Annotated in this window: 51 protein-coding genes and 4 pseudogenes; 42 read left to right on the top strand and 13 right to left on the bottom strand. The window is 61.3% G+C overall.

Features of this window, described 5'->3' with window-relative positions:
- Positions 1-267 (bottom strand): hypothetical protein (locus N5C91_RS30500; RefSeq protein ID WP_279834144.1); only part of this gene is annotated, 267 nt, incomplete at its 3' end.
- An 87-nt stretch (positions 268-354) separates the two neighbouring features.
- Between N5C91_RS30500 and N5C91_RS30495 the strand changes: the two genes are divergently transcribed.
- The 8 genes and pseudogenes from N5C91_RS30495 (at position 355) to N5C91_RS30460 (ending at position 4,492) form a co-directional block, all read left to right on the top strand.
- Positions 355-870: a DUF4406 domain-containing protein gene (locus N5C91_RS30495; protein WP_279834143.1), complete on the top strand. Its 516-nt coding sequence runs from the start codon at positions 355-357 to the stop codon at positions 868-870.
- A complete protein-coding gene (locus tag N5C91_RS30490; protein WP_279834142.1) occupies positions 867-1,226 on the top strand; it encodes a hypothetical protein in 360 nt (119 codons plus the stop codon). The genes N5C91_RS30495 and N5C91_RS30490 overlap by 4 nt, the downstream gene beginning before the upstream one ends.
- A gap of 88 nt (positions 1,227-1,314) precedes the next feature.
- The gene (locus N5C91_RS30485) at positions 1,315-1,512 is read left to right on the top strand and encodes a hypothetical protein (RefSeq protein WP_279834141.1); all 198 of its coding nucleotides are present in this window, start codon (positions 1,315-1,317) and stop codon (positions 1,510-1,512) included.
- Between the two features lie 5 nt (positions 1,513-1,517).
- Positions 1,518-1,760 (top strand): excisionase, encoded by a 243-nt coding sequence (locus N5C91_RS30480; RefSeq protein ID WP_279834139.1) that lies wholly within the window; start codon positions 1,518-1,520, stop codon positions 1,758-1,760.
- On the top strand, positions 1,741-2,844 hold the full coding sequence (locus N5C91_RS30475; RefSeq protein ID WP_279834147.1) for a phage integrase Arm DNA-binding domain-containing protein: 1,104 nt from the start codon (positions 1,741-1,743) through the stop codon (positions 2,842-2,844). The genes N5C91_RS30480 and N5C91_RS30475 overlap by 20 nt, the downstream gene beginning before the upstream one ends.
- A gap of 68 nt (positions 2,845-2,912) precedes the next feature.
- Complete coding sequence (locus tag N5C91_RS30470) at positions 2,913-3,260, top strand: ArsC family reductase (protein ID WP_279834137.1); 348 nt, start codon at positions 2,913-2,915, stop codon at positions 3,258-3,260.
- A gap of 11 nt (positions 3,261-3,271) precedes the next feature.
- Positions 3,272-3,646, top strand: a pseudogene (locus N5C91_RS30465) (LysE family translocator); the annotation flags it as partial.
- 171 nt (positions 3,647-3,817) lie between these two features.
- Positions 3,818-4,492, top strand: coding sequence for a hypothetical protein (locus N5C91_RS30460; RefSeq protein ID WP_279834135.1), 675 nt, complete (start codon positions 3,818-3,820; stop codon positions 4,490-4,492).
- Positions 4,493-4,558: 66 nt separating this feature from the next.
- Here the strand turns inward: N5C91_RS30460 and N5C91_RS30455 are convergent, their stop codons facing one another.
- From N5C91_RS30455 to N5C91_RS30445, 3 genes are all read right to left on the bottom strand, one after another.
- Entirely contained in the window at positions 4,559-4,765 is a 207-nt protein-coding gene (locus tag N5C91_RS30455) for a hypothetical protein (RefSeq protein WP_279834132.1), read from the bottom strand.
- A 77-nt stretch (positions 4,766-4,842) separates the two neighbouring features.
- On the bottom strand, positions 4,843-5,397 hold the full coding sequence (locus N5C91_RS30450; RefSeq protein ID WP_279834129.1) for a hypothetical protein: 555 nt from the start codon (positions 5,395-5,397) through the stop codon (positions 4,843-4,845).
- A gap of 73 nt (positions 5,398-5,470) precedes the next feature.
- Positions 5,471-5,728, bottom strand: coding sequence for a hypothetical protein (locus N5C91_RS30445; RefSeq protein ID WP_279834128.1), 258 nt, complete (start codon positions 5,726-5,728; stop codon positions 5,471-5,473).
- A 110-nt stretch (positions 5,729-5,838) separates the two neighbouring features.
- Here N5C91_RS30445 and N5C91_RS30440 point away from each other — a divergent pair, with 110 nt between their 5' ends.
- The 5 genes and pseudogenes from N5C91_RS30440 to N5C91_RS30420 all read left to right on the top strand — a co-directional run bounded on the left by N5C91_RS30440 (position 5,839) and on the right by N5C91_RS30420 (position 8,186).
- Positions 5,839-6,525 (top strand): hypothetical protein, encoded by a 687-nt coding sequence (locus tag N5C91_RS30440; RefSeq protein ID WP_279834126.1) that lies wholly within the window; start codon positions 5,839-5,841, stop codon positions 6,523-6,525.
- 28 nt (positions 6,526-6,553) lie between these two features.
- Entirely contained in the window at positions 6,554-7,255 is a 702-nt protein-coding gene (locus N5C91_RS30435; protein ID WP_279834124.1) for a hypothetical protein, read from the top strand.
- Positions 7,256-7,456: 201 nt separating this feature from the next.
- A pseudogene (locus N5C91_RS30430) lies at positions 7,457-7,738 on the top strand (DNA cytosine methyltransferase); the annotation flags it as partial.
- Positions 7,735-7,917 (top strand): hypothetical protein, encoded by a 183-nt coding sequence (locus N5C91_RS30425; RefSeq protein WP_279834123.1) that lies wholly within the window; start codon positions 7,735-7,737, stop codon positions 7,915-7,917. The pseudogene N5C91_RS30430 and the gene N5C91_RS30425, both read left to right, overlap by 4 nt.
- Positions 7,914-8,186, top strand: coding sequence for a hypothetical protein (locus N5C91_RS30420; protein WP_279834121.1), 273 nt, complete (start codon positions 7,914-7,916; stop codon positions 8,184-8,186). Before N5C91_RS30425 ends, N5C91_RS30420 begins: the two co-directional genes overlap by 4 nt.
- Before the next feature lie 31 nt (positions 8,187-8,217).
- On the opposite strand, the gene N5C91_RS30415 is transcribed toward N5C91_RS30420, so the two are convergent.
- The 3 genes from N5C91_RS30415 to N5C91_RS30405 form a co-directional block, all read right to left on the bottom strand.
- Positions 8,218-8,724: a hypothetical protein gene (locus N5C91_RS30415; RefSeq protein WP_279834120.1), complete on the bottom strand. Its 507-nt coding sequence runs from the start codon at positions 8,722-8,724 to the stop codon at positions 8,218-8,220.
- A 146-nt stretch (positions 8,725-8,870) separates the two neighbouring features.
- Positions 8,871-9,371, bottom strand: a complete 501-nt coding sequence (locus N5C91_RS30410; RefSeq protein ID WP_279834119.1) for a hypothetical protein — start codon at positions 9,369-9,371, stop codon at positions 8,871-8,873.
- 32 nt (positions 9,372-9,403) lie between these two features.
- Complete coding sequence (locus tag N5C91_RS30405; protein ID WP_347815400.1) at positions 9,404-11,119, bottom strand: recombinase family protein; 1,716 nt, start codon at positions 11,117-11,119, stop codon at positions 9,404-9,406.
- On the opposite strand from N5C91_RS30405, the pseudogene N5C91_RS30400 reads away from it, so the two are divergent.
- The 5 genes and pseudogenes from N5C91_RS30400 to N5C91_RS30380 all read left to right on the top strand — a co-directional run.
- Positions 11,097-11,360, top strand: a pseudogene (locus N5C91_RS30400) (LysE family transporter); the annotation flags it as partial. The gene N5C91_RS30405 and the pseudogene N5C91_RS30400 sit on opposite strands and share 23 nt — an antisense overlap.
- 43 nt (positions 11,361-11,403) lie before the next feature.
- Positions 11,404-12,438 (top strand): 2,3,4,5-tetrahydropyridine-2,6-dicarboxylate N-succinyltransferase, encoded by a 1,035-nt coding sequence (gene dapD, locus N5C91_RS30395; RefSeq protein ID WP_236173103.1) that lies wholly within the window; start codon positions 11,404-11,406, stop codon positions 12,436-12,438.
- 82 nt (positions 12,439-12,520) lie between these two features.
- Complete coding sequence (locus tag N5C91_RS30390; protein ID WP_279834117.1) at positions 12,521-13,726, top strand: cysteine desulfurase; 1,206 nt, start codon at positions 12,521-12,523, stop codon at positions 13,724-13,726.
- Positions 13,723-14,130 (top strand): SufE family protein, encoded by a 408-nt coding sequence (locus N5C91_RS30385; RefSeq protein WP_279834115.1) that lies wholly within the window; start codon positions 13,723-13,725, stop codon positions 14,128-14,130. The genes N5C91_RS30390 and N5C91_RS30385 overlap by 4 nt, the downstream gene beginning before the upstream one ends.
- A 26-nt stretch (positions 14,131-14,156) precedes the next feature.
- Positions 14,157-14,357, top strand: a complete 201-nt coding sequence (locus tag N5C91_RS30380) for a hypothetical protein (protein WP_279834113.1) — start codon at positions 14,157-14,159, stop codon at positions 14,355-14,357.
- 285 nt (positions 14,358-14,642) lie between these two features.
- Here the strand turns inward: N5C91_RS30380 and tcdA are convergent, their stop codons facing one another.
- The gene (tcdA, locus tag N5C91_RS30375; RefSeq protein ID WP_279834110.1) at positions 14,643-15,449 is read right to left on the bottom strand and encodes a tRNA cyclic N6-threonylcarbamoyladenosine(37) synthase TcdA; all 807 of its coding nucleotides are present in this window, start codon (positions 15,447-15,449) and stop codon (positions 14,643-14,645) included.
- 286 nt (positions 15,450-15,735) lie between these two features.
- On the opposite strand from tcdA, the gene N5C91_RS30370 reads away from it, so the two are divergent.
- The 5 genes from N5C91_RS30370 to N5C91_RS30350 all read left to right on the top strand — a co-directional run bounded on the left by N5C91_RS30370 (position 15,736) and on the right by N5C91_RS30350 (position 21,042).
- Positions 15,736-18,333, top strand: a complete 2,598-nt coding sequence (locus tag N5C91_RS30370; protein WP_279834107.1) for a glycosyltransferase — start codon at positions 15,736-15,738, stop codon at positions 18,331-18,333.
- Positions 18,334-18,517: 184 nt separating this feature from the next.
- A complete protein-coding gene (gene dapE / locus N5C91_RS30365) occupies positions 18,518-19,675 on the top strand; it encodes a succinyl-diaminopimelate desuccinylase (protein ID WP_236173107.1) in 1,158 nt (385 codons plus the stop codon).
- Positions 19,672-19,857 (top strand): hypothetical protein, encoded by a 186-nt coding sequence (locus N5C91_RS30360; RefSeq protein WP_236173108.1) that lies wholly within the window; start codon positions 19,672-19,674, stop codon positions 19,855-19,857. The genes dapE and N5C91_RS30360 overlap by 4 nt, the downstream gene beginning before the upstream one ends.
- Positions 19,851-20,660 carry a putative RNA methyltransferase gene (locus tag N5C91_RS30355; RefSeq protein WP_279834104.1) on the top strand — a complete coding sequence of 270 codons (810 nt, stop codon included), beginning with the start codon at positions 19,851-19,853 and terminating at the stop codon, positions 20,658-20,660. The genes N5C91_RS30360 and N5C91_RS30355 overlap by 7 nt, the downstream gene beginning before the upstream one ends.
- Before the next feature lie 10 nt (positions 20,661-20,670).
- A complete protein-coding gene (locus N5C91_RS30350; protein ID WP_236173110.1) occupies positions 20,671-21,042 on the top strand; it encodes a hypothetical protein in 372 nt (123 codons plus the stop codon).
- 69 nt (positions 21,043-21,111) lie between these two features.
- Here the strand turns inward: N5C91_RS30350 and N5C91_RS30345 are convergent, their stop codons facing one another.
- Both N5C91_RS30345 and N5C91_RS30340 read right to left on the bottom strand, forming a co-directional pair.
- Entirely contained in the window at positions 21,112-21,321 is a 210-nt protein-coding gene (locus N5C91_RS30345) for a cold-shock protein (protein WP_015476243.1), read from the bottom strand.
- A 556-nt stretch (positions 21,322-21,877) separates the two neighbouring features.
- Complete coding sequence (locus N5C91_RS30340) at positions 21,878-22,348, bottom strand: YMGG-like glycine zipper-containing protein (RefSeq protein ID WP_279834102.1); 471 nt, start codon at positions 22,346-22,348, stop codon at positions 21,878-21,880.
- A gap of 168 nt (positions 22,349-22,516) precedes the next feature.
- Between N5C91_RS30340 and plsB the strand changes: the two genes are divergently transcribed.
- The 18 genes and pseudogenes from plsB to N5C91_RS30250 all read left to right on the top strand — a co-directional run bounded on the left by plsB (position 22,517) and on the right by N5C91_RS30250 (position 42,807).
- Positions 22,517-25,027 (top strand): glycerol-3-phosphate 1-O-acyltransferase PlsB, encoded by a 2,511-nt coding sequence (gene plsB, locus N5C91_RS30335; RefSeq protein WP_236173112.1) that lies wholly within the window; start codon positions 22,517-22,519, stop codon positions 25,025-25,027.
- A 90-nt stretch (positions 25,028-25,117) separates the two neighbouring features.
- Positions 25,118-25,564, top strand: a complete 447-nt coding sequence (locus N5C91_RS30330; protein WP_236173113.1) for a low molecular weight protein-tyrosine-phosphatase — start codon at positions 25,118-25,120, stop codon at positions 25,562-25,564.
- A gap of 149 nt (positions 25,565-25,713) precedes the next feature.
- Positions 25,714-26,766 (top strand): glycosyltransferase family 4 protein, encoded by a 1,053-nt coding sequence (locus N5C91_RS30325; protein ID WP_279834100.1) that lies wholly within the window; start codon positions 25,714-25,716, stop codon positions 26,764-26,766.
- A 309-nt stretch (positions 26,767-27,075) separates the two neighbouring features.
- Entirely contained in the window at positions 27,076-27,522 is a 447-nt protein-coding gene (locus tag N5C91_RS30320; protein ID WP_279834099.1) for a low molecular weight phosphotyrosine protein phosphatase, read from the top strand.
- Between the two features lie 23 nt (positions 27,523-27,545).
- The gene (locus N5C91_RS30315; protein ID WP_279834098.1) at positions 27,546-29,780 is read left to right on the top strand and encodes a polysaccharide biosynthesis tyrosine autokinase; all 2,235 of its coding nucleotides are present in this window, start codon (positions 27,546-27,548) and stop codon (positions 29,778-29,780) included.
- Between the two features lie 46 nt (positions 29,781-29,826).
- Positions 29,827-30,324, top strand: a complete 498-nt coding sequence (gene rfaH / locus N5C91_RS30310; RefSeq protein ID WP_279834097.1) for a transcription/translation regulatory transformer protein RfaH — start codon at positions 29,827-29,829, stop codon at positions 30,322-30,324.
- A 173-nt stretch (positions 30,325-30,497) separates the two neighbouring features.
- Positions 30,498-30,959 (top strand): adenylyltransferase/cytidyltransferase family protein, encoded by a 462-nt coding sequence (locus N5C91_RS30305; protein ID WP_279834095.1) that lies wholly within the window; start codon positions 30,498-30,500, stop codon positions 30,957-30,959.
- Between the two features lie 8 nt (positions 30,960-30,967).
- Entirely contained in the window at positions 30,968-32,206 is a 1,239-nt protein-coding gene (locus tag N5C91_RS30300; protein ID WP_279834094.1) for an oligosaccharide flippase family protein, read from the top strand.
- Positions 32,207-32,220: 14 nt separating this feature from the next.
- Positions 32,221-32,895 (top strand): CDP-alcohol phosphatidyltransferase family protein, encoded by a 675-nt coding sequence (locus N5C91_RS30295; protein WP_279834093.1) that lies wholly within the window; start codon positions 32,221-32,223, stop codon positions 32,893-32,895.
- 27 nt (positions 32,896-32,922) lie between these two features.
- Positions 32,923-33,999: a glycosyltransferase family 4 protein gene (locus tag N5C91_RS30290; RefSeq protein ID WP_279834092.1), complete on the top strand. Its 1,077-nt coding sequence runs from the start codon at positions 32,923-32,925 to the stop codon at positions 33,997-33,999.
- Positions 34,000-34,006: 7 nt separating this feature from the next.
- Positions 34,007-35,257, top strand: a complete 1,251-nt coding sequence (locus N5C91_RS30285; RefSeq protein ID WP_279834091.1) for an O-antigen ligase family protein — start codon at positions 34,007-34,009, stop codon at positions 35,255-35,257.
- A 63-nt stretch (positions 35,258-35,320) separates the two neighbouring features.
- Positions 35,321-36,735 (top strand): annotated as a pseudogene (locus tag N5C91_RS30280) (undecaprenyl-phosphate glucose phosphotransferase).
- Between the two features lie 176 nt (positions 36,736-36,911).
- A complete protein-coding gene (locus N5C91_RS30275) occupies positions 36,912-38,018 on the top strand; it encodes a polysaccharide biosynthesis/export family protein (RefSeq protein WP_279834090.1) in 1,107 nt (368 codons plus the stop codon).
- A gap of 7 nt (positions 38,019-38,025) precedes the next feature.
- On the top strand, positions 38,026-38,682 hold the full coding sequence (locus tag N5C91_RS30270) for a YjbF family lipoprotein (RefSeq protein ID WP_279834088.1): 657 nt from the start codon (positions 38,026-38,028) through the stop codon (positions 38,680-38,682).
- Entirely contained in the window at positions 38,679-39,455 is a 777-nt protein-coding gene (locus tag N5C91_RS30265; RefSeq protein WP_279834086.1) for a capsule biosynthesis GfcC family protein, read from the top strand. The genes N5C91_RS30270 and N5C91_RS30265 overlap by 4 nt, the downstream gene beginning before the upstream one ends.
- Positions 39,452-41,539: a YjbH domain-containing protein gene (locus N5C91_RS30260; RefSeq protein ID WP_279834084.1), complete on the top strand. Its 2,088-nt coding sequence runs from the start codon at positions 39,452-39,454 to the stop codon at positions 41,537-41,539. Before N5C91_RS30265 ends, N5C91_RS30260 begins: the two co-directional genes overlap by 4 nt.
- An 85-nt stretch (positions 41,540-41,624) precedes the next feature.
- Positions 41,625-42,023 carry a YbaY family lipoprotein gene (locus N5C91_RS30255; protein ID WP_236198422.1) on the top strand — a complete coding sequence of 133 codons (399 nt, stop codon included), beginning with the start codon at positions 41,625-41,627 and terminating at the stop codon, positions 42,021-42,023.
- A gap of 106 nt (positions 42,024-42,129) precedes the next feature.
- Positions 42,130-42,807, top strand: coding sequence for a DUF4197 domain-containing protein (locus tag N5C91_RS30250; protein WP_236173138.1), 678 nt, complete (start codon positions 42,130-42,132; stop codon positions 42,805-42,807).
- A 376-nt stretch (positions 42,808-43,183) separates the two neighbouring features.
- On the opposite strand, the gene N5C91_RS30245 is transcribed toward N5C91_RS30250, so the two are convergent.
- From N5C91_RS30245 to N5C91_RS30235, 3 genes are all read right to left on the bottom strand, one after another.
- Entirely contained in the window at positions 43,184-43,663 is a 480-nt protein-coding gene (locus N5C91_RS30245) for a Bro-N domain-containing protein (RefSeq protein ID WP_279834081.1), read from the bottom strand.
- A 914-nt stretch (positions 43,664-44,577) separates the two neighbouring features.
- On the bottom strand, positions 44,578-47,646 hold the full coding sequence (locus N5C91_RS30240) for an efflux RND transporter permease subunit (protein WP_279834080.1): 3,069 nt from the start codon (positions 47,644-47,646) through the stop codon (positions 44,578-44,580).
- 6 nt (positions 47,647-47,652) lie between these two features.
- Positions 47,653-48,756, bottom strand: coding sequence for an efflux RND transporter periplasmic adaptor subunit (locus tag N5C91_RS30235; RefSeq protein ID WP_279834079.1), 1,104 nt, complete (start codon positions 48,754-48,756; stop codon positions 47,653-47,655).
- 97 nt (positions 48,757-48,853) lie between these two features.
- On the opposite strand from N5C91_RS30235, the gene N5C91_RS30230 reads away from it, so the two are divergent.
- Complete coding sequence (locus N5C91_RS30230; RefSeq protein ID WP_236198417.1) at positions 48,854-49,486, top strand: TetR/AcrR family transcriptional regulator; 633 nt, start codon at positions 48,854-48,856, stop codon at positions 49,484-49,486.
- The last annotated feature ends 111 nt before the right edge of the window (positions 49,487-49,597 follow it).

Genomic DNA, 49,597 nt, shown 5'->3' with positions numbered 1-49,597 from the left:
AGTGTTCACCCCATCCGGAGTCCTGGCCGGAAATGAACTCTCCACGAAGCCTCTGAATGTGCTGCCGGTGACAAGCTCCAGCTCAAATGCTCCGTTCCCAGCAGCATCGCCAAAGTGAGAATAAGTGCCAGCTTTAAGGACAACCTTGAACTCGGTCATTTGCGAGTTGTGCTCAGCATGCAGAACTGCCGAGCTTGTTTTCGCCTCATATAGCGATTCGCCAGAAATGTCCCGAATGGCCAGGCGCTCAACCTTGATAGAACCCACTTTCTCTCCTTGATCCGGCCCCATGCCGGGCCATCCGAACCTACCCCACTCCATGCCATTGCGCCACTACGGCGCGAGGACGAAGTCATGCCCAGAAACTACGAAGAGTCGGCCGTGGCCGGCTTCGATCCCGCCACTCGTGAATGCCGCTTCGTCGGTCGGCGCCACCCCGAGGACGTCATCGAGGCCCTCGACCTGGGCCTGGTGTTGGTCCCCGTCAGCGTCGAGCAGGCGCGCGAGGTATTTGGCCAGCCGATGGATCGCCTGATTGCCGTTCCGCGCGTTGGCCGCATCTACCTCGCCGGTCCCATGACCGGGATCGAGGACTTCAACTACCCAGCCTTCCACGCCGAGGCCGCGCGCCTGCGCCAGCTCGGCTACCACGTCGAGAATCCTGCCGACCACGGCATGATCGACGGCTTCGAGTGGGCCGACTACCTGCGCCTGGACATGCAGAAGCTGATCACCTGCGAGGCCATCGCCCTGCTGCCGGGCTGGGACAAGTCCAAGGGCGCGCGCCTCGAGTACCGCATCGCCAGCGAACTGGGCATGCAGGTGCACACCGCCAGCCAGATCACCGAGCCCGCAAGGAGTGCAGCATGACCGAGTTCATCGTGATAAGCGTCAAGCACACGAAGCGCCGCCACAAGGCAATCACACTTTGGCGGCCTGATGACCGCGGGTACTGCTGGACACTGGAGCGCGCCGGCCGCTACGAAGAGCGGCGAGTACTTGAGCACCTCGGCTACTACAACAGCGGCTGCACAAACATCGCGGTGCCGCTGACCTTGGTCGAGCAGTTGGTCGGCGAGGTCGAGTACGACACCAAGGAGTTCGGTATCTGCCTACCGAACAACGCAGCGACCTGGCGCCAGCTTCTGGCATCGGTGATCCGCCCGGCTCAGTACCCGGCCGAGCCGGAGTATCGCGGGGCGCCGCGTAGGAAGGTTGCAGCATGACCCGCCCCACCTTCTGCCGCCGCACCCTCCGCCCCATCCCCGAATGCGACTGTCTGCGCTGCAGGCCTGTCCTCCAGGAGCGAGCACCATGCAAGTCATCCAACTGACCGCGGAACACCGGGAAGATCAGGCCGGCAACCGCGTGGCCGAGATCGAGGGCCTGCCCCGACTCGGCGCCCTCCTCCAGCCGGCGCAGATGCGCCAGCTCGCACGCCAGCTGAACCAGATCGCCAACGACGCCGACCAGGGCGCCATCGGCACCATCCAATACCCCGTAGAGGGCTGATCGATATGAGACTCGTAACGCTTGAGGAATGGGCGGCCGAGCACTTCCGCACGCCGCCCAGCGCCAACACCCTGCGCAAGTGGGCCCGCGAGGGCTCCATCACCCCACGCCCCGTGAAGCACGGGCGCAGCTACTATGTCGACCAAGACGCCACCTACGAAGCGCCCGAGGCCGTTGCCAAGGTGCCGCTGGGCGGCAGCCTGATCTCCCGGATTGCGAGTGCACGCCATGGCGCCAAGGCCGCGTAAGGCAGGTTCGAAGGATCTCCCGCCAAACCTGTACCAAAAGAAGGACAGCCGGAACGGCGTCACCTACTACAGCTATCGGGACCCGGTCAGCGGTCGGGTCTTCGGTCTGGGTAAGGACAAGGCGCGCGCCATCCAGGAAGCGGTCGAGGCTAACCGCGCGGAGATGCTGCAGCCTACACTGACGGCCAGGCTCAATTCTGAGCCGGAGCGGGTTCCGCGCCTGTTCGGCGACTGGCTGGACGAGTACGAGAAGATCTACGCCGAGCGCGGGCTGTCGGAGGCCAGCGTCCGTAACACGCGGATGCGGTTGAAGCGCCTGCGCGCCAGGTTCGGGACGATGGATATCCGGGATATCGGGACCATCGACGTGGCCGGCTACTTCTCGGAGATGGCGAAGGAAGGGAAGGCTCAGATGGCGCGGGCGATGCGATCGCTCCTGCGGGATGTCTTCATGGAGGCCATGGCCGCCGGCTGGACCGACAAGAACCCGGTAGAGGTGACGAAGGCAGCGCGGGTGAAGATCAAGCGCGGGCGCCTGACCCTGGAGATGTGGCGGCTGATCTACGCCGAGGCGAAGCAGCCCTGGCTGAAGCGCGCCATGGAGCTTGCGGTCATTACCGGCCAGCGCCGGGAAGATATCGCGGCGATGCAGTTCAAGGATGAGCAGGATGGGTACCTGCAGGTGGTTCAGTCGAAGACCGGAATGCGGTTGCGGATCAAGACATCGATCGGCCTGGACGTGCTCGGGCTCAACCTGGCTGCAGTCATCAAGGCATGCCGGGGCCGGGTTCTGTCCCGCTACCTGGTCCATCACCACCGCACCATCAGCCGCGCGAAGGCTGGCCAGCCGATCATGCTGGACACCCTGACGGCAGCCTTTGCTGATGCCAGGGACAGAGCAGCGAGGAAGCACAGCATCGACCTCGGCGCCAGCCCGCCGAGCTTCCATGAGATGCGGTCGCTCGCTGCGCGCCTTCATGAGGACGAGGGCCGCAACCCGCAGCGCCTGCTCGGTCACCGTTCGGCGAAGATGACCGACCTCTATCGGGATAGTCGCGGCGCAGAGTGGATCGACGTGGCATAATTCGTCGCTGGAATTTTGGAGCGATATTGGAGGAGTTTTGGGGAGGCCAAAACTCCTGAGGAAAATCAATGCCTTACGTTCTCTACGGCATCAAAGCTTGCGACACCATGAAGAAGGCCCGTACCTGGCTGGAAGAACATGGCGTCGACTATGCATTCCACGACTACAAGACTAGCGGAATAGACCGCGCGCACCTGGAGCAGTGGTGCAACGAGCATGGCTGGGAGACAGTCCTGAACCGTGCCGGCACCACGTTCCGCAAGCTCGACGACGCGCAGAAGGCCGATCTCGACCAGGCCAGGGCCATCGAGCTGATGGTGGCGCAGCCGTCGATGATCAAGCGCCCGGTGCTGGACCTGGGTGGCCGTACCCTGGTCGGCTTCAAGCCCGACGTCTACGCCGCCGCGCTGGCCTGAGCCCCCTCAAGATGAGCATCGCCTGGGCCCTGTTCCTCCCCGCCTGCTTCGCCTTGAACCTGGCGCCGGGGCCGAACAACCTGCTGTCGCTGAACAACGCCGCGCGCTTCGGCCTGCTGCGCGCCACCCTCGCCGGTGGCGGACGCCTGCTCGCCTTCGCCGGCATGCTGACATTGGCTGCTTCCGGCCTGGCGCTGGTGCTGCAGGCCTCGGCCTGGCTGTTCCTGGCGATCAAGCTGGTGGGCGCCGGCTACCTGTTGTGGCTGGCCGTGCAACTGTGGCGCGCGCCGACGGCAAACCTGTCGGTGGACGGCACTCCGGTGCCCGCCACCAGCCTGTGGCGCCTGGCCCGCCAGGAGTTCTGGGTGGCCGCCGGCAACCCTAAACAAGCTTAACCTAAATAATTATTTCATCCCCCCCTCTAATCACCCAACCCTCTAACACGGCGGTTTCGGCTGACCTCGAAATATAATTTAGATTCTTTGCATGAAATCGTTGTTTCATGCAAAGAATTAATTCAACATGCGCGTGTCGTCAAATTCAACCGAGGACACACCATGGCATTCCGAGCCGACGAGGCCGCTCGTCAAGCTTACGAAGAAGTTGCAAAGTATTTACTGCCCCGCAGCCGCGATGCAGACATTTCCGAATGGGAAAGAAGCAAAGAGGAGCTGGAGCGGATTGCGGACGAACTCGGTCCGGTGGTGAGCGCCTATCCGAGCTGGCACCCGTTGGTTAGCAACCACGACGAGCGCAATCCTGAGACGTACCCAAGCATCCAGTGCGGTTACAATGGCCTTGATCACACCAGGTGCTTCGCCAACGGATTCATTACCTGCCCGTATCACGACGGCCAGTCCATTATCGACTCCGTAGAAGCTCTGCCGTATCACCCGGCTGCCACAATTACGGCCGAGCGCCTGAACGTTCAGTTCTACAATTCCGACGCAAACCCGATTCTGGTGAAATGCACCTGGGATGAACCGCTGCCGCTCGACGGGATGATCCCGCTGCGCATTGCTATGCCACTGATTCTGGAGAAGGAGGTTCCAGGCTGGCGATGGGCTCAAGTTGCCGAAACTTGGAAAACCATGCAGCCCTACCTTCTTGGCGTGCCGCACGGCAGCCGGTCCTCCCTTTTCGTGAATCAGGAAACTGGGCTGGCGATCAAAAAGCTCTGGGAAACGCTGATCAATAGCGGGATGTTCGGCAACATCCGAGTTCGCGGCTAGTCATTCAAACCGCTAAACTCGGGACAAAAAAAAGCGAGGCATAGCCTCGCTTTTCTTCAAATGAATTTAATTCGCATTTGCAATGAATGCTTGCTTCCGACTTCCTGCCAGCGGACCACGGAAGTCCCCCATGGTGTCTTTCATCCACGACCGGTAAGTGTCAGCATGTGCGGAAAGGAACGCCTGGCCTCGCGCCTTCGCTCGTTTCACTTCAACATCCACATAAGTGTCACGGGCAACGACCAGACCTTTCTGGGTTTTGGACTTGCTCATTTTGGCGACCACCTTGTAGGTCAAGACTTGTGTCGTAAATTGCTTCATGGCTAGGTTATCGCACCATGACGATTACGTCAAAAACCCTTGAGATGCTTGATCAATTGATCAAATCTGGGTTTCAAGCCCTTAGATACTTTCGACCTGTCGCCGTACTCCATCTGGTAGCCCAGCGCTATGTAACGTTCTGCAACGCCTTCCAGGGGCTTAATGATGGCCACCTGCGTAGCACCTATCACGCTTGCAAAGAGCTCCGCCTGAATAATCGCAACCTGGAGCAACTGGCCACGCAGAGGATGCTGGAACGGCGCACCCTCGATAAATCGCACACTCAGGTTGATGCGTCGCTTCGAAACTCGGCAGACCATCAGTCCGCACAAGACGCCATCCACCCAGAACGCAGCCTCAAACCGCTTATGAGACTTTCGCTCCTGGTTGAGCACAGCCCGCCAGTTCCAGCCAGCAATCCGATCCGGGTGATTCAGCCAAGCGTCTGCCTCAGCCAGCTCCCGATCACCGATCTCGCAGGCGTCAATTGTGCCGGTTGGGAGATCAACAGAAACGCTTCGGAATAGGCTATAGGCCTCATCCCAAAAACTTTTGTACCTATGGCGCACTGCATGCCATGACATCAGTCTGCTCCCTTGGCGATTGCGGCAGACCACCGCGTCCTAATGAAGTGGTGCGATATTAATTGGCCAGCCGTCACTTGTCAGCGGCTACCAATTTTTCCAGCTCTGATCGGACAAGACTCTGCAACTCTGGCGGGCTGCCCCCTGCAACCTCGCCTTGCGCCCACTCGCTCCACTTCCCTTTCCGCTTCGAACGCTCGGCGAACAGCTTGCCGGCCTCCCCTTTCGCACGGTCCAGGTTCAGCTGCCAAAACTCGAACAACCGGGCCTTCTCATCCTCCATCGCCTGCCGCTCCTCGGCGGGGCGTAGCGCAAGATTCCAAGTGCTCATCGGGTGACCTCCTCAAATCGAAGGCGCGCATCCTACGCCCCTCTCCAGGCACCCCCTACCGCTGGTCATTCAAAACAAATACTGTGTATCCAAACAGTATTATTGACCGTATGACTGACTCACCACTCGCACGATGGCGCCGCCTCATCGACGACCGGCGGCAATGGAAACTCACGCCGGACTACCACCGCGCCGAGCTGGAAGGACTGGCCAGAAAGGCGCTAGAGCTGCGGATGATCAATCACAGGGAGTTTGTGGAGATGTACGAGATAGCCGAAGCCGGACGCCTCACCATGCTGGAGGATCTGGCGCACGAAGCCTTCAAGCGTACCGGCGTCTATGACGTCGTGGACGAGGGAACTGGCGAACTGCTGGGAGAGATCCTGTCGGGCACGTTCCTGAGCGCGCCGCCAGCAGCGCGCGGGATCCTCGGGCGAATCACCTATGACGAGGCCGGTCAGCTCGCGATGTATGACGGGTCGCCGGCCGAGTGGAAGGGTGACGTGAAGGGCCTGACGTGGACGCTAAAGAATGGCCTGCAGGCCCGACTGGTTGAAACGGGGAGAATTGTTGCGGGGAAGGTGGTGCGAGCCATCACTGATGCCGATGCGTTCAGGCTTGCACTGGATGCGCATCAGGTAGCGCAGGAGGAAGGCGACGCGGCGCGGGCCAGTGCCCTTGCGCTACTGATCGAGCTGGGAAGGTTCCGGCGCTGCCCAGCATGTCGGGACAGCTTCGCGGATAGAGAGGAGTGCGAGAGTTGCGGGGGACTTGGGTTTATCTCAAAGCCCGCGTAAAAGGAGGGCGGACACAAGGAGGAAGATCATGGACCCTGTTTCCTATCTCTTGAGCGGCGCAGTGCTCGTGGCGGCTCTAGTCTTTCTTTCCAGACAGATTACATTGCACTGGCTGAGCAAAGACATTGAGCGCCACAAGGAACAGCTGAAAGGTGAGTCGGCTTTACAGCTCAAACAGCTGGAACATCAGCTCCGCTTAGATAGCGACGCAACGGCAAGCCGACTGAAGCAGCAAGCAGAGATTGAGATCTCTCGCCTTCAGGCATCCTTAAAGCTGCGGACAGATCAAAGGCAACTTCGCTTCGCCTGGTATTACCAGAAGCAAGCGGAAACCATCACCGAGTCAATGCGCTTGATTGCCGACATGAGAGTGGCGGCCGAAAAATTCCTCACGCCCGCACCCGAATTTATCGAGGCCAGTAAGCTGGAGGGATACTACAAATCCGCAACTGACGCACTTAATGCGCTACGCCATCACCACGAGGCGACGCAGATCTTCCTGCCACCCGACACAGCGAGACAGGTGAAAACCTTGCGACGCATGGTAGGCGACATGGTACATCCGGCTGGGACGTGGGCTTTTTCAGTTCGCGACCCAGGCTACGAGAAAGAAATTCGCAGCGCCTGGATGACTGGGTGGCGAGGCATCATGGGCGAAGCTCGCGTCGCTCAAGACGCCCTTGAGGATGCTTTCCGTGCACTACTGGAAAGTGAAGCAGAACCAAACTAGCGATGCTGCCGGATTCTTTCGCGATCCTGCAGCGCCGTTAAGGAGATGGCGCAGGCATTGGCGTCGGCGGCGATACGGGCAAGATCCGCTGCAGCCTCTGGTCGAAGTTCGGCGTAACCGGCTGCATCATCCAGGCCGGCGCCGCCGGCTCCGGCAAGCACTGCACTGCCGGCGCAACCACTGCCGATGACAGGGGCGTACACCATCGTCACCCGCGACCGCCTCGCCCTGGTTACCGTGACGATCAAGGGTAACCCCTATGTGATCGTCGACGTCGGCATGCGGATGCTCACCCCGCGCGAGCTGTACCTGATCCAAGGCTTCCCCCCGGACTACAAGATCGACTTCGGGCACGACGGCCGCAGGTTCAGCAACAAGGCAAAGGTGCGCATGTGTGGCAACTCGGTTTCCCCGAAGCCCTACTACGCACTTCTAAAGGCCAATCCCCTGTTCCCTCAGCAGACCATGAAGGAGGCAGCATGAATACCCAACTCCACGAACTGCAGCGCCTCCTCGCTGCGGCGGATAGCTGCATGAGCAGCGCCGAGGCTCAACTGCTCATCAGGGATAGCCGCAAAGACATTGAGCACGGCCGGCGCGCCCTAGCAAAGGCGATTAAGATAGCCTCTGCGCTGGACGCTCAGCAGGGAGTAACCCAATGAAGGCGGCCCTCCCAAATCCCAACCTTAAAAATGCAGTGATCACAGCCAATGTAAGCACTGGATTTCGCCCGGTCACGAAAGATGGCAAGCCCCTTCGACTCGCATTGGTTGACGAGACAGGAAACATTGTCGAGTCGGGAGAGGATGTTGCCTGGACGGCTTGGTATGTGTGCGTGGAAGTGCAAGAAAACTTCTGGAACGGTCAGGGACACCTGGTGGTGAGGCGTGAAGCACCAAGCGAAAAGTTACTAGTACGCACTGCGGCTTAAACAACAAGGGGCGCTCAGCGCCCCTGTTCCATCACCCCTTTGGGAAAAATACAGACTTAACCACTCGATAGAATATCTCGGCATTAAAATCGGTCGCCTGCTCTATTGCGGTTAGCCCACGACTACTCATCCAGCAGCGCCTAGTTCCCCATCCGCTCTGATCGCCGAGCGAGACAAGCAACGGGACCGCCACGCCAGCCTCGCCAAGTGTCACCACACCTTTAGAGTCGGAAGGCCGACCGCTCCAAAGCAAAGGCAAAAGCTCAATAGCCTTACCATCTCGTGAAATCCGAAACACATCCATCCGGTAGGTCGTAACTGAGCCAAGAATCGTGTCGTGGATGTCTCTTGCTTGGCTCGACGTACTCACATCACAGTCGTCACCAAGACCCTTAAGCCAGGCCTCAACATCATCGATCAACGCACGATAGGCTTTGGAAAATTGCACTATCTCGTCTTCAACTTTGCTCTTCTGGATACTCGCCTGGCGCTTCTTTTCTGCCGCCTCGGCAAAATCGCGAGCCAGAATATCCCTCATGCTCTCACTGCTCATCCTACAAAGCCCCACTCGGTCATTCTGCTGTTGACTCGCGCGTCCTGCCTTTCTTTTGTCCGGATCTTGAGCAGGAAACCAGAGTCGTCTAGACCAGCTCCGCTGGCTGAAAAGGGCCTGACGGCCCCACGTTAAGCTTCAGGCACTAGCTTGGTGTCTACCAGAGCGTAAAAAACTTCGCGAGTAAAGGCATCGGCCTGCTCTAGCGTTAGGTGGTTTCTATGGTGCGACCAGTGCCGGCGATTACCCCAGCCATTCATATCGCCCAACGAGACGAAATGCGGCTCAGGGTCGAGGGGAACGCCAATGGTCACAATTCCAAGGGAGCCAGCAGGCGCCCCCTTCCAAGAAAGCGGAAGCACCTCAAGCTCATTGCCCAGAACGGAAATAGTTAGAGCTTCAAGCGGATAGTCTATTGGCTCTCCCCAAATACTGTCGTTGACTTGGTAGTAGTGGCGACGAAACTGAGCTGCCACTTCGGCTTCCGCTAGCCATTTCTCGATGTCCGAGTGCAACGACTCGGTTGCCTCGGAAAACTTTGTCACCTCAGCATTGATTGCGTCAGTCCGCGTATTCTTCTGCTCGGCCTTCGCTTGAGCTGCTGCAAACCGCCGCGTCAGGCGGTCCTTCATGCTTTCGTTATCCACCATCGACTCCAATCCACTCAATTGGCAGGACGATCACTTCCTACTACCCATAAGGCAGTGCGGTGCTCAATCCTCATCCATCGCCTCTGACCAGCCTTAGCGATCAGCAACACGTCTAAGTATTTCGCACGTCGCCCCTCTGGCACAATGCCACGAATGTAGATGACGATCCGCTCAAACGTATCCATCATCAACTGTCGCACCTGCTCACGCGCCTGCACATTCTGCGCATGTACGCCTTCCGCGAGGTCCGACCAACTCTGAGCGTCTGCAGCGGTCTGAGGTTGCGCAGCGTCCGCCAGGCGCCGCTCCAGTTTTAGGGCTTCTTCCTTTCGGTGTTCAATCAGTTGCTCAAGCTCCCTTGCCTTTCTGACAAAGGCAAGTGGCGCCGCACCGTCATCCTCGCCGGCCAGGAGAGCTTCAGTCACACGCCCAAGCTGACCCTCAATCCTGGCGATTTCTGAACGGATACTGATCAACTCTTGCCGCACATCCTGGCCCTGGGTTGCAGGCTCAAGCAGTCGCTGCAAATTCATCTGATCCGAGCAGTAGTCCATCAAAGCGCGCTCCAGCGGCGCTACGCTGCTGCTGCCATGCTGCCGGCACTCCGACTGCTGCGCAGTCATCGAGCAGAAAACGCGGCGATGGCCTGGCAGCAACGTGCCATCCGGGCGGATCTTGCCCATCTGGTTCTGCGCCTCCATTGCGGATCCACAGTAGCCGCACCAGGTGAGGCCAATGCCGGTTACGATGCCTGGTATCGCGCCCTTACCCCGCCGCCGATGACGCTGACCGGTCAAGGTGCTGAGCTCGGAAAACTCTGCATCGCTTAGGAGTTTGGGGTAATAGTCGTCTAGAACGTACTCGTCTCCATCAACCGAGATCCGCTTTGCGCCGCGCAACGGCTGCAGGTGTACGAGCCGATAGAGCTGCTGGCCCCCCAGCTTCAAGCCGGCCGGGTCCATCCCCCTTTCCAGCATCAGGTCCAGCGTGCGCTTGGCGCCCAGCCCCTGGCGATAGCAGTCGAGCGCGAATCTCACCGCCTCAACCCTGTCCGGCACGAACTGCCAAGCGACACCATCCCACTCAAGCCAATGCGGATCCGCACCGTTGCGGATAAGCCCCCGATACGTTCCCGCGACCCACCCCTCACATTGCCGGCGGATCGCGGCCTTCACTCGCTTGCTCTTGGTGTCGCTCTCTTCATGCGCCCGAATCATCACCAGCAGGCTATACACCAAGTCCATCGGCTGAGCCTTCAGGCTCTGGCGGTTGTACTCACGCCCATCACTGGCAGTGACGACCGATATGCCGGCATTGATTATCTGCGCGAGCTGAGCCTGCGCCAGGATCGGCTCGGCACGGCTCAAACGGTCCAGGCCTTCGACGACCAGCACCGAGCCTTCCGGGATACGACCAGCGTCTACCGCCTGGAGGAATACACCGAGCGCGCCTTGCTTGATGTGCTTTTGGTGGTAGGCAGACAGCCCCTCATCCCGCAGAGTCAGGGACTCGTCCAGAATTAAGCCACGCTCCGCGGCCCAGGCCTTTGCATACTGCGCCTGACGGTCGGCACTATGGCCCGCCGCCTGCTTGGGGTCCGAAAACCTCAAATAGCTGTATACTTTCGCCCCAATTTTTGTCATGCCGTTGGACCCGAGAATACTCAAGATGCATTGCGACACAACGAATTTAGATTCGCAAGCATTGGGGAACCCCAAGGCAATCCTCATCTTCACCGCTTTCCTGCCGCAATTCGTCGATCCGCGTCAGGCCGTGGGCGCCCAGTTCGCCCAACTCGGCGCAGCCTTCCTGCTACTGGAATGGCTGGCCATCGCCCTTTACGGGCTCGCCGGGGTCCGCCTCGGCAAGCTGCTCGCCGGCGCACGCGCCCGGCGCCTGTTCAACCGTGGTTGTGCCGCGCTGCTGGGCAGCGCCGGGCTGGGCCTGCTGCTCAGCCGCCGTCCGGCCTGACCGAATTCGTTATTCGAGAATCTCTTTTCAAGGAATCCCCCACATGTCGAAATCCCTGTTCAGCATCGCTTTCGGTGTCGGCACCCAGAACCGCCAGGGCAACTGGCTGGAAGTCTTCTACGCGCAGCCGCTGTTGGGCCCCAGCGCCGAACTGGTCGCCGCCATCAGCCCGCTGCTGAACTATGAAGGCGGTAACCAGGCGATTGCCTTCACCGCACACCAGGCGTATCAGCTGGCTGACGCCGTCGAGACCGTCGACGCCGCCCAGGCTGCCCTGCTCAACCGCCTGGCCGAAAGCCAGAAACCGCTGGTCGCCACCCTGCTGGCCGAAGACGCCGCCCCCAGCTCCACCCCGGAGGCGTACCTGAAGCTGCACCTGCTGTCCCACCGCCTGGTCAAGCCGCACGGCCTGAACCTGACCGGCATCTTCCCGCTGCTGCCGAACGTCGCCTGGACCAACCAGGGCGCCGTCGACCTGGCCGAACTGGCCGAACTGCAACTGGAAGCGCGCCTGAAGGGCAAGCTGCTGGAAGTCTTCTCCGTCGACAAATTCCCGAAGATGACCGACTACGTGGTCCCGGCCGGCGTGCGTATCGCCGACACCGCCCGCGTACGCCTGGGTGCCTACATCGGTGAAGGCACCACCGTGATGCACGAAGGCTTCGTCAACTTCAACGCCGGCACCCAGGGCCCGGGCATGATCGAAGGCCGCGTCTCCGCTGGCGTATTCGTCGGCAAGGGCTCGGACCTGGGCGGCGGCTGCTCCACCATGGGCACCCTGTCCGGCGGCGGCAACATCGTCATCAGCGTTGGCGAAGGCTGCCTGATCGGCGCCAACGCCGGCATCGGCATCCCGCTGGGCGACCGCAACATCGTCGAAGCCGGCCTGTATGTCACCGCCGGCACCAAGATCGCCGTGCTGGACGACCAGAACAACCTGGTGAAAGTGGTCAAGGGCCGCGACCTGGCCGGCCAGGCGGACCTGCTGTTCCGCCGCAACTCTCAGACCGGCGCCGTCGAGTGCAAGACCAACAAGACCGCGATCGAACTGAATGAAGCGCTGCACGCGCACAACTAAGTAGCGGCGACAGGCTGCAAGCTGCAGGCGGCAGGCAAGAACGCTCTCGCCTGCCGCCTGGGGCCTACAGCCTGAGGCCACCATGTCCATTCCCTCGCCCTGGCGCTCCGACTTCCCGGCCCTCGCCGCCTTCGAGGCCGAAGGCCAGACCTACCTCGACAGCGCCGCCACCGCGCAGAAACCGCGCGCCATGATCGACGCCCTCGCCGGCTACTACGCCAGTGGCGCCGCCAACGTACACCGCGCCCAGCACCTGCCCGGCGAGCGCGCCACGCGTGCCTTCGAGACGACCCGCAGCCTGGCGGCCAATTGGCTGAACGGCGGCAGCCCGGCACAGATCATCTTTACCCGCGGCGCCACCGAGGCGCTGAACCTCTTGGCTTACGCGCTGGAAGGCCAGTTCCGGAACGGCGACGAGATCGTTGTGAGTGCCCTGGAGCACCACGCCAACCTGTTGCCCTGGCAACAACTGGCCAAGCGGCGCGGCCTGAAACTGGTGATATTGCCGCTGGACCCAACCGGCCGCATCGACCTGGCCCGCGCCACCAGCCTGATCGGCCCGCGCACGCGGCTGCTCGCCGTCAGCCAATTGTCCAATGTGCTGGGCACCTGGCAACCACTGCCGGAACTGCTGCAGATGGCGCGGCAGTACGATGCGCTGACCGTAGTGGATGGCGCCCAGGGCGTAGTCCATGGCCGGCACAACCTGTCAGCGCTGGGTTGCGACTTCTACGTCTGTTCCAGCCACAAACTCTACGGCCCGGAAGGTGTCGGCCTGCTCTGGGGCCGCCCGCAGGCGCTGGCGCGCCTGGCCCACTGGCAGTTCGGTGGCGAGATGGTGCGCCTGGCCGATTACTACGACGCGCAGTTCCACGACGCGCCCATGGGCTTCGAGGCCGGCACACCGCCCATTGGCGCAGTGATCGCGCTCGGCGCCACCCTGCAGTGGCTGACCGCTCGGGACAACGCCGAAATCAGCGCCCACGAGGACTTCCTTCATGCCCGCCTGCTGGCCGGCCTGCGCGCCCGTGACGGCGTGCGCGTGCTGGGCGAACCGGATGTGGCGCTGGCCAGTTTCGTGGTCGAAGGCGTGCACGTCTCGGACCTGGGCCACTTGCTCACCGAACAGGGCATAGCGGTGCGTGCCGGACACCACTGCGCCATGCCGCTGATGAAGACCCTCGATATCGCCGGCGCCCTGCGCGTCTCCCTCGGCCTGTACAACGACAGCGCCGACCTGGAACGCTTCTTCACCGCGCTCGACAACGCCCTGGAGTTGCTGCGATGAACCTGCCCAGCGCCGCCGCGGAGGCGCTGCAGGCCTTTACCGACCTGCAAGGCTGGGAGCAGCGTGCCCGCCTGCTGATGCAATGGGGCGAACGCCTGGAACCGCTGAGCGACGCAGAGCGCAGCGACGAGCAGCGCGTGCAGGGCTGCGAGAGCAATGTCTGGCTGGTGGCCGATGCGCGTGACGGCCACTGGCATTTCCGCGCCTACAGCGATGCGCGCCTGCTGCGCGGCTTGCTGGCGCTGCTGCTGGTGCGGGTGGAAGGGCTGCCGGCAGACGAGCTGTCCGCCATCGACCTGCCGGACTGGTTCAATCAGTTGGGCCTGGCCCGGCAACTGTCGCCGTCGCGCAGCAACGGGTTGAACGCCGTGCTCAAGCGCATGCAGGAACTGATCGGGACCTGAACGTCTGGCTTTTCGTAGGAGCGAGCTTGCTCGCGAACCTGCCCGACGCAGTCGCATCCGGCCAAGCCTTCGCGCGCAAGCTCGCTCCTACAAAAGGCATTAGCCCGCTGCGCGCTCCGAAGGCCGCCGCGCGCCGGCGACGATCTTGTCCACCGCCCGCGCCGCCGCGACGCAACAACGGGTTGAATGCCGTACTCAAGCGCATGCGGGATTTGATCGCTATCTGAGACGCTTGCATATGCGTAGGAGCGGACTCCGTCCGCGATTGGTCCGCATCGCGCCGGATGCCATCGCGGACGAAGTCCGCTCCTACAAAATCAAGAGCCCCTCTCCCTAACCCTCCCCCTCAAGCGGGAGAGGGGACTGTTCTGAGCAGGGTGAAACCATTGCCTCAGCCGGCACTATCCGCCCCCTCTCTCTGAGGAGCGGGGCGCGCAGTCAGGGCTGGGGTGAGGGGAAAACACAGGCACGGATTTTCCCAGGACAAGATGGTTGTTCCCATGCAAGAACCATTAGCCTGCGGAGCGCTCCGACGGCCGCCGCGCGCCGGCAACGATCTTGTCCACCGCCCGCGCCGCCGCGACCATGCCGAAGGTCGCGGTGACCATCATCACCGCGCCGAAGCCGCCGGCGCAGTCCAGCTTCACGCCCTCGCCGACGAAACTCTTGGACTGGCACACCGTGCCGTCCGGCTTGGGGTAGCGCAGCTGCTCGGTGGAAAACACGCACTGCACGCTGTAATGACGGCCCGGGGTACGCGAGAAGTTGTAGTCGCGCCGCAAGGTCGAGCGAACCTTCGCGGCCAGCGGGTCGTTGAAGGTCTTGTTCAGGTCGGCGACCTGGATCTGCGTCGGGTCCACCTGCCCGCCCGCGCCACCGGTGGTGATGATCTGCAGCTTGCGGCGCTTGCACCAGGCGATCAGTGCAGCCTTGGCAGCGACGCTGTCGATGCAGTCGATCACGCAATCCAGCTCCGGCGTGATGTAGTCCGCCATGGTTTCCCGGGTAACGAAATCGGCTACGGCGTGTACGACGATGCCCGGGTTGATCGCCTTCAGGCGCTCGGCCATGACCTCGACCTTGGGCTTGCCCACGGCGCCCTGGATGGCGTGCACCTGGCGGTTGGTGTTGGTCACGCAGACGTCGTCCAGATCGAACAGGGAAATCTCTCCCACGCCACTGCGCGCCAGGGCCTCGGCCGCCCAGGAACCCACGCCGCCGATCCCGACCACCGCCACATGGCTGGCCGCCAGACGCTCCAGGCCCTCACGGCCGTATAGCCGCGCGATTCCGCCGAAACGCTGTTCATCCAGTTGCATCGCCCACACCTCATCTCGAAACGGCCGGCATTCTATAACGGCCGGGCTCCGGTAAGGAGCAGCCGCGGCGCGCCTGCAACAAAGCCGAATTGCCGCAGTCTCAGTCACGCGCCTGCCACACATTCTAAACTGTCGGAAAATGCCCACGTGCGCCCACGCGGCGGACGGTGCCGGCAACCTGTACAGCCCCCGGAGTGCGGGGTAGGATGCGCCCCGACCGGCGGCCATCGCGTACAGAGATTGTCCCGGCCCCTCCCCGTTCCACCCTTTGGAACCCGATCGCACCATGCCTGCACGCAAGTTCGGCCTCAACCTGGTGGTGTTCGTTGCCCTCGCGGCACTCTTCACCGGCTTCTGGGCCCTCTACAACCGCCCCGTCAGCGTTCCCGACTGGCCGGAAAGCATTTCCGGATTCTCCTTCTCGCCCTTCCGCCTGAACCAGAATCCGCAGAAGAACCAGTTCCCCAGCGACGACGAAATCCGTTCGGACCTGGAACTGGTCTCCAAGAACACCGACAACATCCGCACCTACTCGGTGAAAGGTTCGCTGGCCGACATCCCGCGCCTGGCCGAAGAGCTCGGCATGCGCGTCAGCCTCGGCATCTGGATCGGCCCGGACGAGGCCGAAAACGAAGCCGAGATCGAGCGCGGCATCGAGATCGCCAACAACTCGCGCAGCGTGGTGCGGGTGATAGTCGGCAACGAGGCGCTGTTCCGCCGTGAAGTCACGATCGAGCAGTTGACCGCCTACCTGGACCGCGTGCGCAAGGCGGTCAAGGTGCCGGTGACCACTGCCGAGCAGTGGCACATCTACGAGAAATACCCGGAGATGGCCAAGCACGTCGACCTGATCGCCGCGCACGTCCTGCCCTACTGGGAATACACGCCGATGGACGACGCCGTGCCGTTCGTCCTCGAGCGCGCCAAGGAGCTGCGCGCCAAGTTCCCGCGCAAGCCGCTGCTGCTGGCTGAAGTCGGCTGGCCAAGCAACGGCCGCATGCGCGGCGGCGCCGACGCCACCCAGGCGGACCAGGCCATCTACCTGCGCACCCTGACCAACGCGCTGAACAAGCGCGGCTACAACTACTTCGTCGTCGAGGCCTTCGACCAACCGTGGAAAGTCGGTGACGAAGGTTCGGTCGGTGCCTACTGGGGCGTCTACAACGCCCAGCGCCAGCCCAAGTTCAACTTCGACGGGCCGGTGGTGAACATCCCGCAATGGCGTGCCCTGGCGGTGGCCTCGGTGGTGATGGCGCTGCTCGCCCTGACCTTGCTGATGATCGACGGCAGCGCCCTGCGCCAGCGCGGGCGGACCTTCCTCACCGTGGTCGCCTTCGCCGGCGGTTCGGTGCTGGTATGGATCGCCTACGACTACAGCCAGCAATACAGCACCTGGTTCAGCCTGACCGTTGGCGGCCTGCTGGGTATCGGCGCGCTGGGCGTGTTCATCGTCCTGCTTACCGAGGCCCACGAACTGGCCGAGACCGTCTGGGTGCGTAAGCGCCGCCGGCCATTCGACCCGGTGCTGAGCGACACCGGCTACCGGCCCAAGGTCTCGGTGCACGTACCCTGCTACAACGAACCACCGGAGATGATGAAGAAGACCCTGGATGCCCTGTCCAGGCTCGATTACCCGGACTTCGAAGTCCTCATCATCGACAACAACACCAAGGACCCGGCGGTCTGGGAACCGGTACGCGATTACTGCGAAATCCTCGGCCCGCGCTTCCGCTTCTTCCACGTCGCGCCGCTGGCCGGCTTCAAGGGCGGTGCGCTGAACTACATCCTGCCGCACACCGCGCCGGACGTCGAAGTCGTGGCGGTGATCGACGCCGACTACTGCGTCGAGCCGAACTGGCTCAAGCAGATGGTGCCGCACTTCGCCGACCCGAAGATCGCCGTGGTGCAGTCCCCGCAGGACTACCACGATGGCGAGGAGAACGTCTTCAAGAAGCTCTGCTACGCCGAGTACAAGGGCTTCTTCCACATCGGTATGGTCACCCGCAACGACCGCGACGCGATCATCCAGCACGGCACCATGACCATGATCCGCCGCACCGTGATGGACGAACTGAAGTGGGCCGACTGGACCATCTGCGAGGACGCCGAGCTGGGCCTGCGGGTGTTCGAGAAAGGCTATTCGGCCGCCTACTCGCACCAGAGCTTCGGCAAGGGAGTGATGCCCGACACCTTCATCGACTACAAGAAGCAGCGTTTCCGCTGGGCCTACGGCGCCATCCAGATCATGAAGGGCCACGCCCGTGCCCTGTTCCAGGGCAAGGACAGCAAGCTGACCCTCGGCCAGCGCTACCACTTCATCGCCGGCTGGCTGCCGTGGATCGCCGACGGCATGAACATCTTCTTCACTGTCGGCGCACTGCTCTGGTCCTCGGCGATGATCATCGTGCCCAAGCGGGTCGACCCGCCGCTGCTGATCTTCGCCATCCCGCCACTGGCGCTGTTCTTCTTCAAGTTCGGCAAGATCATGTTCCTCTACCGCCGTGCGGTAGGCGTGGACCTGCTGCGCTCGTTCCAGGCGGCGGTGGCCGGCCTCGCGCTGTCGCACACCATCGCCAAGGCGGTGCTCTACGGGGCGTTCACCAAGACCATCCCGTTCTTCCGCACACCAAAGATGGCCTCCAACCACGGTCTGCTGGTGGCGCTGGCGGAAGCCCGTGAAGAGGTGTTCATCATGCTCCTGCTGTGGGGCGCTGCACTGGGCATCGTGCTGGTGCAGGGCGTACCGAGCCGCGACATGATGTTCTGGGTCGCCATGCTGCTGGTGCAGTCGCTGCCCTACCTCGCCGCCCTGGTGATGGCACTACTGTCCGCCGCGCCCAAGGCTCAGGAGGCGCCGGCAGCGGACGTCGCGCCGGCCAACTGATGCGGCCCCTGTAGGAGCGAGCTTGCTCGCGAACGCTTTGGCTTGATGCTCTTGCGTCAGGCGGGTTCGCGAGCAAGCTCGCTCCTACAAGATGAGCTGTACCGCTGATCCGCTCCCGAGAACGCCGGCCAATCGCCGGCGTTTTTGCTTTAAGATGGGCGCCTTTTTCCGTTCCACCCCCAGGATGATCTCAATGTCCCTCTCGCCGACACTGGCCCTCGCCTGCGAGCTGATTCGCCGTCCCTCCGTCACACCGGTCGATGCCGACTGCCAGCAGCTGATGATGCAGCGCCTGGACGCCTGCGGCTTCGCCCTGGAGCCCATGCGCATCGAGGATGTGGATAACTTCTGGGCGCTGCGCCAGGGCCGCGACGGCGCCAATGGCCCGGTGCTGTGCTTCGCCGGCCACACCGACGTGGTTCCCACCGGCCCCGAGCAGGCCTGGCAGCACCAGCCGTTCGACGCCCTGATCGACGCTGACGGCATGCTCTGCGGCCGCGGCGCGGCGGACATGAAAGGCAGCCTGGCGTCGATGATCATCGCCACCGAGCGCTTCGTCGCCGACCATCCGGAGCATCGCGGCAGCATCGCCTACCTGATCACCAGCGACGAGGAAGGCCCCGCCCACCACGGCACCAAGGCCGTGGTCGAGCGCCTGAAGGCCCGTAACGAGCGCCTGGACTGGTGCATCGTCGGCGAGCCGTCGAGCACCACCCTGGTGGGCGACATCGTCAAGAACGGCCGCCGCGGTTCCCTCGGCGCCACCCTGACCGTGCGCGGCAAGCAGGGCCACGTGGCCTATCCGCACCTGGCGAAGAACCCGATCCACCTCGCCGCCCCGGCACTGGCCGAACTCGCCGCCGAGCACTGGGACAACGGCAACGACTACTTCCCGCCGACCAGCTTCCAGATCTCCAACATCAATGGCGGCACCGGCGCGACCAACGTGATTCCGGGCGAGCTGAAGGTGATCTTCAACTTCCGCTTCTCCACCGAATCCACCGTGGAAGGCCTGCAGCAGCGAGTCGCGGCGATCCTCGACAAGCACGGTCTGGAGTGGCACATCGACTGGGCGCTGTCCGGCCTGCCGTTCCTCACCCAGCCGGGCGAGCTGCTCGATGGTGTAGCCGCGGCGATCCGCGCGGTCACCGGTCGCGAGACTACCCCGTCGACCTCCGGCGGCACCTCCGACGGCCGCTTCATCGCCACCATGGGCACGCAGGTGGTCGAACTCGGCCCAGTCAACGCCACCATCCACCAGGTGGACGAGCGCGTACTGGCCAGCGACCTCGATGTGCTGACCGAAATCTATTACCAGACCCTGGTGCGACTGCTGGCATGAGTGGACCGAACAAAGGCTTCTGCCTGGGCGCCATCCAGCCCGACACCCCGCCGCCCGCGCCAGCCGCCGAGCGCCGCTACTCGCTGCGCGTGTACCAGCTCGCCCAGCGCCGCCGCTCCCTGCCCACCGTGCTGCGCAACGACCTGCCACAGCCGCTGGGCCCAGGGAAAAAGCAATGCTGATCTGTCCGCTGTGCCGCGATGCGCTGACTGATGCCGAAAACGGTGTCGCCTGCCCCGCCGGCCACCGCTTCGACCGTGCCCGCCAGGGCTACCTGAACCTGCTGCCGGTGCAGCACAAGAAAAGCCTCGATCCGGGCGACAATGCCGCCATGGTCGAGGCGCGTCGGCACTTCCTCGGCGCCGGCCACTACGCGCCGCTGGCCTCGCGCCTGGCCGAACTGGCCGCCGAGCGCGCACCAGGCCGCTGGCTGGATATCGGCTGCGGCGAGGGTTACTACACCGCCCAGCTCGGTGACGCCCTGCCGCAAGCCGACGGCTATGCGCTGGACATCTCCCGCGAGGCCGTCAAACGCGCTTGCAAGCGCGCCCCGCAACTGACCTGGATGGTCGCCAGCATGGCCCGTGTGCCGCTGGCCGATGCCTCATGCCAATTGCTGGCCAGCGTATTCAGCCCGATCGACTGGAAGGAAGCGGCGCGCCTGCTGACTCCCGGCGGCGGGGTGCTGCGTCTCGGCCCGGCGCGCGACCATCTGCTTGAACTGCGCCAGCGCCTGTACGACGAAGTACGCGAGTATGTCGACGACAAGCACCTCGCAGACCTGCCCGAAGAACTGCAGCTGGCGCACACCGAACAACTGAGCTTCAAGCTGCCGCTGGCAACCCGCGAAGCCCGCGAGCACCTGCTGGCGATGACGCCCCACGGCTGGCGGGTCAACCCTGAGCGGCGCGAGCGCATCCTCGCCGAGCCCTTCGAGGTCACGGTCGCAGTACGCTACGATTGGCTGGAACGCCAAGAACCCTGACGAGGACGCCATGCGCCAACCGGATATCGAGATCTACATCAAGGATGCCGACCAGGCCGCCGTCGGCGCCTGGCTGGAAAAGGCACTTGGCCCGTGCAGCGAATGGCGCGCCCAGGGCGAGACCTTCAAGTGCACCGCCGGCAGCATTCCCGCCACCTGGCTGCCCAAGGCCGTGGGCAAGTGGAACAGCCTGTTCCTGGACAGCGACAAGACCCCGTGGGACGACGATGTCGCCTGCGCCCGTGCGGCCTGCGCCGCGCTGGAAGTGGAAGTGCGCTGCGCACCCGGCAGCTGGAGCGAAGACCAGGGCGAGGAGGACGCGGACCGCTGGCTGAAAGTGACCACCGCCGGCGTCGAAGAGATTACCTGGCGCACGGGTTGACCCGCCGCTTGTACCTGGCTGTAAAAACAAAGGCCCGTCCAATGGACGGGCCTTTGCTCTTTCGGGGGCTCAGACCTTGGCGACGTCTTCCGCCTGGAGGCCTTTCTGACCCTGGATCACCGAGAACTCCACTTTCTGGCCTTCGACCAGGGAGCGGTGACCATCGCCACGAATGGCACGGTAGTGAACGAAAACGTCCGGACCGCTATCGCGTTGAATGAATCCATAACCTTTGGCGTCATTGAACCACTTGACGGTTCCGACCTCACGATCAGCCATTACCACACTCTCCAACTTGCCTATTATTTTTGGATGGCCCCCGGGAATGAGGACTTCGGCAGTCGCCGGCTGAACGCTTTCCTTATCATCCAACCCGCACCGAATGGCACACAGGAAGGTAATTCGAATAACGCCCACGGGCGACAGCGCTCCCGAGTATATAAATCAAAAGTTACAGCTGAAAAGCACTTTTTCATCAACTCCGCGAGCCTATGACCAATCAGGCCAAAGTGCCATTTTTCGGGGCCTGCAGAGCCATTTTGGTGCTCGTTACCCAGCGTAACGAAAGTGTTTCGAACGTGGACCTTTTCTCACTTCCGGACATTTATGGCGGGTAGTTTCGTTCCCGTTCATCGGCATTCGGCGATCACCGCAAATGTCATTCACAGGCCGCGAGAATGCATGTCGCAGTTCACACTGCGGCAATATGCCCAATCATTTATCGGATGAATCGGCAGCGCGCCAATCCCTTTCCGCTCGATGGATAACGGCCGCCGCTGGTACTTCCGGCGGCCCGATACCCGGCAAGTCGTGCACCATCAAGGGACGCCAGCAGTCAGGGACTGACCTGATAGCCCCGTCCCTGCAAACAACCGCTGTAGGCACTGGCGCTGGCAGAAGTCTGCGCTTCATTCTGCGCACGGCGGTCCTGCCGACGCTCCTGCCGCTGGCGCGAGGCACCGATTGCCGCACCTGCGGCAGCCGCGTCGCCGGCACGGTTCTGCCGGTATTGCTGCTTGGCCTCATCACTGGCGCGGTCATAGACCTCGTCGTGCTGCTGGCCACGCACTTCGGCGGCAACACTGCCTGCCGCCGCGCCCCTGGCCGCACCACGGACACGGCCACCGACATTCGGCTCGGAGCCGGTGGCGGCGCTGTTCGCGGCATTGCTGGCAACGCTGTTGCACTCCGCCATATCCTGCTGCATCTGCTGGCTGCCCTGGCCCTTGAGCGGGACGACAGTCTGGGCCTCGGCGGGCAACACAAACGACAAGGCGAGCAGACATCCCCAAGTGAACGTACGCATCGCGGAACCTCCGTGGAATGTCATCCCCTAAATGACAGGATAGCCGCAGCCCGTGGGCTGTCCGCGCGCACCGACCAAGCGCTCGTGGCTTTGCTGGCGGGGCCTAATCCGGCAAACTAGCCGGCCTGAGCAATCGCTCGTTTTACCTTCGCCAGCCATAGGGCCTGTATGCCTCGTTACCCGTTCCGCCGCTTCGGTTTTGGTGCCCTGCGCCGCCTGCTGTACCTCTGGGTGCGCTCGGAAACCATCAACCAGTCGGCCTTCAGTCTGAAGATCGACCGCAGCAAACCGGTCCTCTACGTCCTGCAGCAACCCTCGGTGAGCGACCTCGCCGTGGTGGATACCGAATGCCGCAAGGCAGGCCTGCCCCGCCCGGTGATGCCGGTGGCGGTGGGTGAATCCATCGAGCCGGCGGCCTTCTTCTACCTGACGCCGGAGCCCGACTGGCTCGGCCGCCAGGACAAGCGCGGCGCACCGCCGGCGCTGGTGCGCATGCTCGGCGCCATCGGTCAGAACGGCATCGACGACGCGCAGATCATTCCCGTCAGCGTGTTCTGGGGCCAATCCCCGGACAGCGAAAAGAGTGCCTGGAAGCTGCTGTTCGCCGACAACTGGGCAGTCACCGGCCGCCTGCGCAAGCTGGCGCGCATCCTCATCCTCGGCCGCAAGACCCGCGTGCAGTTCTCCGCGCCCATCCACCTGCGCGAGCTGGTGGAACAGAACAAGGGCCACGAGCGCACCCTGCGCATGGTCCAGCGCATTCTGCGGGTGCACTTCCGCAACCAGAAGACCGCGGTGATCGGGCCAGACCTGTCGCACCGCCGCACGCTGGTCAAAGGCTTGCTGCGCGCGCCGCTGGTGCGCCAGGCAATCCAGGAAGAATGCGAAACCCAGAAGATCTCCCAGGAGAAGGCCGAAGCGGCTGCCCTGCGCTACGCGAATGAAATCGCCGCAGACGTCTCCTACCCGGTGATCCGCTTCCTCGAAGTCACCCTGACCTGGTTCTGGAACAAGCTCTACGAGGGCGTGAAGGTCAACCATATCGAACGCGTGCAGGAAGTCGCCCAGGGCCACGAAATCGTCTACGTGCCCTGCCACCGCAGCCACATCGACTACCTGCTGCTGTCCTACCTGCTGTTCCGCAATGGCCTGACCCCGCCGCACATCGCCGCCGGGATCAACCTCAACATGCCGGTGGTGGGCTCGATCCTGCGCCGCGGCGGCGCCTTCTTCATGCGCCGCAGCTTCAAGGGCAACCAGCTGTACACCGCGGTATTCAACGAATACCTGCACACCCTGTTCAGCCGTGGCTTCTCCACCGAGTACTTCGTCGAGGGCGGCCGCTCCCGCACCGGGCGCATGCTGCACCCGCGCACCGGGATGCTGGCGATCACCCTGCGCAGCTTCCTGCGTGATTCGCGCCGGCCCATCGTCTTCGTGCCCGTGTACATCGGCTACGAGCGCGTGCTCGAAGGCCGCACCTACCTGGGCGAACTGCGTGGCGCGGCGAAGAAGAAGGAGTCGATCTTCGACATCTTCAAGGTCATCGGCGCGCTGAAGCAGCGCTTCGGCCAGGTCTGGGTGAACTTCGGCGAGCCGATCCACCTCGACCGCTTCCTCGACCAGCAGCAGCCGGACTGGCGGCAGCAGGAGCTGGGCCCGGAATACCGCCCGGCCTGGCTGTCGGAAACCACCAACCATCTGGCCCGCGACGTCGCCCGCCATCTCAACGATGCCGCCGCGATCAACCCGGTGAACCTGGTGGCACTGGCGCTGCTCTCCACTACCCGCCTGGCCCTGGACGAAACCGCCCTGGCGCGGGTGATCGACCTCTACCTCGACCTCCTACGCAAGGTGCCCTACTCGCCCAGCGCCACACTGCCCGAGGGCGACGGCCAGCAACTGATCGAGTACGTGAAGAGCATGAACCTGCTCAGCGAGCAGAAGGACGCCCTCGGCCGCATCTGCTACCTCGACGAGCAGAACGCGGTACTGATGACCTACTACCGCAACAACGTGCTGCACATCTTCGCGCTGCCTGCGCTGATCGCCAGCTTCTTCCAGAACAGCGGGCGGATCAGCCGCGAGCAGCTGCTGCGCTACACCCGTGCGCTGTACCCGTACCTGCAGGCCGAGCTGTTCATCCGCTGGAGCCTGGACGAACTGGACGCCGTGGTCGATCAATGGCTGCAGGCCATGGTCGCCAGCGAACTGCTCAAGCAGGAGAACGACACCTTTATCCGCCCGCCGCCCAGCTCGCGCCAGTACGTACTGCTGACCTTGCTGGCCCGCGCCATCGCGCAGACCCTGCAACGCTTCTACATGTCCATCTCGCTGGTGCTCAACGCCGGGCAGAAGCAGCTCACTGCCGAGGAACTGGAGAATCTCTGCACCGTCATGGCCCAGCGCCTGTCGGTGCTCCACGGCCTGAATGCACCCGAGTTCTTCGACAAGAGCCTGTTCCGCCACTTCATCCAGACCCTGCTGGACGAAGGCGTGCTGCGCAAGGACGAGAACGGCAAGCTGAGCTACCACGAACTGCTCGGCGAGCTGGCCGAAGGCGCCGCCAAGCGCGTGCTGCCGGCGGAGATCCGGCTGTCCATCCGCCAGGTCGCCCTGGAGCGGCCACCGCAGGAAGAAAGCCCTCCTACCGAGCAGCCGCCCGCCAGCCAGGCCTGAGCGGCACAGCCCCTGCCGGCGGCTTGACGCCCCGGCACCGCGACCGATAGATTTCTGACGATCCATCGGTCGCGGTCAGGGACGCTCCCCGTGTTCAACAGGATTCTGATCGTCTGCGTCGGCAACATCTGCCGCAGCCCTATCGCCGAACACCTGCTGCGCGAATCCCTGCAGGGCACCGACATCGCCGTGGCCTCCGCCGGGCTCAGCGCACTGGTCGGCCACTCCATCGACAGCACCGCCCTCGCCATCCTGCGCCGCCACGGCCAGCACCCCCAACCGCATCGCGCCCGCCAGCTGACTGCCGAACTGGTCCACGAGGCCAACCTCGTCCTGGTCATGGAGCAGTCACAGATCCACAGCGTCATCCGCCTCGCCCCCGAGGCGCGCGGCAAGACCTTCCTGCTGGGCAAATGGCAGACCGACCAGGAGATCCCGGACCCCTACCGCCAAGGTCCGGAAGCATTCGAGCGCGCCTATGCGCTGATCGAATCCGCCGTTGCCCCCTGGGGCGATCGCCTGCGCGCTCGGCGGTAATTTGACGGATTATTATCAATCCGACAAAAGCGTCAGAAATCCTTACAGCGCCGTGATGAAAAAGGCTACGCTCTAGCCCAGCAAGACCATATTCAGCTGTTTGGTCTCCTTGTTACGACACGTAAATCTGCAGGGACCTACATTGATTTATGAAGATTCTGCACATCACCGAGTCCTTCGGCGGCGGCGTCACCTCGGCCATCAACTCCTACATCCTCAATTCCCAGCAGCATGAGCACTACCTGCTGGCCTCGGTGCGCAAAGGCGATACCACCGGGGAGGAAAACCAGGGCCTGTTCCGGCACATGGAGCTGGTGCCGCGTCGCCTGTCCAGCCTGGCGCGGGTGAAGCCCTACATCGACCGCGTGCAACCGGATGTCATCCACCTGCACAGCACCTATGCCGGCGCGCTGATCCGCGCCCTGCCGTTCATTCCCGCACAGAAGATCGTCTATACCCCACACGGTTTTGCCTTCCTGCGTGGCGACCATCCGCTGATGCTCAAGGCCTACCGGGCCATCGAATCGCTGCTGGCACGGCGCACCGCGGTGATTGCCGGCTGCGGCCTGGATGAGCAGCGCATCGCCGGAGAACTGATCGAACCCGCGCATACCCTGGGCCTGGTGAATGTCTGCGATGAGCTGCCGCAAGTGCCAGCCGTCCGCAGCCTCACCAGCAAACCGGTGGTCGGCATGGTCGGGCGCATCAGCCGGCAGAAGGGCCACGAGTATTTCCGCGCCCTGGCGGAGAGTTGCGCAAAGGTTGCGCACTTCAAGTGGATCGGCGGTGGCGACGCCCAGGTCATGGCGGAGATGGTCGAGGCCGGCATCGAAGTGACCGGCTGGCGTCAGCGCGGCGAAGTCATCGCCCACATGAAAGGGCTCGACCTGTACTTCCACACCGCCGCCTGGGACGGCTTCCCCATCTCGGTACTGGAGGCGGCGAAGCTCGACCTGCCCATCGCATTGCGACGCATCGGCCCGTTCGTTGCCGAAGGCCTGTCCACCGCCCAGGACCTGGCAGAGGCACAACGGCAGGTAATCGCCTTCGCCCAGGGCGACCCGGCCGTCCTGGCCCAACTGTCGCGCAACAGCCAGAGCATCCAGGGCCTGCACAGCGGCGAACAGCTGCAATCATCGCTGGAAAACCTCTACGCCCGCTTCACCCCAGGGCACGCTGTGGACCGCCTGGCCATCGGCTGAGCCCCGCCTCGCACCTGCCCGGGCAAGCCCTGGTTTGCCCAGGCGGCGGCACTGCCGAAAGTGCCCTCCCCGATACCGTCCCGCCCCCCTTACCCTGAGGCCCGGCAGCGTCCACAAGCTGACCGGATAGTTCTATTTCGCCACATACAAAGCTTGTGGGATTTCATCCCGCAGGCTGCCCGGCAACTATCTCTGCCGCCGCCGGAATATTCCTAAAGGCTCCGACTGACCGGAAAGCGCATTGAATCACCCTGCCACGCAGCTTAATTTCGCCAGCCTCTGGTCACCACCACCACGGCGGAACTCAGCGTGTTCAATCAGGTGCTCATCGTTTGCGTCGGCAATATCTGCCGCAGCCCCACGGCTGAGCACCTGTTGCGCCAGGCTCTGCAAGGCGGCGATATCAAGGTCAGCTCTGCCGGCCTGGCCGCACTGGTCGACAAGCCGCTGGAGCAAAACGCCCTGGCGACGCTCCTGCAGCACGGCCAGCAACCCGCGGCGCACCGCGCACGCCAGCTGACGCCGAAGATCCTGCAGGCATCCGACCTGGTCCTGGTCATGGAGCGCAATCACTTGCGCGATATCCACGAACAATCCCCGCAGTCCCGAGGCAAGACCTTCCTCCTCGGCAAATGGCAGAACGACCGAGAAATCCCGGACCCCTATCGCCAGGGGCAAGCGGCCTTCGAACACGCCTATGCATTGATCGACGAGGCCGTCGCCACATGGTCGAAATACCTCCGCACCACTCGATGAGCGTTAATCGCGAAGTATCCTTCATGCAGCCACTCCAAGCCCCGGTCGCGCCATCGTCCGCCGACGATGACGAAATCGACCTGCTCGCCCTGTTCGGCACCCTGCTCGATCACAAGTGGATGATCGCCGGCATCACCGCCGGCTTCCTGCTGACAGGGGCCCTGTACGCCGTGCTCGCCACGCCGATCTATCGGGCCTCCGCGACCATCCAGGTGGAGCAGAAGTCGCCGGGCATTCCGGGTCTGACAGAAATGAGCGACATCCTGGGTGGCTCGCAGTCCCAGGCCGTGACCGAAATCCAGCTGCTGACCTCGCGCAACGTGATCGGCAAGGCCGTGGATACCCTGCACCTGGATATCGACATCCAGCCTTCACGGTTCCCGCTGATCGGCAACTTCCTGCAGCGCCGCTATCAGCCGGAAAACCCCGGCGACCTGGCCTCTCCGCTGCTGGGCATGAGCCGCTTTGCCTGGGGTGGCGAGAGCCTGGAGATTGCCCGGCTCGACGTTCCCAATGCCCTGCTCGAAAAGGAGCTGACGCTGATTGCCGGCGAGGCCGGGCAGTTCCGCCTGCTCGATGACAATGACGATGTACTGGTCGAAGGCGCAGTCGCCCAGCCCTATGAGCAGAAAGGCATCAAGCTGCTGGTACAGAACCTGAACGCCAACTCCGGCACGCGCTACCACGTGATCAAGCAGCACCGCCTGAGCACCATCCTGGCGTACCAGGACGCCTTGAAGGTATCGGAGACCGGCAAGGAGTCCGGCATTATCGACCTGACACTGGACGATGACGACTCTTCCAGGGCGGTGGCGGTGCTGAATGAAATCAGCCAGCAATACGTCCAACAGAACGTCCAGCGCGCCTCCGCGGAAGCGGCCTCCAGCCTCACGTTCCTGCGCGGCCAGTTGCCCGAGGTCCGCCGCGACCTGGAAACGGCCGAAAATGCCCTGAGCAGCTACCAGACAAAGGCCAAGTCAGCCGACATCAGCCTGGAAACCAAAGCGCTGCTCGAGCAAAGCGTCGCCCTGGATACCAGCATCTCCGAGCTGAAGCTGCAGCAGGCCGAAATGGACCGCAAGTTCACCCGCCAGCATCCTGCCTACCAGGCGCTGGCCCGGCAGATCGGCGAACTCACCGCCAAGCAGCATGGCCTGACCAAACGTGTCGAAGGCCTGCCGGAAACCCAGCAGGACCTGCTGCGCCTGACCCGCGACGTCGAAGTCAGCACCACCATCTATACCCAATTGCTGAACAAGAGCCAGGAGCTGGACGTCGTCCGCGCCGGCTCCGTTGGCAACGTCCGCATCATCGATACCGCCGACGTCGATATCACCAAGCCGGTAAAACCGAAAAAGCCGCTGATAGTCGCCATTGCCACCTTGCTCGGCTTGTTCAGTGCCATCGCTTTGGTATTGCTGCGCAAAGCGCTGAACCGTGGCATCGAATCGGTGGATGCCATCGAGCAACTGGGCCTTCCGGTCTATGCCTCCGTTCCCTTCAGTGTTTTGCACAAATCCGAGGAGGAGAAACGTGGCGCCGGCAAGAAGAACAGTCGCGCGGTCGCTCCCTTGCTCGCGACAAGCCACCCGACCGACCTGGCAATCGAGTCGTTGCGCAGCCTGCGCACCAGCCTGCACTTCGCCATGCTGGAATCAGGCGACAACCGTCTGATGATCTCTGGCCCCAGTCCTGATGTGGGCAAGTCCTTCGTCAGCGCCAACCTTGCCGCCGTGATCGCCCAAACCGGCCAGCGCGTATTGCTGATCGACGTCGACATGCGCAAGGGCTATCTGCACAAGACGCTTGGGGCAAAGGACAAGGTCGGCCTCTCGGACCTGCTCATCCAGCGCTGCAGCTTCGAACAGGCCGTCCAGCGGACCAAAGTGGAGAACCTGCACTTCATTGCCCGTGGGGCGATTCCGCCGAATCCCTCGGAACTGCTGATGCATCCGAATTTCACCGACGTGCTGGAAGCTGCAAGCCGCGCTTTCGACCTCGTCATCCTGGATACCCCTCCCCTCCTGGCCGTCACCGACGCCGCCATCGTCGGCCACCAGGCCGGTACCAGTCTGATCGTCACCCGCTTTGGCAAGAACGCTCCGCGCGAAATCGAGCTGACCATCCGCCGCTTTGCGCAGAACGGCATCCAGCTCAAGGGCGCCATTTTCAACGGCGTCGAACGGCGCGCGGCGGATTACTACGGCAATGGTGCTTACAGCAACTACCAGTATGAGTACCTCTCGGACAAGTCCTGATCTCTGGAAACGCCGAGACCCATACCCCTGAAAGGGGAAGATAGAGATGCAACCGACATCGGAAAAACAGTGGTACCTAGTGCAATGCAAGCCACGGCAGGATCTGCGTGCTTTGGAGAATCTGACGCGGCAACAGTACGAGTGCTTGTTGCCTATGCAACATGTAGGGCGAATTCGAAATGGTGCAATACGGCATCAGGCCGAACCGCTTTTCCCCGGATACCTATTTATCGAGTTGGACACTTCCCAGGATAACTGGATGCCCATCCGCTCCACGCGCGGTGTCAGCCAGATTGTTCGATTCGACAGCCAACCACTGGCCGTTCCTTCGTCTGTGATCGAAAAGATACGCTCCCGTGACGCAGCTATCGCTCCCCTATTTGAGACTGGGGAACGTGTACGAATCGGAATTTCAGGCAGCCCTGGAGTGGAAGCGATATTCGAGGCAATTGATGGTACCGAGCGGGTGATCCTGCTGCTGAACCTATTACACCGCGAGTCTCGCGTTAGCGTACCGATCACTCAAGTGGCGCGGTTCGCATAGCGAGTACGGATGTAACTCGCGGCGAAAACAATCTCTCTCTATTACTCAAACTCGGCTATCTGAGCCGATCAACCTCGACCCTATCCGCGTTCTCAGGAAATCGACCAAAAATCCTGGGGCGGTAGCGTGCCAGCCAACCGAGGCTGTTGCATGCGTCTGGAATACTGCACGCCATGACAACCACCGTTCTGACTTACGGCACTTTCGACCTGTTCCATCATGGTCATCTGAAACTCCTGACTCGCCTCAAAGATCTTGGCGATCGATTGATCGTCGGCGTCTCCACCGATGAGTTCAACTCCAGCAAAGGCAAGAAGACCATTATCCCCTTCGTTGATCGCATCGAGATCGTGCAATCGATCAGATACGTCGATCTGGCGATTCCTGAAACTGATTGGGAACAGAAGGTGCGGGATATCGACACCTATCAAGTGGCGATACTTGGCATGGGCCATGACTGGCAAGGGAAGTTCGACGATTTGAACACTTTGTGCAAAGTGATCTATCTACCACGCACCGATGGAATTTCCAGTACGCAGATCAAGCAGAGTCTAGGCTACTTCGACAAGGCACACCTCAGCGAGATGAAGTCCTCGCTGGACACGATTTCGTCAATTATCGAACGCTTGCGCTGATAACTTCCATGCGTTCGATAGCTTATTTAATCCGGCACCCACTGGCAGCCAACACACTGGCCGCCAGTCTAACGCAATTGGCAAACTTCCTGCCGCTGCTTCTGCTACCAGTACTGACTCAACGCCTTGCAATCCAGAGCTTCGGCACTGTAGCCATGGTGCTATCTCTCTGCCAACTTTCATTAATCGTTACTGACTTCGGCTATGGCCTGTCTAGCACATACCGAATCGCACGCCACCGTGAAGATCGCTTGTTGATCGGAAAACTGCTTGGCGCAGTATTCATTGGGAAACTACCACTGGTGGCCATAGCATCACTGATCACCCTACTGGTTCCCTTTCTTACTCCCACCTACCGGCAGGACACCCCAATCTTCGCGTTGGGAACCCTAGCCATTATTGGCCAAGCCTATCAGACCAACTGGTTGTTCGTGGGCCTAGAACGCCAAAAGATCGTCACCATATACAGCCTCTCGACCAAAGCACTCTACCTTTTGGCCGTACTGCTATTTGTTCACGACAGCGACGATGCCTGGATAGTAATCCTGGGCTGGGGAATAGCCCAACTCTCAGCCGCCGCACTCTCCATCCTGCAGGTATACAGAGTAAACTTTCGAATCCTGCGACCAAGCATGTTAGAAGTTCTACAAGAGTTTCGTCGTGCGCTTCCCTTCTTCACATCTCGAATTGCAGTGGCCACCTACACCTCGGCGGCGACCACCATAGTAGGTCTTGCGGGGCAAGTGCAGGCTGCACAGTTCTATGCCTGCCAGCAAGTTTACCGTATCGGATCGGCGTTGCCAGTCAACCAGGTCCTGTATCCATTCATGGCAAAAAACCGCAACTGGCGGGTGTTCCTAAAGATAACTCTGGGGTCGGCAGGCCTGCTGTCGATAATGGCCGGACTAATAGCTGTATTTTCCGCAGAGATTCTGCAACTCGCGCTGGGGCCTGAATTCCTCCAAGCGCAATCGACCTTCACCGTACTGCTAGCTGCCATGGTCGTCAGCTATCTTGCCGCAGCTTTCGGCTATCCGGCCTTCGCTGCTTTTGATCGTCTGGATCAGGCTAACCACACCGTGGTGATCGCCTCAATTGCCAACGTCCTTGTGCTGGGATGTCTCTACTTTCTAGATCAAATTAACGCCCTAAACGTCGCTGTGGCGATACTAGGCACCGAACTGTTTGTACTCATATTGCGGTTACTTGCGCTCAGGCGCATCAAAAAAATCGCTCACCTCCACTAAATTGAACGATGAACATGCCAACAATAGCCGAAATCAAAAAATCCATGCCAAAGGACAAGAATGACTATGATCGCTGGGGAAATCCCGCGGCCTACTTCTGTGCCAGACCTATTTCCTACCCGATAACTGCGCTATTTGTCTCGGCAGGGTTAAGTGCAAATTTTGCCTCTCTAGCGTCAATTACTTTTGCTCTGGCCGCGATCATCACCGCAGCCACCAATTTCCCAGCCTGGGCAATTACAACTCTAATACTTCTATGGCTAGTACTCGACTGTGTTGATGGAAACATTGCAAGATTCACTAGAACAGGCTCTCTCAAGGGGGAGTTCCTAGATGCCATCGGTGGCTACATCATCACCGCAGGCTTATATGTAGGTATTGGCTATGGAAGTGGGGAACAGAGCGCCCTTCTTCTTGGCGCTTGCGCCAGTATATTCTCCATACTCTCACGACTAATATTAAATAAATCAAACGTTCTATCCGGAGCAAAACGAAACCCCACAGGTGACACTGGAAGTGGCTGGAAAGCACAGTGGTTGCTGTCCATCTACAACCTCTCCGGAATTGGTTTATTACTTACCTATCTGGCCCTACATTTTCAGGCAGCAACTGAATTCCTTGCGCTCCAAGCAACGCTAGGTGGAATAATCACAATCGCCACCGCAGTTTCTTCTTGGAAAAATCTATAACACTCAACTTATTCAAGATCATTAAAAATGCGCATACTACATATTGCAGAAACTGTAAAAGGAGGGGTTGCCACTTACCTAGAGCTAATCGACGGCAACGTACCTTATGAGCATCACTATCTGATTCCTGCCAGCCAAGAGAGCGAGATCAGTGTAGATAGAAGCAAATTGATAGTTTTCCCGGGAACTAGCCGCCCGCAAAGAATAGTCGGACTATTCCAAACTCTTGCCAGACTAAAAGACAAACAGTCCTATGACATAGTGCATTTGCATAGCTCTTTCGCTGGATATATTTTTACTATTCAAAAGCTATTGGGATTCAAATTTCCAGCGATAATTTTCTGCGCACACGGATGGTCGTTCCAGCGTAAAGTTTCAAAACTTGAGCGTACTATCTGCAAAGCAGCTGACTACATAACAGGTCGACTCTCAACCGGAATAATTCATATTTCAAAGACAGAGCAAGTCGCCGCAAGCTTTATCCCCTGCGATCTCCAGAGGCATATCTACAATCCAATCTCATATAATTACCTTACCCCACTAAAAAAGACACATAAGGCAAATACAATAAAAAACATTTTATTTGTAGGCCGACTGGACCGACAAAAGGGATTCGACATACTATATGAAGCATTTAAATCAAAAGACCTGAAAGAGTTCCATCTATACGTTGCCGGAAACTCTGTTCTCTGTGATTCAGAATATAAATCAACCGCCAATGTTACATTTTTAGGATGGCAGTCTCGGGACGCGCTTCCATCGATGTACGAAGATGCCGACCTAACTATAGTCCCCTCCCGCTGGGAGGGATTTGGATTTGTAGCTATAGAATCATTAGCAAGAGGAACTCCCGTACTTGCCAGCCATGTTGGCTCGCTACCTGAGATACTCGGAAAGTACGGCCAAATTTCTGACATGACTACAGCAAACTCTATAATAAAGACCATCATCAAATATAAAACCAGCGCAACAGAGACCCCAGTTAAACTACAGGAATATATACGTGAAAAATATTCACCCACTCGCTTTTCAGCAGAAATTCTTGACTTCTACCAGCAGGCGGTAGAGAAGGAAGAATCAAAAAAAAGACCATCCCTGAGTTGAATATGAAATGAAAAACTCTAGGATCAGGGAAATAGTCCTCCGAGCAACATTCTTTCTTGGACCTACTGGGATTTTTTTCGCACCGCTGCCAGGCATTGGCTCATTGCGAGCATTTTACTTCAGCACCGCCATCATTAATATCCTTTGCCTATTTAGAACATCAAAAAGAAGCCTACCCCAATTTACACTATTATTTTTCACATTCCTCCTTCTATTCGGTAGCGCATCTTACTCTCTACTTAGTATTACAGAAGAAATCCCAATTCATGCCAACCCTGTCATTAGGGTGCTAGTCATCTGCAATTTGGCCTTCGGATTTTATAATATCTCGCAATGGATTATCTCTAGCAACTCCACAGACATAATTGAAAAGCTACTTAACGATTCATTCAAAGGTTTCTGTGCCGTTTTCTTTTTGGGACTTGTTATTTATATCGGCTACATCACAAACAAAATCCCCTACAACATCTACAGCCTCTTCACCACACTAGATCAAAGTGCCTATGGCTACTCACGATTTAGTCCTGGGACCTATCCAAACGAATTCGGAATAATCTGCTCCTTTTATGCAATATACGCATTATCGATAGCGCTAAACAAGAACAAACTTCTTCACCTATTATTATCAATAACGTTCATAGCAGGCGTTTTTCTCACATCTACACGCGCAGCTTATATAACCTTATTCCTGAGTTACATCTACCTCACTATCACAAGCAAAAGCCCGATCAGAATATTATTATTAACCATCCTTCCCGCCCTCCTTACACCAATTATAATACAAACACTTTCCTATCTATCATTTGATGTTATGTCAGTAATAACTACTGGATACGAGTCCGCAGCAAAAGGGACCGGAAGCTCAAGCGTCAGACTGGAGGACTGGAATACTGCGATAGATGACCTTTTAGATAACCTATTCTGGGGAGTAGGGGTAGAATCACCAAAAGCTTATTCACTTCACAACCTACCACTACAAATACTCTACGGACTTGGAATAGCTGGAAGCCTTATTCTTTCCATTGCTGCCGCAGCATTTACCTACATAAACATAAAGACAACTTGGAACGCTCTAAAATGCACAAAAGAAATTCAGAAATTCACGACATCCACAAGAACAATACTACTTATACACGTCTTTATTTTCGGACTAACAAACCATAATCAAGCACACTTCTTTACATGGATGCTATTTGCACTTGCCTGCATAAAATTAAGGAATACAAAGATCTGTGTGCATAGACATTTCTCTAACTAAATCCCACTCAGATTGGCGTATCTGCTCTAGAGCTAAACAGCCAGTCTAATCGACGCAGTCGGCATGAACAGAAATGATCGCGGTGTACTCCGCCCCCCCATACAAGCCTCTCCATTCTCCAACGCATTCTTGACCTTACAATAATCCTGCTCTGCATCTTTCTCCTCTGCACTCTAAGCGGAATAGATGACAGCAGAGATATTTTGGCCGTAGCCTTCGGCACGTCGCTCCCATTTTCCATTCTGGCCGATACGGGAGGTCTCTACGGCTCATGGCGTGGCAAACGTATACGTGATGAGCTAAGTAAATTATTGTGTATCTGGCTACTCAGTTCGCTAGTATTTTTCCTAGGCGACTATGTTCTCTTTGTGTCCCAGCCCCGGCCCCGACTGCTCCTCATACAACTATTGAGCCTTCCCCTGATCACACTGATTGCTTATCGAGTTCTCCTGCGCCAGGCACTCAAAATACTGCGTAACAAGGGCATGAATACCCGTACTGTGGCTATCGTCGGAGCAGGTGCCTTGGGAGCGCGATTGGCGACGAACATCGCCAATGCCCCTTGGATGGGCCTCGAACTCCTAGGCTTCTATGACGATGAGAGAACCTCCCCCGTTCAACTACCTGAATGGCAGTTGCGAATTAGTGTCTCGGGCAATTTGGAGAAACTGATCAACGAAGCACACTCCGGCTCTATCGATCATATCTACATCACTCTTCCCATGCGTAGCGAGGCCAGGATCAAGTGGCTGGTTGATCGGCTCAGCGATACAACCGTTTCAGTCCACATAGTTCCAGATGTTTTCATCTTCAATCTGCTCCACGCCCGCGCGCAGAACATTGACGGCATCCCTACCATCAGTATCTTCGACAGCCCTATGGTGGGTGCGGCTGCGCTGGTGAAGCGCCTGGAAGATATCGTCCTTTCCTCGTTGATCCTTTGCCTGATCGCCGTTCCCATGCTGTTCATCGCGGCGGCTATCAAGTTCACTTCCCCGGGCCCGGTATTTTTCCGCCAGAAGCGCTATGGCATCGATGGCCGCTCTATCGACGTGTGGAAGTTCCGCAGCATGCGGGTCATGGAAAACGGCGCGACCGTCACCCAGGCAACCCGCAATGACAGCCGCATCACTCCGCTGGGGGCCTTCCTGCGGCGCACCTCGCTGGATGAACTGCCACAGTTCATCAACGTATTCATGGGCGATATGTCCATCGTCGGGCCGCGCCCGCACGCCATCGCCCACAACGAGGAATATCGTGGGCAGATCAGCAGCTACATGCTGCGCCACAAGGTAAAGCCGGGCATCACCGGCTGGGCCCAGGTGAATGGCTGGAGGGGTGAGACCGATACGCTGGAGAAGATGCAGAAGCGTATCGAATTCGATTTGGCCTATATCAACAACTGGTCGCTGTGGTGGGACCTGAAGATCGTCTTCCTCACGCTGTTCAAGGGCTTCGTGCACAAGAACGCCTACTGATCGCCGCCTCTCTCAGTTCAAGAATTTACTGCCCCTCCCCGCCAGCCGTTTCCTACATCCGCAATCCAGCCCCATTGCTACCCTACGCAGCCTCCCGGCCAGCACCTTGCGCCCTGCAATTACGGCGCTGGAACTCGCTCGCGCCCTCCCCCTTCACCCCCTTTGTGTAGCCCCCCATGATTCGTCCCTTGTCCCTTGCCATCCTGTCTGCCCTTGCGCTTCAGGGATGCATGTTCTCCCCCGGCCAGAATCTGGATACCGAGCGACTGATACAGGAAGACTCGGCTGAATCCAGCCGCGTGCAGCTGGTGCAGATCACGCCCAAGCTGCTCACGGTGGAAGCGGCTACCCGGCAGGAGGAAGCCGTTCCCGAGGCACTCGCCAGCTTCCGTCCGGAGAGTTACCAGATCGGCGCCGGTGACCTGCTGTACATCACCGTATGGGACCACCCCGAGCTGACCTCACCGGCTGGTCAACTGCAACAGGGAGACGCCAACGGTCGCCTGGTGCGCCCGGACGGCACGCTGTTCTATCCCTACGTCGGCACCCTGCGCGTGTCGGGCAGGACGATCGAAGACGTACGCAAGACCATTACCAGCGCCCTGGCTGCCTATGTCGAAGAACCGCAGGTAGACATTGCCGTGCTGCGCTTCGCCAGCCAGCGGGTGATACTCAATGGCGCGTTCATCAAGGCGGGCCCGCAGCCAATCACCACCACGCCGCTGGCGCTGATGGAGGCCATTGGTGCAGCCCAGCTGGACACCCTCAACGCCGATCTTTCCGGCCTGACGCTGCAGCGCGACAACCAGGTCTTCCACCTGAACCTGGATGCCCTGAACACGGCTCAAGGCGCGGACCTGTACAACCTGTACCTGAAGGACGGCGACCGCATCTACCTGCCCTACAACGACCGCAAGAAGGTCTATCTGATGGGTGAAGTGAACGCGCCGCGCGCGCTGACCTTCAAGACCCGCGAGATGAACCTGGCCGATGCGCTGGGCAGCGTCGGCGGCCTCAACCAGACCACCGCCAACGGCAAGGCCGTGTATGTGATTCGCGGTGTCGAGGATCTGGAGAAACAGCGCGCCACGGTCTTCCAGCTCGACGCCAACTCGCCCACCGCCTTCATCCTTGCCCAGCAATTCCAGCTGCAGCCGCAGGACGTCGTCTACGTCGGCCCGGCCGGTGTGACCCGCTGGAACCGCCTGATCAGCCAGTTGCTGCCCTCCGCCGGCATTCTCGGCACCGGCTCGACCATTCAACGCAACCTCAACGACAACTGAGCACCTCATGAACGCCTATCGCCTCCTCGCGTTGGTGGTGCTCGCCTGCGCCCTGGCCGCCTGTAACCCGCTGATGCAGGCCTCGCTGAGTACGCTGGGCGCCAGCCTCGGCAGCCCCGCTCCGCTGGAGCTGACACGCGCCCAGGTCAATGCCCTGCCCTACTACCAGATCGAGGTCACCACCGAGTACGGCTCGGCAGTGATGGCGCTGGTACGCACGCAAGGCGACCTGCAGTACTGGCAGGCCTCGTCGCGCCAGTTGCTGCTTCTGCAGGATGGCGTGGTGGTGCGCACACTGGGTTTCCCGGACGACTTGCTGGGCACCCGCCTTGCGCCGGACTCGCCCTTCATCAGCGGGCTGCAGCATATCGGCGAAGAGCAGGCGAGCCAGCGCTGGATCGACCTCGGGCCCGGCTACCTGCTGGACGTTCCGCTCACCGGCAAGCTGCGCCGCGTTGGCAATGAGACCGTACGCATCCTCGATCAGGATCACAGGCTGCTGCGTATTGACGAGCACCTGAGCGCGCCGATCAAGGGCATGGCGGCCACCAACCGCTATTGGGTCGACCCGAGTGACGGCTTCATCCTGCAAAGCCGCCAGCAGGTCACGCCCAGCCTCAACGTCACCATTACCCAGTTGCGCCCGCTGCGGAGCCAGCCATGAAAATGATTCGGCTAGCCCTGCTCGCGGCCAGCGTTGCAGCCGGCGCGACCGCCCATGCGGCAACACGGGTCGAGGTACTCGGCGAACTGCCCGCTCCGGGCGTCAGGGAAATCGACGAAGGCCTTCGCCTCGGCATGCTGCTGCAACAACTGCAGGTCAACCCGCAGAGCTATTGGCTGGGTGCCTCCTGGCAGCGTCAAAGTTTGCTGCAGGAGCAACGCCGGCTGAAGGCTGGAGTCCTGTTCGACCTGAGCCAGGTGCAACGTCTTGCCCTGCTGCAGGACAAGCCCGGCCTGGCGAATATCGCCCGACGCCTCAGCGAGCAGGTGATCGCCCTGCCTGTAACCGGCCGCCAGTTCTATCACCTCGATCCGCTGCAGATAGAGCTCAACGCCGAGCACTCGCCAAAGCTGCAGGGCGGAGATCGGCTGATCTTCCCGCCATGGCCGACCACCGTGCGGATCATCGGCGCGGTATCGAACGACTGCGAGCTGCCCTTCGTCCCGCTGCAACCGGCCTACCGCTACGCGCCGCAGTGCCCCGCAGTGGATGAGGCAGACCCGGATTACCTCTACCTGATCCAGCCTGACGGCCAGGTCACCCGGCTGGGCGTTGCCCTGTGGAACCGCCAGGAGCAAGCCGCACCACCCGCGCCCGGCTCCGTGCTGCTGGTGCCGCTGGATGCCTGGGAGATCAAGAACAGCGCCCCGGACTTGAGTCGCGAACTGGCCGACTTCCTGGCCACACACCCCCTGCCGGCGGAAACACCATGAAGCCTCGCCACAGTCTCTATCTGCTGCTGGCCGGTGCCAGCCTGGCGCTTGCCGACCCGCGCTACACGCAGAACGATTTCGGCGGCATAGGCCTGCTGCAGACCCCCACCGCGCGCATGGCGCCAGCCGGGGAAATCAGCATCAACGCCAACCGCACCGATCCCTATTCGCGCTACAGCTTTTCGTTGCAACCCTTCGACTGGCTGGAGGGTACCTTCCGCTATACCTCGATCAGCAACCGCAAATATGGAGCAGCAGACGAGAGCGGCAACCAGAGCTACAAGGACAAATCCTTCGACGTCAAACTCCGCCTATTGCAGGAGTCACGCTGGGCACCAGAGATTGCGCTCGGCGGCCGGGATATCGGCGGTACCGGCCTGTTCTCCAGCGAATACTTCGTTGGCAACAAGCGTGTAGGTGACCTCGACTTCAGCCTGGGCCTGGCGTGGGGCTACATCGGCAATCGCGGTGATCTGGACAACCCTCTGGGCTGGGTCGACGACAGGTTCAATACGCGCCCCAAGTCGGAAGGCACCGGTGAACTCAGCTCCAACAGCTACTTCCGTGGCCACCCTTCGCTGTTCGGCGGTATCAACTGGCAAACGCCGTGGGAGCCGTTGTCCCTCAAGCTCGAGTATGACGGCAACGATTACCAGCATGAGCCGCAGAACAACAACCAGAAGCAGCGTTCGCCGTTCAACATCGGCATGGTCTTCAAGGCCAGCGATTCCATCGACCTGCATGCGGCCTTCGAACGTGGCAACACCGCCATGTTCGGCATCACCCTGCACACCAACTTTGCCAGTCGCACGGCCCCCGCGAAGGTCAACGATCCTGCCCCGGAACCGTTGCAGCAGAACGCGACCCAGCGCCAGCCCGATACCGTGGACTGGGCGGATGTTTCCCGGCGCGTCGAAGAGAACGCCGGCTACAAGGTGGAGCGCATCACCCGCAAGAACAGTGAAGTCGTGGTCTATGGCGAACAGACCCGCTATCTGTACCCGCCCGAGGCCGTCGGCCGCACCGCGCGGATTCTCGACAACAGCGTCGATGACGACGTGCAATGGTTCACCGTAGTCGATACACGCTATGGCCAACCCATGGTCGAAACCAGCCTGCCGCGCCGGGTATTCCGCGACGTCGCGAACCAGGAACGCCCGCTGGAAGACTTGCGCCGCACCACCGAACAGACGGCGCCGCTACCGCAACAGGAAGAGCAGCTCTACAGCCAGCGGCCGGACGCCTTCAGCTACAACGTCGGGCTGGGCTACAACCAGAGCATCGGCGGGCCCGACAACTTCCTGCTGTACCAATTCACCGCCGATCTCGACAGCGAATACCGCTTCACCCCGAGCCTGTGGGGCAATGGCCTGCTCAGCATCAACCTGATCAACAACTACGACAACTTCACCTACGACGCACCGAGCAACCTGCCGCGGGTACGCACCGACATCCGCCAGTACATGACGACCTCGAACGTCACGCTGCCCACCTTCCAGCTGAACAAGACCGCGCGGCTGGACCAGGACCTCTACGGCATGCTTTACGGCGGCTACCTGGAGACCATGTACGCCGGCATCGGTGGCGAGCTGCTCTATCGCCCGATGAACGAATCCTGGGCCCTGGGCGCCAACCTCGACCTGGTGCGCCAGCGCGATTTCGACCAGCACTTCGGCCTGCGCGACTACCAGGTTGCCACCGGCTTCGTGACGCTCTACTGGCAGACCGGCTTCGAGGACATCCTCGCCCAGGTCAGCGCCGGCCGTTATCTGGCGCGTGATTGGGGCGGCACACTGGACCTCTCGCGGCAGTTCAGCAACGGCGTGCGCTTCGGCGCCTGGGTCACGCTCACCAGCGCCAGCAAGGAAGAGTTCGGCGAAGGCAGCTTCGACAAAGGCATCTATGTGTCGATCCCCTTCGACGAACTGATGAGCAGCTCCACCATGCGCCGGGCCAACCTCACCTGGGACCCGCTGACCCGCGATGGCGGCGCGCGCCTCAACCACTACTACTCACTCTACGACCTCACCGAAGGCCGCGATCCGCTGATGTTCCAGAACCTCTTCGGACGCATCGTGAAATAACTCGATGATCCTCCAGATCATGGCGCGGAAACCAAAGTCACCCACAATGGTCAGACGCCCCTTCGTGACCAAGGAGAGTTCCACCATGAAAGCCCTGCCACTCCTGTTGATGACCGGCCTGCTCGCCGCCTGCAGCTCCACGCCCTCCGGCGACAAGGCGTCGCTGGACGGCGAAGTCTTCTACCTGCAGCGCATGGCGCTGCCGCCGACGGCCCAGGTCACTGTCAGCCTGCAGGACGTCTCGCTGGCCGATGCCCCGGCCGTCGATCTGGCCCGGCAGCAGTTGCAGCCGGGGCGCCAGGTGCCGCAGGCGTTCCACCTGGATTACGACCGCAGCCAGGTCAAGCCGGGCCATAGCTATGCCGTCAGCGCGCGCATCGAGGACAACGGCCGCCTGCTGTTCATCACCACTGAGCGCCACAGCGTCAAACTCGACGGTAGCGATCCGCAGCCGCTGCGTGTCCGCGTCGACCCCGTGCGCTGATTCACCGCGCCGCCGGGTTTTCCCCGGCGGCCAGACTCCGTTAATCTCCCCCTCCCTTCTCCACCTCGGCGGTTCGACATCGCCGGGTTTCGCCAAGGAAGTATCGATGCTGCGATTCCCCGTTCTGCTGGCCGGCGCCCTGCTGTCCTTCAATGCCTTCGCCCTGTCCCTCTCCGACCTCAGCCAGAGTGACGCCACCGGCGGCCTGAAGGACGCGCTGACCCAGGGTGCGCAAATCGCCGTGAAGCAGCTCAGCCAGCCCGGCGGTTTCAGCAACGACCCGGCCGTGCGCATCGAGCTGCCCGGCAAGCTGGGCAAGGCCGCCAAGACCATGAAGCAGTTCGGCATGGGCGCCCAGGTCGACCAGCTTGAAGCGAGCATGAACAAGGCCGCCGAAGCCGCCATGCCGCAGGCCCAGGCGCTGCTGGTGGACGCAGTGAAGAAGATGACCGTGACCGACGCCAAGGGCATCCTCCAGGGCGGCGAGCACTCCGCCACCGATTACCTGAACCGCAGCAGCCGCGAGCAGCTGCGCGCGAAGTTCCTGCCGATCATCAAGCAGGCCACCGACCAGGTCGGCGTAGCCAAGCAGTACAATGCCTTCGCCAGCCAGGCCGCCGCCTTCGGCGTGGTCGACGCGAAGAACGCGAACATCGAGAACTACGTGACCGAGGAAGCACTGGACGGCCTGTTCAAGCTCATTGCCGATCAGGAGAAGACCATCCGCCAGAACCCGACCGCCGCCGCCACTGGCCTGGCGAAGAAGGTGTTTGGAGTGCTCTGAACCAGCCCCCACAAGAGCGAAAGCCCGGCCCATGCCGGGCTTTTTCATACTTGCAGGTGGGTGGCACGAGTGCCCGCCTTTCCAGATGGTGCAAGCGATGGGCGGGGCGCGCGGGCGGGTAGTCTGGTTGTGACTGCCAGATGGCGAACAACGCTGCGCGTTATGCGCCCTGCGTGAAGGAGCTTCGCGAGCAAGGACTGGGCGCCCCCCTTGCTCCAGCAGGTAAGTGAAAGCCCGGCAAATGCGGGCTTTTTCATGCTTGCAGATGGGTATCACGCGAGTCCCCCTGCGGGAGCGCACTATGGGCGCGAAGTGTGTGCATGGACCACTCCTGCAGGTGCTACTGGCGATGGGTATCGCTTCGCTCCACGCCATCCTACGAGAAGCGGCCGCGCTCCAGTATGCGGGCGGCGTCGCCGAGGCGTAGCCAGACGCTGCCTTGCCATTCCAGCACGGCCAGAGGATAGCCTTGCACCTCGCGCACGGCATGGCGGGGGACGGAGCTCGCCGGCAACTGCGCGTCGCGCAGGACCGGCACGACGTCATTGCTCAGCCACTGGCGCAGGTTGCGGTTTTCCGGGTGGTAGAAGTACACGAGCAGCAGTGTGTAGAGGCCGCTCTCGCTGACCAGCAATTCGTCCTCCCGGCTGCCAACCAGGCGCTCCCAGCGGTACTGATCAGGGTCGAGCTTGCGGGTGGTGCGGCCGCTCACATCGGAATTGGTCAGGCGCGCGAGGTCGCGGGCGGGGAACCAGGCCTGGCGATCAATAATCAGGCCACGCAAAAATCGATCGTAGCGCTGGAAGGTGTGGAAGCTCAGGCCATTGTTGGCCGGGAACATCGTCGAAGGGTTCATGCGGTCTCTCCTCGTACAGCGAAAGAGCCGCCCCCGAAAAAGGGAGGCGGACCGTGCAAGGGTGGAAACCGGGTGCTACAGCTATCGACCGGTCGGGCCGAGGCCCGCCTCACACGGTCCGCCATGGACAGCCAGAGTTGGCCCGGCCTTCGAAAAGGCCGGGCCATCCCTGCTATGGCGATAGCTGGAGCACTACAGGTTTCCACACCTGACCACGGCTGTTCCGTGGTGGGGAGAACGCTAAGCAGCAGGCTTGTAGGACCGCAACGCCGTTGAAGAGTCAGGCGGTTCCTGAACGATTACCACGTACCTTACGGAACGATCCGGGCCTGGGAATCGGCTTCAGGAAAAGGTCATGAGGGTGACAGGTCGAAAGGTTCGCGTATGTCGGACGATTCGTTTCGGGCGGCCAGACGGCGGATAACGCTGCGCGTTATTCGCCCTACGCCGAGGATCGATGAGGAATCGAACTGTAGGAGCGAGGGGGACGCCCAGTCCTTGCTCGCGAACGGCCTTCCGGCTACTCCTGCGCTGGGTGGGTTCGCGAGCAAGCTCGCTCCTACCAGTGAACGCTGGCGCTGATAGCACCGTAGGGCGCATAACCTGGAACAGGTTATCCGCCGGCCTCTACAGGGCGAGCAACGCTGCTGCGTTATCCGCCCTACGCCGAGGTTCGATGAGGAGTCGAACTGTAGGAGCGAGGGGGACGCCCAATCCTTGCTCGCGAACGGCCTTCCGGCAACTCCTGCGCTGGGCGGGTTCGCGAGCAAGCTCGCTCCTACAGGTGAACGCTGGCGCTGATAGCACCGTAGGGCGCATAACCTGGAACAGATTATCCGCCGGCCTCTACAGGGCGAGCAACGCTGCTGCGTTATCCGCCCTGCATGCGCGATTCACGCCGCTGCGTGCCCTCGTCAGACTTCCTTCTTCACCCTGAACCACGCCGCATAGAGCGCTGGCAGGAACAGCAGTGTCAGCGCCGTGGCGACGATCAGGCCGCCCATGATCGCCACGGTCATCGGCCCGAAGAACACGCTGCGCGACAGCGGGATCATCGCCAGCACGGCGGCCAGGGCGGTCAGCACGATGGGGCGGAAGCGCCGCACCGTGGCTTCGATGATGGCGTGCCAGGTGTCCAGGCCATGGGCGCGGTCCTGTTCGATCTGGTCCACGAGGATCACCGAGTTGCGCATGATCATCCCTGCCAGGGCGATGGTGCCGAGCATGGCGACGAAGCCGAAGGGCTTCTGGAACACCAGCAGGAACAGAGTCACGCCGATCAGGCCCAGCGGCGCGGTGAGGAACACCATGATCATCCGCGAGAAGCTGCGCAGCTGGATCATCAGCAGGCTGAGCACCACCACGATGAACAGCGGTACGCCGGCGTTCACCGAGTCCTGGCCCTTGGCCGAGTCCTCCACGGTGCCCCCGACCTGCAGCAAATAGCCGTCCGGCAATTCGGCACGGATCGGGTCCAGCGTCGGCGAGATCTGCTTCACCAATGTGGCCGGCAGCGAGTCGTCATAGATGTCGGCACGCACGGTCACGGTGGGCAGGCGGTTGCGCCGCCAGATGATGCCTTCCTCGAAGCCGTACTCCAGGGTCGCCACCTGCGACAGCGCCACGCTGCGGCCGCTGCTGGTCTGCATCGACAGGCTGGGCAGCTGCGACAGGTCATGCCGGCCGCGCTCGTCGCCGCGCAGGAGGATCTCGATCAGCTCGTTGTCCTCGCGGTAGTAGCTGACGGTGGAGCCGGTCAGCGAGCTCTGCAGGAACTGCGAAATGTCCGAGGTACTCACGCCGAGGGCGCGGGCACGCTCCTGGTCGATGTCGAGGAAGATCGCCTTGCTCGGCTCTTCCCAGTCCAGGTGCACGTTCACCACGTGGGGGTTCTCGCGCATCTTGTCGGCGACCTTGCGCGCCAGTTCGCGGACTTCCGGGATGTGCTCGCCGGAGACGCGGAACTGCACCGGGTAGCCCACCGGCGGGCCGTTCTCCAGGCGGCTGATGCGCGTGCGCAGGGTCGGGAAGTCCTCGTTCATGTGCTTGATCAGCCACTGGCGGATTTCCTCGCGCGACTCCAGGCTCTTCGCCAGAACCACGAACTGCGCAAAGCTCGCCGCCGGCAGTTGCTGGTCCAGCGGCAGGTAGAAGCGCGGCGAACCGGTGCCCACGTAGGCGACGTAGTTGTCGATGCCCGGATGCTCGGCGAGCATTTTCTCCAGGCGATTGACCTGCTCGGTGGTGGCGGTGAGGGAGTCGCCCTCGGCCAGCTTCAGGTCGACCAGCAACTCCAGCCGCGCCGATGGCGGGAAGAACTGTTGCGGCACCAGGCGGAACAACATGATCGAGCCGATGAAAGCCGCCACGGTCAGCAGGATCACTGTCTTGCGATAGCGCACGCACCACTCCACCACGCGGCGGAAACGCTGGTAGAACGGCGTCGAGTACGGATCGTGGCCCTTGTCGCTGCCGCCGTGCTTTTCCGCGTGGCGCTTGGCGAGATCAGGCAGCAGCTTCTCGCCCAGGTAGGGCACGAAGACCACGGCGGCGATCCACGACACCAGCAACGCGATGGTCACCACCTGGAACAGCGAGCGGGTGTATTCGCCGGTGCCCGATTGCGCAGTGGCGATCGGCAGGAAGCCGGCAGCGGTGACCAGGGTGCCGGTGAGCATCGGGAAGGCCGTGCTGGTCCAGGCGTAGCTCGCCGCCTTGAGCCGGTCGTAGCCCTGCTCCATCTTCACCGCCATCATCTCCACGGCGATGATCGCGTCGTCCACCAGCAAGCCCAGCGCCAGCACCAGCGCGCCGAGGGAAATCTTGTGCAGGCCGATGCCGAAGTAGTACATGCAGGCGAAGGTCATCGCCAGCACCAGCGGGATCGACAGCGCCACCACCAGGCCGGTGCGCAGGCCAAGGGAGAAGAAGCTCACCAGCAGCACGATGATCAGCGCTTCGGCCAGCACGCGGACGAACTCGCCCACGCCCTCGCGCACCGCCGCCGGCTGGTCGGACACCTTGCGCAGCTCCATGCCCGCCGGCAGCGTCTGCTGCAGGTGCTCGAACTCGGCATCGAGCTTCTTGCCCAGCACCAGGATATCGCCGCCGTCCTTCATGGCCACGGCGATGCCGATGGCGTCTTCGCCCATGAAGCGCATGCGCGGCGCGGGCGGGTCGTTGAAGCCCCGGTGCACCTCGGCCACGTCGCCGATGCGGAAGGTACGGTCACCAACGCGGATCGGGAACGAGCGGATGTCCTCCACCGAATCGAAACGCCCGGAAACGCGCAGTTGTACGCGGTCAGTAGCCGTCTCGAAGAATCCGGTGGCGGTTACCGCGTTCTGTTCCTCCAGCGCCTTCTGCACCGCCGCCAGCGGCAGGCCGAGGGTGGCGAGCTTGGTGTTGGACAGGTCGATCCAGATCTTCTCGTCCTGCAGGCCGATCAGCTCGACCTTGCCGACGTCCTTGATCCGCTGCAATTGCAGTTGCAGGCGGTCGGCGTAGTCCTTGAGCACCGCGTAGTCGAAGCCTTTGCCCGAGAGCGCGTAGATATTGCCGAAGGTGGTGCCGAACTCATCGTTGAAGAACGGCCCCTGGATGCCCTGCGGCAGGGTGTAGCGGATGTCGTTGACCTTTTTGCGGATCTGGTACCAGAGCTCGGGAATGTCGCGGGAATGGAAATCCTCGCGGGCGACGAAGGTCACCTGCGATTCACCGGGGCGGGAGAAGGAGATGATGCGGTCGAAGTCGCCGGTCTCCATCAGCTTCTTCTCGATGCGCTCGGTGACCTGGCGCGAGACTTCCTCGGCGGTCGCGCCCGGCCAGTTGGTCTTCACCACCATGGCCTTGAAGGTGAACGGCGGGTCTTCGCTCTGCCCCAGCTTGGAGTAGGACAGCGCGCCGACGATGCCCAGCAGGAGCATGAGGTAGAGGACGATGGAGCGGTTCTGCAGCGCCCAGGCGGAGAGGTTGAATTGCATCGGGCGTTACTCCTTCGCCACCAGCTTGATCGACCGGTTCTCCCGGTCGACAGGCCGTACCTCCTGACCTTCACGCAGCACCTGGACACCCGCTGCCACTACCCAGTCGCCATCCTTCAGGCCTTCGAGCACCGGTACGCGGTCCTCGGCATAAGGGCCGATACGCACCGGGCGACGATGCAGGGTGGACGTCTTCGGATCGACCACCCAGACGAACGGCTGGCCGGCTTCCGAGGTCAGCGCAGCGAGCGGCACCGCCAGCGGCACCGTGCCCTCGGCATGGATGTACACGCGGGCACTCTGGCCCAGTTCCGCAGGCACCTTGGCGTCGTCGAACGCCACGCGCGCGGCGAAGGTGCGCGACTGCGGATCGGCTGCCGGCGACAGCTCGCGAATCTTGCCGCTGAAGCGCTTGTCGCGCTGCGACCAGAGCTCGACGCTCACCGCTTCGCCGACCCGGAAGCGCTCGAAGGCATGCTCGGGGAAGCTGATCAGCACTTCGCGGTCGCCATCGGCGGCCAGGGTGAAGACGGTCTGGCCGGCGGCGACCACCTGCCCCACTTCCACCCGGCGGGTGGCGATCACACCGTCCTGGGGGGCGCGCAGTACCGCATAGCCAGCCTGGTTGCTGGCCACGTCGTATTCGGCGCGAATCTGTTTCACCCGCGCCTCGCCGGCGCGGTAGGTGTTCTCGATGTTGTCGAACTGCGACTGGCTGACCAGTTGGCGCTCGAGCAGGGTCTTGTAGCGGGTGTATTCGGAGCGCACGGTCTGCAGGTTGGCTTCGGCGGCGACCACCTGGGCGCGCGTGGCTTCGAGTTGCAGGCGAACGTCTTCAGGGTCGAGTTCCGCCAGCGGCTGGTCCTTCTTCACCCGCTCGCCGGTTTCCACCAGGCGTTTGCTGACCTTGCCACCGATGCGGAAGGCCAGTTCCGGCTCATGGCGGGCGTGCACTTCCCCGGGATAGGCTTCGGTGATGTCCCGCGCCGGCAGCGGCTGCACGACGATGGCCGGGCGCACGGCGGGCTTCGGCGGCTCGCCGTTGCCGCAGGCGGAAAGGGAAAGGATGAAGGCAGCAGGCAGCGCGACAGACAGAGCATGGCGGAACATGATGTGTGACCTTTCGCAAAACGCGGTTGGAATTCTTATACTCACCGGTATAGTAAAAATACAGAACCCATCAGTCCAGTATTAGAAATGTAAAGACATGTCACCATCGAACTCATCGAACGGACCGGGTCGCCCCAAGGACCCGGCCAAGCGCCAAGCCATCCTCGAAGCCGCCAAGGAGCTGTTCGTGCGCCATGGCTACGACGGCAGCAGCATGGAAGCCATCGCCGCGGAAGCCGGGGTCTCCAAGCTCACCGTTTACAGCCACTTCACGGATAAGGAGACGCTGTTCGTCGAGGCGGTGCAGGCCAAGTGCGCGGAGAACCTGCCCGAGCTGTTCGCCGAACCATCGGCCGATGCGCCGCTGGAAAGCCTGCTGCTGAACCTGGCTCGCGGCTTCAATCAACTGATCAACAGCCCGGAGGCCATTGCGCTGAGCCGGCTGATGATTGCCCAGGGCGGGCAGAATCCACATCTCTCGCAGCTGTTCTTCGATGCCGGCCCGCAGCGCGTGCTGGACCAGATGGAACGCCTGCTGGAACAGGCGCGCCAGCAGGGCAAGCTGCAGATGGACAGCCCACGCCGGGCGGCCGAGCACTTCCTGATGCTGGTACAAGGCTGCGTGCATTTCCGCCTGATGATCGGCTGCGTCGAGCCGCCAAGCGAAGAAGAGACCGAAGCTCACGCGCAGGAAGTGGTGGCGCTATTCCTCAAGGCCTTCAGGCCCTGACGGAGCCAGGCCCGCACCTGAGCTCCCAGGCATCCTGTAGGAGCGAGCTTGCTCGCGAACAGGGTTTCCCGGCGGCTTCGGCGTTGAGCGGGTTCACGAGCAAGCTCGCTC

Source organism: Pseudomonas sp. GD03903, assembly GCF_029840045.1.
GTDB lineage: Bacteria > Pseudomonadota > Gammaproteobacteria > Pseudomonadales > Pseudomonadaceae > Pseudomonas > Pseudomonas pseudonitroreducens.
The sequence above is the reverse complement of the archived record's forward strand: the minus strand, read 5'-3'. Positions and strand labels throughout refer to the sequence as shown.

What these genes read in the sequence shown, in the direction of transcription:
- N5C91_RS30260 (WP_279834084.1), top strand. Translation starts at nt 39,452, where the DNA reads ATGAAGCCTCGCCACAGTCTCTATCTGCTGCTGGCCGGTGCCAGCCTG.
- N5C91_RS30370 (WP_279834107.1), top strand. Translation starts at nt 15,736, where the DNA reads ATGCCTGCACGCAAGTTCGGCCTCAACCTGGTGGTGTTCGTTGCCCTC.
- N5C91_RS30480 (WP_279834139.1), top strand. Translation starts at nt 1,518, where the DNA reads ATGAGACTCGTAACGCTTGAGGAATGGGCGGCCGAGCACTTCCGCACG.
- N5C91_RS30460 (WP_279834135.1), top strand. Translation starts at nt 3,818, where the DNA reads ATGGCATTCCGAGCCGACGAGGCCGCTCGTCAAGCTTACGAAGAAGTT.
- N5C91_RS30470 (WP_279834137.1), top strand. Translation starts at nt 2,913, where the DNA reads ATGCCTTACGTTCTCTACGGCATCAAAGCTTGCGACACCATGAAGAAG.
- N5C91_RS30270 (WP_279834088.1), top strand. Translation starts at nt 38,026, where the DNA reads ATGAACGCCTATCGCCTCCTCGCGTTGGTGGTGCTCGCCTGCGCCCTG.
- N5C91_RS30385 (WP_279834115.1), top strand. Translation starts at nt 13,723, where the DNA reads ATGAACCTGCCCAGCGCCGCCGCGGAGGCGCTGCAGGCCTTTACCGAC.
- N5C91_RS30425 (WP_279834123.1), top strand. Translation starts at nt 7,735, where the DNA reads ATGAATACCCAACTCCACGAACTGCAGCGCCTCCTCGCTGCGGCGGAT.
- N5C91_RS30265 (WP_279834086.1), top strand. Translation starts at nt 38,679, where the DNA reads ATGAAAATGATTCGGCTAGCCCTGCTCGCGGCCAGCGTTGCAGCCGGC.
- N5C91_RS30450 (WP_279834129.1), bottom strand. Translation starts at nt 5,397, where the DNA reads ATGTCATGGCATGCAGTGCGCCATAGGTACAAAAGTTTTTGGGATGAG.
- N5C91_RS30235 (WP_279834079.1), bottom strand. Translation starts at nt 48,756, where the DNA reads ATGTTCCGCCATGCTCTGTCTGTCGCGCTGCCTGCTGCCTTCATCCTT.
- dapD (WP_236173103.1), top strand. Translation starts at nt 11,404, where the DNA reads ATGTCGAAATCCCTGTTCAGCATCGCTTTCGGTGTCGGCACCCAGAAC.
- N5C91_RS30360 (WP_236173108.1), top strand. Translation starts at nt 19,672, where the DNA reads ATGAGTGGACCGAACAAAGGCTTCTGCCTGGGCGCCATCCAGCCCGAC.
- tcdA (WP_279834110.1), bottom strand. Translation starts at nt 15,449, where the DNA reads ATGCAACTGGATGAACAGCGTTTCGGCGGAATCGCGCGGCTATACGGC.
- N5C91_RS30325 (WP_279834100.1), top strand. Translation starts at nt 25,714, where the DNA reads ATGAAGATTCTGCACATCACCGAGTCCTTCGGCGGCGGCGTCACCTCG.
- N5C91_RS30490 (WP_279834142.1), top strand. Translation starts at nt 867, where the DNA reads ATGACCGAGTTCATCGTGATAAGCGTCAAGCACACGAAGCGCCGCCAC.
- N5C91_RS30285 (WP_279834091.1), top strand. Translation starts at nt 34,007, where the DNA reads ATGAAAAACTCTAGGATCAGGGAAATAGTCCTCCGAGCAACATTCTTT.
- N5C91_RS30415 (WP_279834120.1), bottom strand. Translation starts at nt 8,724, where the DNA reads ATGAGGGATATTCTGGCTCGCGATTTTGCCGAGGCGGCAGAAAAGAAG.
- N5C91_RS30390 (WP_279834117.1), top strand. Translation starts at nt 12,521, where the DNA reads ATGTCCATTCCCTCGCCCTGGCGCTCCGACTTCCCGGCCCTCGCCGCC.
- N5C91_RS30355 (WP_279834104.1), top strand. Translation starts at nt 19,851, where the DNA reads ATGCTGATCTGTCCGCTGTGCCGCGATGCGCTGACTGATGCCGAAAAC.
- N5C91_RS30485 (WP_279834141.1), top strand. Translation starts at nt 1,315, where the DNA reads ATGCAAGTCATCCAACTGACCGCGGAACACCGGGAAGATCAGGCCGGC.
- N5C91_RS30445 (WP_279834128.1), bottom strand. Translation starts at nt 5,728, where the DNA reads ATGAGCACTTGGAATCTTGCGCTACGCCCCGCCGAGGAGCGGCAGGCG.
- N5C91_RS30245 (WP_279834081.1), bottom strand. Translation starts at nt 43,663, where the DNA reads ATGAACCCTTCGACGATGTTCCCGGCCAACAATGGCCTGAGCTTCCAC.
- N5C91_RS30295 (WP_279834093.1), top strand. Translation starts at nt 32,221, where the DNA reads ATGCCAACAATAGCCGAAATCAAAAAATCCATGCCAAAGGACAAGAAT.
- N5C91_RS30250 (WP_236173138.1), top strand. Translation starts at nt 42,130, where the DNA reads ATGCTGCGATTCCCCGTTCTGCTGGCCGGCGCCCTGCTGTCCTTCAAT.
- N5C91_RS30275 (WP_279834090.1), top strand. Translation starts at nt 36,912, where the DNA reads ATGATTCGTCCCTTGTCCCTTGCCATCCTGTCTGCCCTTGCGCTTCAG.
- N5C91_RS30475 (WP_279834147.1), top strand. Translation starts at nt 1,741, where the DNA reads ATGGCGCCAAGGCCGCGTAAGGCAGGTTCGAAGGATCTCCCGCCAAAC.
- N5C91_RS30495 (WP_279834143.1), top strand. Translation starts at nt 355, where the DNA reads ATGCCCAGAAACTACGAAGAGTCGGCCGTGGCCGGCTTCGATCCCGCC.
- N5C91_RS30345 (WP_015476243.1), bottom strand. Translation starts at nt 21,321, where the DNA reads ATGGCTGATCGTGAGGTCGGAACCGTCAAGTGGTTCAATGACGCCAAA.
- N5C91_RS30410 (WP_279834119.1), bottom strand. Translation starts at nt 9,371, where the DNA reads ATGAAGGACCGCCTGACGCGGCGGTTTGCAGCAGCTCAAGCGAAGGCC.
- N5C91_RS30405 (WP_347815400.1), bottom strand. Translation starts at nt 11,119, where the DNA reads ATGAGGATTGCCTTGGGGTTCCCCAATGCTTGCGAATCTAAATTCGTT.
- N5C91_RS30290 (WP_279834092.1), top strand. Translation starts at nt 32,923, where the DNA reads ATGCGCATACTACATATTGCAGAAACTGTAAAAGGAGGGGTTGCCACT.
- N5C91_RS30230 (WP_236198417.1), top strand. Translation starts at nt 48,854, where the DNA reads ATGTCACCATCGAACTCATCGAACGGACCGGGTCGCCCCAAGGACCCG.
- N5C91_RS30240 (WP_279834080.1), bottom strand. Translation starts at nt 47,646, where the DNA reads ATGCAATTCAACCTCTCCGCCTGGGCGCTGCAGAACCGCTCCATCGTC.
- N5C91_RS30435 (WP_279834124.1), top strand. Translation starts at nt 6,554, where the DNA reads ATGGACCCTGTTTCCTATCTCTTGAGCGGCGCAGTGCTCGTGGCGGCT.
- dapE (WP_236173107.1), top strand. Translation starts at nt 18,518, where the DNA reads ATGATCTCAATGTCCCTCTCGCCGACACTGGCCCTCGCCTGCGAGCTG.
- N5C91_RS30455 (WP_279834132.1), bottom strand. Translation starts at nt 4,765, where the DNA reads ATGAGCAAGTCCAAAACCCAGAAAGGTCTGGTCGTTGCCCGTGACACT.
- N5C91_RS30340 (WP_279834102.1), bottom strand. Translation starts at nt 22,348, where the DNA reads ATGCGTACGTTCACTTGGGGATGTCTGCTCGCCTTGTCGTTTGTGTTG.
- rfaH (WP_279834097.1), top strand. Translation starts at nt 29,827, where the DNA reads ATGCAACCGACATCGGAAAAACAGTGGTACCTAGTGCAATGCAAGCCA.
- plsB (WP_236173112.1), top strand. Translation starts at nt 22,517, where the DNA reads ATGCCTCGTTACCCGTTCCGCCGCTTCGGTTTTGGTGCCCTGCGCCGC.
- N5C91_RS30420 (WP_279834121.1), top strand. Translation starts at nt 7,914, where the DNA reads ATGAAGGCGGCCCTCCCAAATCCCAACCTTAAAAATGCAGTGATCACA.
- N5C91_RS30255 (WP_236198422.1), top strand. Translation starts at nt 41,625, where the DNA reads ATGAAAGCCCTGCCACTCCTGTTGATGACCGGCCTGCTCGCCGCCTGC.
- N5C91_RS30305 (WP_279834095.1), top strand. Translation starts at nt 30,498, where the DNA reads ATGACAACCACCGTTCTGACTTACGGCACTTTCGACCTGTTCCATCAT.
- N5C91_RS30300 (WP_279834094.1), top strand. Translation starts at nt 30,968, where the DNA reads ATGCGTTCGATAGCTTATTTAATCCGGCACCCACTGGCAGCCAACACA.
- N5C91_RS30350 (WP_236173110.1), top strand. Translation starts at nt 20,671, where the DNA reads ATGCGCCAACCGGATATCGAGATCTACATCAAGGATGCCGACCAGGCC.
- N5C91_RS30440 (WP_279834126.1), top strand. Translation starts at nt 5,839, where the DNA reads ATGACTGACTCACCACTCGCACGATGGCGCCGCCTCATCGACGACCGG.
- N5C91_RS30315 (WP_279834098.1), top strand. Translation starts at nt 27,546, where the DNA reads ATGCAGCCACTCCAAGCCCCGGTCGCGCCATCGTCCGCCGACGATGAC.